Here is a 57,671-nt window from a genome sequence, read left to right as displayed (position 1 = left end):
CGTCCGCCAGCAGCAAAGCGGCGCCGCCCGCGGTGTTTTCAAACCCGGCCGCCCGGGCGCCGGTTTCGATGCACTCCGGCCCGGCGCGCTCTGCCAGCGCGCGGTACAGCAGCATTTGCAATTCGCCCCGGTGCACCGAGAACTGCGGCCAGGCATAGCCCGCGCTGGTGCCGCGGGGCTCCTCCCAGATGGTCCGGCCCAGTTTGCTGTAAAACCCCAGCTGCCGGGTCCGCACGCCGATGGCGTCCAGCTCCGCCTCCAGCCCCAGATCCAGCAGCTCCCGCACTGCATTGGGCTGCAGGTTGATACCGACGCCCATCGGCTTCAGTTCCCGGGCCGCCTCAAAGATGCGGAACGGCACACCGATCTGATGCAGTGTGAGCCCGAGTGACAGCCCGGCTATGCCGCCGCCGGCGATGAGAATGGACATAGTAAGTATACTCCCTATTTGTGCAGGCAGATAACCACGGCGCGCGGCCGCGGGCAAGCTGGCAAAAAGGGAAAGCGGTCAGCGCCGCCCGGTGATCATCAGGTCAGGCCCGAAAATCACATCCGCATAGTTGTGCAGATAGATTTTCAGCCACGGCGTGAAACGCTCCGGGTGGCGGCTCACTTCGGCCAAGAGGTCATGATAATCGACCCAGCGGGTCTCCATCACCTCATCCGGGTCGGGGGTGATGGTCACGGGGCGGTGGGCATGGGCCAGAAAGACATCAACAGCCTCATGCTCGATCAGGCCATTGCCGACATCGGCGCGGTATTCCAGGTGATGGCGGAACTCGGGATAGAGGCCCGTCAGCCCCAGCTCCTCACGCATCCGCCGCACGGCGCAGGCCGACGGCTGTTCATCCCACATCGGGTGGGTGCAGCAGGTGTTCGCCCAGAGGCCGGGCGTGTGGTATTTGCCCATCGCCCGGCGCTGCATCAGGATATCCACGCCTTTGACCACAAAGACGGACACCGCCTTGTGCTTCAGTCCGCGCTCATGCGCGGCAAGCTTGTCCACCGGTGTCAAATCGCCGTTCACCCAGGCGGGGATCATGTGGCTCATGCTGTGTCCATGACGGTTCTTTTGTGGCGCGGCCTGCCGCAACTGCGATGGCCTGGCTTCTACCGCTAACCTCTGCGGGTGACGAAAGCAATTACGCGAAAAGCCGCGGCGCAAATGCCGCGGCTTTGTGGCCGTTCTGCCGGAAAGGCCTTACTCGGAAGCGGCTTCTGCGGCTTCCTCGGTTGCGGCTTCCTCCGCCGGCGCCGGGCCGTGGCCGGCCAGGAAGGCAAAGATATCCTCGCCGCCCTTCTTCAGGCGGAAGGACATTTTCGACTTGGCCTTGGCGTTGCCGGTTTCGGCCTGCAGGAATTTCTTGGGGTCGGTGGTGAAGCCGATGAACTTCTCTTCGTCCCAGACCAGCCCGGCTTCGCCTGCCGCAACCAGGTCATCGCTGTATTTGAAGCCTTCAACGCTGCCCGCGGTGCGGCCTGCCAGGCCCCACAGATTGGGGCCGGTCTTACCGCCCTTCACGATCACATCGCCGTCGTCCGAAACGACCGTGTGGCAGGATTTGCATTTGTTGAACCCCTTCTCACCCTTAGCCGGGTCGCCTTCGGCAAAGGCTGGGGCGGCGAGGAGGCCGAAAACGGCGGCTGTCACGAGAAGTTTCATATTGCTTGCTCCGGTTTTGAGTTGGCAGGTTTGACTCATGATCCAATAGCCGGCGGTGTCAACCGGCAGTTTGACGCGCATCAATGTCATGGCAGGAAGTTGCAGATTTTCAGGGCACTGCCCAGCAGGGCAGCAGATCGCCGGGGTCCGGGCGGGCGTGAGAGATCGCGCGGGCGATGGCGCGGCTGAGGCACAGCGCGGCGGCATGGCAGACCGGCCCAAGGTCCGCATCCGGGTGGTCCAGGGCGCGGGCGCCGGTGCTGGCGGCAAAGACCAGATCGCCGTCGCCGGGCGCGTGGGCCGGAACGATGGCGCGGCCGATGCCGTCATGGGCGGCGGTGGCCAGCCGCTGGCACTGCGCCTTGCTGAGTGCGGCATCGGTGGCGACAATGGCGATGGTGGTATTGGCGCGCTCTTCCGGCAGGGGGGCATTGCCCAGCGTCTGCATGGCGGCCAGTTTGCGGCTCTCCGGGCTGCGGCCCAGCCCGGCTGCGGGATCCGGGCCCAATCCGCCGAATTCATCCCCGATTTCAAACGGTGCCGCCCAGAAATGCCGTTCACCCGGCGTGGTGACAGCGCCCAGCGGGTTGGCGGCCACCAGCGCCCCCACGGTCACGCCGCTGTCCAGCACCAGCGAGGCCGATCCCAGCCCGCCCTTGAGCATCGCAGTCAGCGCGCCTGTGCCCGCACCAAAAGTGCCAAGATCAAACGCCCCTGCCGCGGCCTTGAACGCCGCCCGGCCCAGGGCGCGGTAGGGATTTTCCTCCCATGCCTTGTCGCCGCCGTTCAGCAGATCGAACAGGATCGCGCCCGGCACCAGCGGCACCCGTGCCGGGCCGACCGGAAAGCCGCGGCCCTGGCTGTGCAGCGCATCCATCACGCCGGAGCAGGCATCCAGCCCAAAGGCCGAGCCGCCGGACAGCACCAGCGCGTCGATCTTTGCCACCGATTTGTCCGGCGCCAGCAGGTCCGTCTCCCGCGTCCCCGGTGCACCGCCCATCACATGCACGGATGCGGTGAAAGGCCTGTCCGATGTCAGCACCGTCGTGCCGGACTTCAGCACCGTATCCTGCGCATTGCCGACCAGGATGCCGGGGACGTCAGTGATCAGATTTCGGGGGCCGGGGATCATATCGGGCAGTCCTTTGCTTGGCCGAAGCCCGCAGGTGAGGGCTGACTGCGGCGCGCGTAGTTCGGGAATGGTGAAACAGCCGGTTTCAGGCTGTCTAAATACGGGGCTTAGGGGCTGCCGTCGCCGGATCGCCTGTGTTCGGCTCGCCGTTGGGCTCGATCAGCAGCACCTTGCATTCCTGTTCGGCGCGCGGGCGGTGGCTGACGCCCTTGGGCACAATGAACAGCTCGCCCGCGCGGACGGTCCGCGGCGGCAGGCCTTCGATATCCATCACCATTTCGCCCTCCAGAACCAGGAAAAAATCATCGGTGCCCGGATGCTGATGGAAGGGAAATTCACCCTGGAACTTCACCACCATCACGTCATTGCCATTATAGTCCGCCACCACCCGCGGGTCCCAATGGCTGGAGAACATTGCCAGTTTCTCAGCCAGGTTCACGGGGGTCATATGCAGCGTCCTCCGTCCACTTCCATTGCCACTCCGGTCACCATGCCGGCCTCGTCCGAACACAGGTAACAGGCCGCGTTGCCCATGTCCTCGGGGGTGGAAAAGCGGCCGATGGGGATGGTCGACAGGAATTTGGCGCGCATTTCCGGGGTATCTTCGCCCATAAAGGTCTTCAACAGCGGCGTTTCCCCGGCCACCGGGTTGATCGCATTGGCCCGCACGCCGTGCGGAGCCAGTTCCACCGCCATGGTTTTGGTGGCGGTGATCATCCAGCCCTTGGAGGCATTGTACCAGTTGAGGTTGGGCCGCGGCGACACGCCGGCGGTGGAGGCGACATTCAGGATCACGCCGGTCTGCCGCGCCTTCATATGCGGCACCAGGGCGCGGGCGGTCAGGTAGACGGATTTCATGTTGACCGCCATCACCCGGTCGAAATCCTCCTCGGCGATGTCCTCCAAAGGGGCAGGCAGATGGGTGACCCCGGCATTGTTGACCAGGATGTCGAGGTGGCCAAAGGCGGCAAGCGCGGCCTCTGCCATCGCATTGACCGAGGCGCCGCCGGAGACATCCACCTGATGGGCGGTGGCGTTGCTGCCCAGCTCGGCGGCCAGTTCCGCTGCCGCGGCGCCATTGATGTCGGCAATCATCACCCGGGCGCCTTCCGCCAGGAACTTGCGCGCAATCCCGGCGCCAAAGCCCGAGGCGCCGCCGGTCACGATCGCGGTCTTTCCTGCCAGCCGCATGTTCTTTTCCTCCCTGCTGTTTTGCCAGCAGCATGGGCGGAGCGGGCGGCGGGTGCAATCCGCTGGATTAGTCCGGGTCGATTTTACCGCGCGTCGCTTTCAGCCCGCCGCGCTGTTTCTTGGCCTCAAGCCGCCGCTTGACCGAACCGCGGGTCGGTTTGGTGGCAATCCGCCGCTTTGGCGCCACCAGCGCCTTGCGCACCAGTTCGGCCAGCCGTTCGCGCACAATCTCGCGGTTGCGCTGCTGCGACCGGGTCTCGTCGCATTGCAGGATGATGGCGCCTTCCTTGGTCCAGCGGCGCCCGGCCAGCCGTTTCAGCCGGTTCTTGACCGCAGCCGTCAGCGCAGGCGAGCGTTCGGCCTCGAACCGCAGTTCCACCGCGGTGGCCACCTTGTTCACATTCTGGCCGCCGGGGCCCGAGGCGCGGACAAAGCTTTCGGTGACTTCCCAGTCCTGCAGGGAGATTTGCGCGTTAACGTGGATCATGGCTCAGTCAGTAATCGAAAAGGGCTGTTCCCACACGCGGGAACAGCCCTTCGAGATGATAGGAGGTGCACCGGTTAGGTCAGCACCAATTCAGGGGTTTATACGCGCCAAGGGCTGCCTCGGCCGCACACCTTCTGAACTGTTCCGGCACTGCTCTCCATAGCTTCTCTAGACAATGGGCACCTCCTTTCTGAATGTTTCGTGTGACTTCAGCCTGCCACAGATTCGGCAGATGTCAAAACAAAATCATGTGGTCTTTTCGGTCAGTTTACGCACGATGATGCGGAACGGCACAAGCGCCAGCAGCGCAAGCGACAGTTTCACCATCCAGTCGGCCGCGGCCAGCGAGACCCACAGCGGCGCCAAGGGGCCGCTGCCCAGCAGCGGCAGCACCTCGCCCGCCCAGGCCACATCGTTGCCGGGCTCCAGCCAGCTGAGCCCGCCGGAGAAGGCGAGGGTGAAGAACAGCGCGGTATCGACGGAGGAGCCGATCAGGGTCGAGGCCAGCGGCGCGCGCCACCATTTGCCCTCGCGCAGGGCTGAGAACACGGCCACGTCGAGAAGCTGCGCGGTGAGGAAGGCAACACCGGAGGCAAGCGCAATCCGCAGGGTCACGGCCGGATAGGTGAAGCCGTCGCCCTGCAGCATGATCCGGGTGCCGATCAGCGAACAGGCAACCCCGGCCAGGAAACCGGCCACAACCACCTTGCGCGCCGCTGCGGTGCCGTAGACCCGGTTCATCACATCGGTGACCAGGAAGGCGATGGGATAGGTGAAGGCGCCCCAGGTCAGCCATTGGCCGAACAGGAATTGCACCAGGATATTGGAGGCCACCACGACGGCAGCCATGGCAACGATGCCGGGAATATGCGAGCGGGTCATGGGCCGGATCCATTTATCAAGGCCGCGGGCATCATCCCTGCCACGGCAGAAGACTGGCGCTTTAAACCGGAGCTGCCGCTGCTGCAAGCATCCTGCGGGGCAGGGGCTCCCGTCCGCTCGGGCGCATTTCAGGAAATGCGCCGCCCGGTTGGGCCCGGCGCCGCTGCCGCGGCGCGGCGGCGGGTGGTCAGCGGGGCAGCGCGTATTCCACTATTTCGGTGCGTTGAAAGGGCAGGAAATTATCGTCCGACACCATCGTGGCGCGCAGCCGCCCGCCGCCATCAGCCCAGACCGACAGCCCTTCCAGATTGTCATGGATGCCGGAGCGGGTCTGCAGCAGGATCGCCTCGTTCACCGGCCCGGCGGCGGTGATGTCCCAGCGCCGCAACCGGCTGCGGAAGCCGAACAGGGTAAAGTCGCGTTCCAGGAGGTAGAACCGCCCGTCGGGGCCGAAATCGGCGTCCACCGGCAGAAAACCACCCTCGGGCGGCAGGCTGAAGGGGTGCGACCAGCGGCGGCCGTTCCAGCGCCAGACCGGGATCTGCCCGTGCCTGTCCAGGGCGCGTTCGGGCAAGGTATACAGCCGCCCGCGGGAATCGATGGCCAGGGTTTCCAGCGATTTGTTGGGCGGCAGGCTGCGGAACGCCTTGGGGCGCGGCAGCACCGTGGCGCGGCTCCCGGGGCTTTGGTAGCGCGCCACCCGTGCGGCGCCTTCAAAGGAGATATAGCGGCTGCCGTCCGCGGCCACCGCCAGACCTTCGCTGTCGCCGGCAAAGCCTCTGAGCGTTTTGCCGGTGGAAGACCGCAGTCCGTGCGCGCGCCGGGCCGTGATGCCGGAAATCAGACCCTGGCTGCGCTGGATCCGGGTTGTCACCAAAGTGGCCCGGTCGCTGAGCACGGTCATTGCGGTGCCGCCGCTGCTGAGCTTCAGCGCCGAGAACCCGCCGAACCAGCGCTGGTTCAGCTTCCAGGTATAGCTGCTGAGGTACTGCGCCTTGCCCGCCGCGGCGGCGGCGGGGCGGTTGGCCGCATAGGCCGCCGCAGCCAGGCAGGCGGCGGCCGCAAGGGCCAGGGTCAGTTTGATCGCAGAACGGCGGCGCATTGCTTGGGCAGGTCCGAAAGGGTGTAATCCCTTCTCGGTTTAGGCTTCGGCGCGTTGGGGTCAACTGGTTTCGGCGGCGGCGGGTTCAGAATGTCATTGACCCAGCGCTGCGCATCGGCGCAGCCGTCGCCCTTGGGCGGGGCGGCCTGATCCGCGCAGCCGCGCGCGCCGCGCGGGCAGGCCAGCCGCACATGGAAGTGGTAGTGATGGCCCCACCAGGGCCGGATCTTGCGCAGCCAGCGGCGGTCGCCCTTCTCGTCATTGCACATCTGCACCTTGGCGCCGGGAAAGACGAAAATCCGCGCCACCCGCTTGTCCTTGGCCGCGGCCTTGAGGATTTCGTGATGGGCGCGGGTCCAGCTGGAATTCACATAGGCGCCCCTGGCCCGGCGCATCGAGATCGAGGAGATGTTTTCCCGCGCGCTGCGGCTCAGGTTCAGCCGGTCCGGCGGCCGCATCCAGATGTCGATATCGAGGCCGATCTGATGGCTGCGGTGGCCCGACAGCATCGGCCCGCCGCGCGGCTGGCTGATGTCGCCGATATAAAGCCCCTTCCAGCCGCGCTGCCTGGCCGCCACGCGGCTCAGATCCTTGACGAATTCAATCGCCGCCGGATGGCCCCAGTTGCGGTTGCGGCTCAGGCGCATCGCCTGCCAGGTGGGGCCGGTCTCGGGCAGCCGGGCGGCGCCGGCAACGCAGCCCTTGGCATAAGAGCCGAACGGCGCGGGGCGCTGCTGCGAGGCGCCGGGCTTGGCTCCGAACAGGGCCTTGGCGGGGGTTTGCGCGCTTGCCGGGCTGTATAGGCCCGCAACCGCCAAACAGATGGCAAGAAACAGTTTCACTCCTGATCTCCTTCTCCTTGAACCCAGAACAACAGTACCAATCCGATCAGAAACAGCCCGATCACGGGGGTGATCCCCAGCCGGGCGCTGCCGGTCACGGTGGTGGCCAGGCCGATCAGCGCCGGCGCGAGGAATGCGGTGGCACGCCCCGACAATCCATACAGGCCGAAGCTTTCGGTCGCATCCGCAGGGCTGGTGTGGCGCACCATCAGGCTGCGGCTGGCGGCCTGCAGGATGCCGCCGAAGCCGCCGATCAGAATGCCGCAGCCGAAAAATACCCTGTCGGGCAGGGTGGAGCCCTCTGCCAGGGCAAAGCCGAAAATCTGGCTCCGCGACATGCTGACGATGATCAGGCAGACAAAGGCCAGCACCAGGACCGAGGTGATGATCACCGGTTTCGGGCCCAGCCGCCGGTCGGCCTTGCCGCCCAGCCAGCTGAACACGGTGGCGGCAAAGGCGGCGACAATGCCGAAAATGCCGATCTGGGTGATCTCCCAGCCCAGCACCAGCTTGGCATAGACACCGCCGAACCCGTACAGCCCGTTCAGCGCATCGCGGTAAAACATCGCCGAGCCAAGATAGGCCGCCAGGCTCAGCCGGTGGCGCAGGCTGGCAACCAGTTTGACCACCATTTGCCAGGCTTTGCCCAGGCTGGCCTTGCGCCCGGTGGCGGCCTGGTCCTTGACCCACAGGAAATAGGGAACCATGAAAACAGCAAACCAGGCCGCGGTGAACGGGCCGACGGCACGGGTGCCCTCTTTTGCCGCCGCATCCAGCCCCAGGGCCGGGCTGAGGCCGATCAGCGTCTTGCCTGAGCTTTGCTCGACAAACAGCAGGAGCATGATGAACAGCGCTATCACACCGCCAAGATAGCCAAAGGCAAAGCCGGAACCGGACACATCCCCGACATCCTCGCGGCTGGCGAGGGTGGGCAGCTGCGCATTGACAAAGATCAGCGCAAATTCGGCTCCGATGAAGCCAAAACCGAAGCTGATCAGCATCCACCACAGGTTGCTGCCGCCGGGATCCATGTACCACAGCCCCCCGGCGCCGATCAGATACATCAGTGAAAACATCATGATCCAGGGCAGGCGCCGCCCGGTGATATCGGCCAGCGCGCCCAGAAACGGCGCGCCGAAGCCGATGATCAGCCCGGTCACCGTCAGGCACAGCGACCAGACGGTCTGCGCCTGCGCCTTGGCGGCCTCGTCCGCCAGCCCCTGGGACATGAAGTAATCCGCCGCGGCAGCGGCAAAAAACGGGCTGAATACAAACGTCACCAGCAGTGTCTGATACGGCTGGCTGGCCCAGTCAAAGAACCACCATCCCCAGATCCGCTTGCGCGTGGATACCTGCTGCATGCCCGGCCTCTTTTTATCGTTGCCTTCAGGTATGGCAGGCGGGCAGGGGCCTAGGCAAGCCCGTCCTGCATCGGCGGCCAGGGGCGGCCGCCATCCGCTTGGCACCAATCCTTGATCCAGCCCGGCAATTCGGGAGAAATTTCAGTGTCTTGCCCCAATGCAGCCAGAACCGTGGCGGGCGGGACAATCCCGTTCCGGCCGGTGACCGCGGTGCGCAGCATCACATGGCTGGCGCAGTCGCCGTTCTTCTTCCACATCGACTGCTCGACATAGATGAACTTGTCATCCCAGCCCGCCGCGCGGCTGCGCATCTCGAACTTCTCAAAGCCGCGGATGCGGCGGCGGTAGCGCACCGAGGATCCCGCCACCGTCAGCCCCCAGCGGTTTTTCTTCAGCGCGCCGATCAGCCCCGCCCGCTGCGCCAGCATGGTGCGGCCCAGGTCATACAGCGTCATGGTGCGGCCGTTGTTCAGCTCCATCCACATGTCCAGATCCCAGGGCCAGCAGATGTGGTGCGAGACATGCAGGCCGGTGATCGGCAGCCGCGGCATCCGGCTGGCCAGAACGGTATCCTTGATCAGGCGGAATATAGGGTACATGCGCAGGGCCTCCTGTTTCGCTTGCGCCCGTGATGCCACCCGTTTACAGCGCGTCAACTGCAACCTCGCGGAAGCCTTGCGCATTTCGCCGCGTCTGCTTACCTGTGTGGCTGTTCGAAAGAGGGAATTACAGATGGTTTCGCTGTTCCAAATCCTGATGCTGATCCTGGACATTGTCTGGTTCTTCATCATTGCCCATGTGATCATGAGCTGGCTGATCAACTTCCAGGTCCTGAACTTGCACCAGCAGCTGGTGGCGCAGATCTGGTACGGGCTGAACCGCATTCTGGAGCCGCTCTATGCCCCGGTGCGCCGCATCATACCCAATATGGGCGGCATCGACCTGGCGCCGCTGGCGGTGCTGATCGCGGTCTACGCGCTGCGCATCATCCTGGTGAACAACGTCTCGGCGTTCTACTGATCTCTTGCCCGGCCGATAGGCCGGGCAGCGCCCGACCCTCCCCGTCAAACCAAAGGTTTGCCTCCGGCAAAACGGGAGGGCGCTTCACGCCGCCCAGGGTCGGGTGCTGCCCTCAGCGCAAGAATGCAACCTCAACGCCCTTGCCGCCCCATGCCTCCTGTGGGATTGTGCCTGCCAAGCAAGAGCAGACACCAGCACCACGAGGCCACCCGCCCCCATGACAGTCCCGGCAGCCCTGACAGGCGCGTCCCCGATCCTGCGCGAGATTTTCGGCTTTGACGCCTTCCGCCCCGGGCAGGAGGAGATCGTCGACGCCGTGACCGCGGGCGAAAACGTGCTGGCGATCATGCCCACCGGCGGCGGCAAATCCCTGTGCTTCCAGCTGCCCGCGCTGCTGCGCGAGGGCGTCACCGTGGTGATCTCGCCGCTGATTGCGCTGATGCGCGATCAGGTCCGCGCCCTGCAGGAGGCGGGCGTCACCGCCGGCGCGCTCACCTCCGGCAACACGGATGAGGAAACCGAAGCCGTCTGGGAAGCAATCGAGGCCGGGCGGCTGAAACTCCTCTACATGGCGCCGGAACGGCTCGCCTCGGGCGCGGCGATGGGGATGCTGCGGCGGATCGGCGTCAGCCTGATTGCGGTGGACGAGGCCCATTGCGTCAGCCAGTGGGGCCATGATTTCCGCCCCGATTACCTGCGCATCGGCGAGCTGCGCCGCGCGCTGGATGTGCCGCTGGCCGCCTTCACCGCCACCGCCGATCAGGAAACCCAGGAAGAAATCGTCCAGAAGCTGTTCGACGGCGAGGCGCCGCGCAGCTTCCTGCGCGGATTTGACCGGCCCAACATCCACCTCGCCTTTGCCGCCAAGGACAGCCCGCGCCGCCAGATCCTGGAGTTCGCCGCCGCCCGCAAGGGCCAGTCCGGCATCGTCTACTGCGGCACCCGCGCCAAGACCGAAGCGCTGTCCGCCGCCCTGCGCGAGGCCGGCCATTCCGCCTGTTTCTACCACGGCGGCATGGAGGCCGAGGACCGCCGCATCGTGGAAACCCGCTTTGCCCGCGAGGATGGGCTGATCGTGGTCGCCACCGTCGCCTTCGGCATGGGGATAGACAAGCCCGACATCCGCTGGGTCGCCCATGCCGACCTGCCGAAATCCATCGAGGCCTATTATCAGGAAATCGGCCGCGCGGGGCGCGACGGCGCACCCGCCGAAACCCTCACCCTGTTCGGCCCCGACGACATCCGCCTGCGCCGCACCCAGGTGGATGAAGGGCTGGCCCCGCCGGAACGCCGCGCCGCCGACCATGCCCGGCTGAACGCGCTGCTGGGATTGGCCGAGGCGCTGCGCTGCCGCCGCCAGAAACTCTTGGCCTATTTCGGCGAGGCGGCGGAGCCTTGCGGAAATTGCGACCTCTGCGATACGCCGGCCGATGTGTTCGACGGCACCACCGTGGTCAGGAAGGCGCTGTCTGCCGTGCTCAGGACCGAGGAATGGTTCGGCTCCGGCCATCTGATCGACATCCTCTTGGGCGCTGATAACGAGCGGATCCGCGCCAAGCGCCATGACCAGCTGTCGGTCTATGGCTGCGGCAAGGAGTTCGGCAAACGCCAGTGGCAGGCGGTGTTTAGGCAGATGATGGGCCACGACCTGCTGCGCCCCGATCCGGAACGCCACGGCGCGCTCCGCTTTACCGAAGCGGCGCTGCCGATCCTGCGCGGCGAGCAGTCGATCGAGCTGCGCCGCGACACCATCAAATCCGCCGACCGCCGCCCGGCGGTCAAGGCGCTGGTCTCGGAAGAGGACGCGCCGCTGCTGTCGGCGCTGAAGGCCAAGCGGCGTGCATTGGCCGAGGCGCAGAAAGTGCCGGCCTATGTGATCTTCCCTGACCGCACCCTGATCGAGATGGCCGAGACCCGCCCGGAAACCCTGGACCGGATGGCCCGCATCAGCGGTGTCGGCGCCAAAAAGCTGGAGCGCTACGGCGATGATTTTCTGGACGTGATCACCGGGGCGGCGGAACAGCTCCACCCGGCGCGCCGCAAGCTGGCGGGACGCGAGGCGGGGCCGGCTTATGACCGGCTGCTGGAGGTTCAGGCGCAGCTGGCGCGCGGCGGCTGCGGCACACTGAAACCGCTGACCTGTTCGGCCTCGCTCCTGGCCAAGGTGGCGCAGATGCGCAGCGATGACGAGGCCGGGATCACAAGGCTGTTAGGGGAGCGCCGCGCCGAACGTTTCGCGGCGGCGTTTCTGGACGTCCTGCGCGGCGCGGGCTAGGGTCGCGCCAAGGAACCCGGGCCTGGCAGCCGGGCCAAGAATTCAAAGGGGCAGATATGCTGGTAGTGACCTCTCCGGCCAAGAAGCTGGACTGGGCGGAACGGGAGCAGGCGATGACCTGGCCCGCGCTGCATGACGACGCGGTAGAGCTGGCAGAGGTGGCGCGCGGCCAATCCGTGGCCGATCTGATGAAGCTGATGCACATCAGCGAGGATCTGGCCAAGCTGAACCATGCGCGGTTTCAGGACTTTGCCGCCGATCCGAAAACGGAAGCCACCCGCCCGGCGGCGCTGGCCTTTGCCGGCGACACCTATCAGGGGCTGGAGGCCGGCTCGCTGGATGCTGACGAAATGGCCTGGGCGCAGGAGCACTTCCGCATCTTGTCCGGACTTTACGGCGTGCTGCGCCCGCTCGATGCGATGCAGCCCTACCGGCTGGAAATGGGATCGCGGCTGAAAAATGCGCGCGGCAAGAACCTTTATGAATTCTGGGGCAGCAAGATTTCTGACGCGCTGAATGCGCAGGCGGAAGCGGTAAATGCCAGCGTTCTGGTCAACTGTGCCAGTCAGGAATATTTCGGCGCCGTGGATCTGTCGGCGCTGAAGCTGCGGGTGGTCACGCCGGTGTTCATGGAAGACAAGAACGGCACGCCCAAGGTGGTGAGCTTTTACGCCAAACGCGCCCGCGGGGCGATGGCGCGCTTCGTTATCCAGAACCGGCTGACGGATGCGGCGAGCCTCACAGACTTCGACGCCGGCGGCTACGTCTATCAGCCGGCATTGTCGGACCCCGGCAAGCCAGTCTTTTTGCGCAGCGCCTGAGACAGGCGGAGGGCTCCCGGCCGCTCCGGCGCTTTCAAAGAAAGCACCTTTACGGTTGGGCGTGGCTGCGGCGGGAGAGACCTGCCGGCTCAGACTGCTCGGACGCTCAGGCGGCAGCGGGGGCAGGCGGGCCGTCCGGATCCAGTGGCTGTGTCCCCTTCGGCGCAAAGGCGCGGATCTTTTCGTGGATCAGCGCCTTGCGCAGCGGCTTGGTCAGGTAATGGTCCAGGCCGGCCGCGAGGATGCCGTCTGAATCGCCTGCCATCGCATGGGCGGTCAGGGCCACAACCGGAACATGGCCGCCGGTGTCAGCCTCGATGCTGCGGATCCTGTCTGTGGCTTCCTTGCCGTCCATTACCGGCATCGAAATGTCCATGAAAATCATATCCGGGCGGAACGTCTGGAAGGCTTCGACCGCCTCCAGCCCGTTGCCGGCAAACTTCAGTTCCAGGTTCAGCTCTTTCACCATTTTGCTGAACACCAGCTGATTGGTCTTGTTGTCCTCTGCCGCCAGCACCCGCATCCGGCGCAGTTCCGGCTGCGGCCCGGCGGGCGGTTCACTCTGCGGTGCCGCAGCATCTGCCTGCGGTGCTGCCGCCCTGTCTGCCGTCAGCGCCTCCTGCAGCGGTGCCGCGCAGCCAGCGCCGGCTGCAATCGCCCCCAGCCTGGCCAGCTGGTTGAAAAGTTCGTCGCGCGGGGCAGGGGTTTGCAGCACCCCGTCCGCCAGCCGGCGGATTTCCGGGTCATTGGCGCCCTGCGGGCCGGAATTCAGCATCAGCACCGGCACCCCGCGCCAGGCTCCGGATTTCAGGGTCCTCGTCAGCTGCACGCCATCCAGCCCGGGCTGATTGTGGCCGCAGATGACCAGATCAATGCTGCCGTGCATCGCGGCCAGCGCGCCAGCCGCGGTTTCCGCAGTGGTGACCTGAATGCCCAGCATCAGCAGGTGTTTCTGCAGGATCTCGCAGTTGAGCGGCGAATCATCCGCCAGCAGCACATGGCGCAGTGAGCCGGGCAGCTTCGGCACATCCTGTCCTGCTGATCCGTCAATGGGCAGCGGCAGGCGGAAGCCGAAGCAGGAGCCTTTGCCTTCCTCGCTGTCGACCCAGATCTCGCCGCCCATCAGCTCAATCAGCCGCTTGGAAATCGCCAGCCCCAGGCCGGTGCCTTCGAACTGGCGGTTGCGGTCATCCTCGACCTGGTTGAACTCGCCGAAGATGTGGCCGACCTTCTCCTTCTGGATGCCGATGCCGGTGTCCTCGATGTTGACATGCACCGCGCATTCCCTGTTGTCGGGCGATGTGATGCCGGTCACCCGCAGGGTCACATGCCCCTCCCTGGTGAACTTCACCGCGTTGCCTGCCAGATTTGTCAGCACCTGCCGGATGCGGCCCGGATCGCCGGTAAAGCGGGTGGGCAGGAACAGGTCGTAATCCACCAGCAAGCCAATGCCCTTGTCCCGCGCGGTGGGCTGCAGCAGCATCACCACCTCGTGCAGGCAGCGCTCCAGATCAAAGGGCTCGGGGTGCAGTTCCAGCTTGTCGGCCTCGATCTTGGAATAGTCGAGCACGTCGTTGATGATGACCAGCAGCGCCTCGCCCGAGTTCTTGATGGTGCTGGTGTAAAGCCGCTGTTCTTCATCCAGATCGGTGTCGCACAGCAGTTCCGCCATGCCCACCACCCCGTTCATCGGGGTGCGGATCTCATGGCTCATATTGGCGAGGAAGGCGGATTTGGCGCGGTTGGCCGCTTCAGCGCGGGCGCGGGAGGCGCAAAGCTCCTTTTCGTAGTGCACGGTCGAGGTGATATCGAGCGCCAGCGACACCATGTCGCCGCCATGGCCGCGCTGATCGATCAGCCGCAAATACCGCTCATCCCACAGCTGGACCACTACCGGATCGGGCGCGGGGGAGAGCCAGCGCTCATGCATCATTTCGCGCCAGGCATCGGAGCTCAGCTCGCCGGTATTGATCAGCCCCTCGCCGGTCAGAAGCTCCAGGATCCGCACATAGGAGATGCCGGGCGCGACCTCTTCCAGGCCGTCGAAGATATTGAAATAGGCGGTGTTCGCCCCGATCAGGCTGCCAGCGGCATCAAAAAAGGCAAACCCGTCCTGAAAGGCCTGGATCGAATGCCACAGCCGCCGCTCCGCAGTCTCCACCTTTTCATGCGCGGTGGTGAGATCGGATTTCACCTTGGCGTTCTCGTCGCGCACGGTGGCCACTTCGGCCTGGGTCTGCCCGATCTTCATGGTCAGCGCCAGCGCATGCCGGCCCAGCTTGCGGTTGGCAGCCGACAGCTCAGCCTTCTTCAGCTCGAGCAGCCGCTCGGCGGCCAGACGGGCCCGTCTTTCTTCCGCTAATTTGCTGGCAAGGGTCATCCCTGCGAACTCCGGAAATACATTAACACAAACAGCGCGCGGCAATTCCGCACGCAGGAAACAGCAGGGCTGCCCTTACGTGTTACGCGGGTGAATCTTGCTATGACGTTAAACCCATGCCAGCCTGCCCCCAGTATTGGAGGGTGCCATGCCGCGTCTGTTTGCTTCTATTCTGCTGTATGTTATTGCTTTTATTGCGTTCCTGCCCGTTGCCTGGGCCGGTCCGGCGGTGCCTGATTTCCGTTACAAGGCTTTTGCCGACACCGACTTTTTCGGCTCGGATCTGCAGCCGCTGTTCGATACCGACGTGGACGCCTGCGCGCGGGCCTGTTCTGCCCAGGCGGATTGTTCCGGATTTGTGTTCAACCAGAAGGCAAATGCCTGTTTCCCGAAATCCGCCCTGAACCGGCCCAGCCCCTACGAGGGCGCCTTTTCGGCGCTGAAACTGCCGGCCCCCGGCGGGCTGCAGGCAGAGGCCGCCGCGCGGGCAGGCCGGCTGGCGGCAATCCCGGGCCTGGATCTGCCGCACGCAGCCACGCTCGCCCAATCGCTTGGCCTGGCCTACCCGCTGACCGCAGAGGATGCCGCCGAGGCGGTCGCGGCGGCCCGTTCGCTGTTCCGCGCCGGGCAGCCGCTCGCGGCGCTGCGCTGGATGGGGCAGGCGCTGGTGCTGACGGATTCCGCCGCGGATTGGACCCGCTTCTCGGCCTATTTGCTGCGCGCCGCCCAGGACTCCGGCAACCGCTCCCAGCAGCGCCGCTTCCGGCAGGAGGCTCATTCAGCGGCCCTCAACGGCTACTTGCGGGCGGCCGCCCCGGTGGATCAGGCGCAGGCCCTTCGTCAGGCCGCTAAAGCGGCGGAGGCGCTTGGCCGCGGCCGCGAGATGCTGCCGCTTCTGCGCCTGGCCGACGACATCATTCCGCTCAAGGAAAATGCCGAGCTGATTCAATATGCGGTCCGGAAATACGGCTTCCGCGTCACCGGTTCCACGGTTGAAAGCGACAGTGCCGCCCCCCGCATCTGCGCCGAGTTTTCCGAGGACCTGGAACAGGCCGGAACCGATTACGAAAACTACGTGCGCTTGGCCGGCAGCAGCCTGGCGGTCACCGCATCCGGCCGGCAGCTGTGCTTTGACGGGGCGGAGCATGGCAAGCGCTACCAGCTGACCCTGCGCCGCGGCCTGCCTTCGGCCAGCGGCGAGCAGCTCTATAAAGATGTCGGACTGACCCATTATGTCCGCGACCGCGCGCCATCGGTCCGCTTCCCGGGCCGCGCCTATGTGCTGCCGGCCGGCGGCGCGGCAGCCTTGCCGGTGGAGACGGTGAACCTCACGGAACTGGACCTGCGGCTGCGCCGGGTCAGCAGCCGCAACGTCCTGCGCACCCTGCAGGAGGGCTATTTCGCCCGGCCGCTGTCGCAGTGGGAGGATAAGCATTTCGCCGCGGATATTGCCGAGGAGATCTGGCAGGGCAGCGCCGGGGTGGACACCGCGCTCAATCAGGCAATGACCAGCCGCCTGCCGCTGGACGAGGCGCTGACAGGACAGAAACCGGGTCTCTACGCCCTCACCGCGCGGGTGCCGGGCGCCGATCCTTATGATGACGCCGGTGCCACGCAATGGTTTGTGCTGACCGGCCTCGGCCTCAGCACCATGTCCGGCAGCGACGGTCTGCATGTGCAGGTGCTGGGGCTGGCAGATGCCGAACCGCAGGCGGATGCCAAGGTCAGCCTGATCTCCAGCGCCAATGAGGTGCAGGCGACTGAAACCAGCGACGCCAGCGGCTATGTGCATTTCGCCCCCGGCCTGACCCGCGGCTCCGGCAGTGCGGCGCCGGCGCTGATCACCGCGCAGGCGGGGCAGGGGGATTTCACCTTCCTGCCGCTGAATGACGCCGCCTTCGATCTTTCCGACCGCGGCGTTGCCGGCCGCCCGGCGCCGGGGCCGGTGGATGTGTTCCTCGCCACCACCCGCGGCGCCTTCCGTGCAGGCGAAACCGTGCATATGACCGCGCTGGCCCGCGACGCCAGGGCACAAGCCGTCGAGGGCCTGCCGCTTACCGCGATCCTGCTGCGTCCCGACGGCGTGGAATACAGCCGCCAGACCTCCGCCGCGGGCCGCAAGGGCGGCCATGTCTTTGCCCTGGCCACCGGCCCCGCCGCGCCGCGCGGCACCTGGCGGATCGAGATCAAGAGCGACCTCAAGGCGCCCGCACTCGCCAGCCGCCAGATCCTGGTTGAGGATTTTCTGCCCGAGCGTATAGATTTCGCGCAGGAGGTCGCCAACGCGGACGCCCTCCAGCCCGGCGCTGCCGCGCAGATCGCTCTGCAAGCAGATTACCTGTTCGGCGCTCCCGGCGCGGGGCTGAAGGTGGAAGGCGGCATCCGCCTCAGCGCCGCCAGCACGCTGGACCAATGGCCCGGCTTCCGCTTTGGCCGCTATGATGCGGCGTCCTCCGGCCAGACCGGGTATTTCGGCGGCCAGGAAACCGGCCCCGACGGCCGCGCTGTCTTTGCGGTCAACCTGCCTGCCGCCGCCCCGGCCGAGGGCAAACCGCTGACGGCCACCCTGACCACCCGCGTCGCTGACGGCGCCGCCCGCCCGGTGGAGCGCACTTTGGAGCTTCCCGTGCGCCCTGCCGGTCCCGTGCTTGGCATCAAGCCGCTGTTTGAGGAGGTCGCGGCAGAAGGGTCCGAGGCCGGCTTTGACCTCATCGCCCTGTCGCCGGACCTGACGCCGATGCCGATGCGGGTGAAATGGACCCTGAACCGGGTCGAGACCCGTTATCAGTGGTATCAGCTTTACGGCAACTGGAACTGGGAGCCGATCACCCGCCGCAGCCGCGTCGCCACCGGCGAGGCGCAGCTGGGCCGCGATCCGCTGGCACTGTCGCAGCCCGTCGACTGGGGCCGGTATGAGCTGGTGGTGGAGCGTCTGGACGGCGCCTATGCCGCCGCTGCACTGGATTTCTATGCCGGCTGGTACGCCCCCGAAGGCAGCACCGAAACACCCGCCCGGCTGGAGCTGTCGCTGGACCGCGAAACCTACACCCCCGGCGGCACCGCCCGCCTGCGTATCGTGCCGCAGGCCGCAGGCACCGCGCTGATCTCGGTGGTCTCGGACCACCTGATCCGCCGGATGGCGGTTGAGGTGCCCGCGGGCGAAACCGTGATTCCGCTGGAAGTGACGCAGGACTGGGGCAGCGGCGCCTATGTGACCGCAACGGTGATCCAGCCGGTTGCGGGCAAGCAGGGCCGCACCCCGCTGCGCGCCCTTGGTTTGGCGCATGCCGGCATCACCCAGCCGGACCAGCAGCTGGAGGTCGCCATCGAGGTGCCCGAAGTGGCCCGCCCGCGCGGCACTCAGGTTGCGAAACTCCGCGTGGATGGCGCTGACGAGGGCGAAGAGGTCTGGCTGACGGTTGCCGCCGTCGACCTTGGCATCCTCAATCTCACCGGCTTCACCAGCCCCGATCCCAGCGCGCATTACTACGGCCAGCGCCGAATGGGGATGGAGCTGCGCGACGTCTATGGCCGCCTGATCGACCCCGGCAACGGCGCCATGGGCCGCATCCGCTCCGGCGGCGACGCCGAAACCGGCCTCAAGATGCAATCGCCGCCGCCGGCCCAGGACCTGGTGGCGATCTTCTCCGGTCCCCTGAAAGTGGGCGCCAATGGCGCGGCGGAGTTTCCGATGACCCTGCCCGCTTTCAACGGCACCGTGCGGCTGATGGCGGTGGCCTGGTCGGGCAAAGCCGTAGGGCAGGCCGAGGCCGACATGCTGGTGCGCGACCCGGTGGTGGTCACCGCCTCCCTGCCGCGCTTCCTGGCGCCCGGCGATGAAAGCCGCGCCAGGATCGAGATCGTGCATGCCGGCGGTCCGGCTGGCGAGATGGCGCTGAGTGCCAGCACCGGCGGCGGCCTCACCCTCGGCAGCCTGCCTGCCTCGGTTACCCTGGCGGAGCAGGGCAAGGCTGTGCTGGAACTGCCAGTAACGGCGCAAGGTGCCGGCGACCACCAGCTGACCCTCACCCTCACCACCCCGGACGGGCAGCGGCTGCGCCAGGATCTGCGTCTGCCGGTCCGCGCCAATGATCCCGTGGTCTCGCAGACCCGCCGCTTCACGCTCGCGGGCGGCGACACCTTCCTGTTCAGCAGGGACATCTTCACCGGCCTCCTGCCGGGCACCGCGCGGGCCGCCATCTCCTCCGGCCCGCTGGCCAAGTTCGACGTGCCGGGCCTTTTGGCGGAGCTGGACCAGTACCCCTATGGCTGCACCGAACAGGTCACCTCCAAGGCGCTGCCGCTGTTGTACCTCAGCAGCGTGGCCCAGGCAGCGGGGCTGGGCGATGGCCCGGCAGTGGACAGCCGCATCAACGCGGCGATCCGCAAGGTGCTGACCCGCCAGGCCCCCAGCGGCGCCTTCGGGATGTGGCGCGCAGGCAGCGGCGAGTTCTGGCTCGATGCCTACGCCAGCGACTTCCTCAGCCGCGCCCGCGCGCAAGGCTATGAGGTGCCGCAGCAGGCCTTCGCCCAGGCGATGGACAACCTGCGCAACCGCATCAACTACGCCCCCGACTTCGACAGGGGCGGCGGGGATATTGCCTATGCCCTTCTGGTGCTGGCGCGCGAGGGGGCGGCCCGGATGGGCGACCTGCGCTATTACGCCGATGTGAAGGGCGAGGCCTTTGCCACCCCGCTTGCCGCCGCGCAGCTGGGCGCCGCGCTCGCGGCCTATGGCGACCAGCGGCGGGCGGACGCAATGTTCGCCCGCGCCGCGCAGATGATCGGCAATGCCGAAAACAAGGACAGCCGCCTGTGGCGCGCCGATTTCGGCACCGGCCTGCGCGATACCGCCGGGGTTCTGGCCCTGGCCGCCGAGGCGGGGTCAGAGGCTGTGGACCGGGTCAGCCTGTCCGCACGGCTCTCGGGCGCCAGCGGCACCCGGTCCACGCAAGAGGCCGCCTGGACGCTGATGGCTGCCCACGCGCTGACCCAGCGGCCCGAAGATTCCGGCCTGCTGGTGAACGGCCAGCCCGTCCAGGGCCCGTTCGTGCAGGCCGCAGACGGGCAGGACATGCCGGATCTGTCCCTGACCGCCGCCAGCGGCCGCACCGCGGACATCACCCTGACCACGCTCGGCGTGCCCCGGGTTGCGCCCGCCGCGGGCGGCTTCGGCTACACCATTGAGCGCAGCTACTACACGCTGGAGGGCCAGCCGATGGACGCCGGGTCCGTCCGCGCCGGCGCGCGGTTTGTGGCGGTCCTGCGGGTGAAGCCGCATGAAAAGACCGGCGCCCGGCTGATGATCAGCGACCCGCTGCCCGCCGGGTTCGAGATCGACAACCCGAACCTCTTGCGCTCCGGCGATCTGCGCGATCTCGACTGGCTGAACCCGGCCAAGGCCGAACATGCCGAGTTTCGCAGCGACCGCTTTCTGGCGGCGGTGAATGTGCACGGCGCCGCGCCGGTGACGCTGGCCTATATCGCCCGCGCGGTGACGCCGGGCAGGTTCCACCACCCCGCGGCTTCGGTTGAGGACATGTACCGCCCCGCCTACCGCGCCCGCAGCGCAACGGGGCGTGTGGAGGTCAGGTGAAACGCTGGCGGACCAAAGCTGAGGGCCGCGCCCGGGCCTGGGGGGGTGCGAAGCGCCCTCCTATGGGGAGGCCCGGGCGCGGCCCGGCGGTGCCGCCGGGCCGAAGGTGGAAATGGCGCGCCGCAATTTTGATGTTCGCTCTCGTTGCGGCGCTTTCCGGCTACCGCAGCTTTGACGCTTGGATCGAGCGCACAGACCTGCCGCTCACCCTCGCGGAAACCTCCACCGAAGTGCTTGACCGCAACGGCAAGCTGCTGCGCGCCTACCCGGCCGGCACCGGTCTCTGGCGCCTCGCCGTGCAGCCCGCAGACGCCGACCCGCGCTTTCTCAAGATGCTCTTGCGCTACGAAGACAAGCGCTTTTACTCCCACGCCGGCGTCGACCCCATGGCCCTGATCCGTGCCGCCGGACAGGCGCTGTGGAACGGCCGCGCGGTCTCCGGCGGCTCCACCCTCACCATGCAGGTGGCGCGCCTGCTGGAGGATGGCACCACCGGCCGCTGGGCAGGCAAGCTGCGCCAGATGCGGGTGGCGCTGGCGCTGGAGCGCCGCCTCAGCAAGGACCGGATCCTGACACTCTACCTGACCCACGCCCCCTATGGCGGCGCAGCCGAGGGCATCCGCGCGGCGGCCTACAGCTGGTTCGGCAAGGAGCCGCACCGGCTGACCCCGGCCGAAGCCGCGCTGCTGGTCGCCCTGCCGCAATCCCCCGAACGCCGCCGCCCCGACCGCTTTCCCGAAGCCGCAAGCAAGGCCCGCGACCGGGTGCTGGCCCGGATGCAGCGGCAGGGAATTCTGACAGCGGAACAGGCAAAGACCGCAAGCCGCACCCCGCTGCCGCACCGCATGGGTGCCTTCCCGCAGCTGGCGCCGCATCTGGCCGACCGGGTAAAGGCTGCGCAACCGGGCCAGCGGCTGATCCGCCTGACCATCGACGGGCAGATCCAGGCGCAGATGCAGCATCTGGCAGCAGAGGCGGCCCGTGCGGGCGGTAGCCGCCTCTCCGCCGCGCTGATCGCCGCCGATCACCAGACCGGCGAGGTGCTGGCGCTGGTCGGCTCGCCCGGCTATTCCAGCGCGGACCAGCGGCGCGGTTTTGTCGATATGACACAGGCCCTCCGCTCGCCCGGTTCCACCCTGAAACCGCTGGTCTACGGGCTGGCCTTCGACCAGGGCCTGGCGCATCCGGAAACGCTGATCCACGACGGCCCGGCCGATTTTGCAGGCTATGCGCCGCAGAATTTCGACGGCGCGTTCCGCGGCGACATCCGCGTCCGCGAGGCGCTGCAGCAATCGCTCAACATCCCCGTGGTGAAGCTGACGCAGGAGCTGGGCCCGGCCCGGCTGATGGCGTCCCTGCGCGCAGGCGGCGCCAAGCCAGAGCTGCCCGGCGGCGCCCCCGGTCTGGCGCTGTCGCTTGGCGGCGTCGGCATCAGCCTGCAGGGCATGGTGCAGCTGTACGCCGGGCTGGCGGCAGGCGGGCAGGGGCCAAGGCTGCGGATGGTGCAGGGCGAGGCCCCGCAGGCCGCAGGCCGCCTGATCTCGCCCGAGGCCGCCTGGCAGGTTGGCGACATCCTGCGCGGCCTGCCGGTGCCTGCGGGCGCGCGCCGCGGCACCATTGCCTATAAGACCGGCACCTCCTATGGCCACCGCGACGCCTGGGCGATCGGCTGGGACGGGCGCCATGCGGTCGGGGTCTGGATGGGCCGCGCCGACGGCACCCCGGTGCCGGGGATCTTCGGCGGCGATCTGGCGGCACCTGTGCTGTTCGAAGCCTTCGGGCGTCTGAAACCCGTGCTGGACCCGCTGCCGCCGCCGCCGCCCGCGACGCTGATCGTCAGCTCCGCCGAATTGCCGCAGCCGCTGCAGCGCTTCCGGCCCCGCGATGCGGCGTTCTCAGCGCCGGCAGATGCGCCGGAACTGATCTTCCCGCCCGACGGCGCCCGGCTGGGGCTGGACAGCGGCGGCCTCACCCTGAAACTGCGCGGCGGCACCGCGCCATTCCTGGTGCTGGCGAATGGGCAGCCGGTGCTTTCCGGGCAAAGACAGCGCGAGTTCTCGGTCCCCAGCCCCGGCCCCGGGTTTTCCTCGCTGGTGATTATCGACGGCGCAGGCCGCTCGGACCGGGTTGATTTGCGGATCGACTGACGGGCGGATCGGTTACCGGGGCGGATCGATTGACGCGGGGCCTTGCCGGGCAAGAGGTGTGTCGCTTCGGGCTGTGCCCGAAGCGACCGGCGCCGCGCCTTTGGCGCGGCGCTTGGCCCAACCGGAGCAGTGCCTTTCAAGGCGCAGGCGGCGGGCGGGAGTGCCTGCCTTGCGCGGCCCTAGCGGCGGCCTTCGCGGAGCCAGCCCGCGACAATGAAGAAGGAGGCCATCAGCAGCGCCAGCCAGCCGGGCAGCAGCGGTCCCTGGCTGACCGACAGGGTTTCATAAGCCGCGCGCGGCGTCAGGCCGATCCAGCCGCGCCCCGCAGCCGGGCGCCCGGACCGCACATTGCGCAAGGACGGCATCCCCTCCTCCAGCCGCAGCACACCGCCGCGCAAGGGGTCCAGCACCGGCGCCAGCACAGCGCCGGTGGCAATGGTTTCCTCGAATTCCTTCGGTGCCGCAGGCCCCAGTCCGGCCACCGCCGTCTCGCCGCCTTCTTCCAGCCGGTACAGCCCCGCTTCCGGCCCTTGATAGCGGGCCTCCCACTGGCCCGGCGCGGTCTGGCGCAGCGCCAGCTCCACGGTGGAGCCATCCGGGTTGGTCACCGTCACCGGTCCCGCCTGCCCGGCCAGGGTGCGCCGCAGGATCCGCATCCGCCGGCCCGAAGCCTCGGCCCACAGCGCTTCTTCCTCCAGCTCGGGTTCCTTCATCATCCAATGGGCCAGGCGGCGCAGCAGCTCCAGCTGCGGCCCGCCGCCCTCATAGCCGCGGCTCCACAGCCAGGCATGATCCGAGGCCAAGAGCGCCACCCGGCCCTCGCCGACCCGGTTCAGCACCAGCAGCGGCCGCTCGCCCGCGCCGCTCATCAGCACATGGCCTTCGGGGCGGCGCAGCTCAATCTGGCGCAGCCAGCGGCCCCAATCCGCCGCCCCCTCCAGGCCCGAGGTCACCGGATGCTGCTTGCCCAGATCCGTCACTTCCGGGCGGTAGGCCTCCTTCAGTACCCGCGCCGAGGGTTCGGCCGGCAGGATCAGCGACAGCGGCGAGCGGTAGATGCTGTCGGCGCTGGCAAAATCCGGCCCGGCCGCCACCAGCACCGCGCCGCCGCCCATGGCGTAATTGGCCACATTGTCCAGATAGACCGCCGGCAGGATGCCGCGGCGCTTGTAGCGGTCGAATATGATCAGGTCGAAATCCTCGATCTTTTCCAGAAACAGCTCGCGGGTCGGGAAGGCGATCAGCGACAGCTCCTCGACCGGCACCCCGTCCTGCTTTTCGGGCGGGCGCAGGATGGTGAAATGCACCAGATCCACGGCGCTGTCGGATTTCAGCAGGTTGCGCCAGGTGCGCCCGCCGGCATGCGGCTCGCCCGAGACCAGCAGCACCCGCAGCCGGTCCCGGACCCCGTTGATCTGCACCAGCGCCGTGTTGTTGCGTGCCGTCAGCTCGCCCGGTTCCTCGGGCAGGCTGAACCGGATCACATTGCGGCCGCCGTGCTGCAGCACCATCGGCAGCTCGAAATCGACACCCACAGGCAGGGTAAAGCGCTGCGGCGCATCGCCGCCGACCGAGATGTCCAGATCAGCAAAACCGCCCTCAGCCGGCGCCGCGCCCTGATCCTCGATCCGCAGCGTCAGCTTCACCGGCTCGCCGATGATGGCAAAGCCGGGCGCGTTTTTCACGACCAGGCGGCGGTCCCAGTCGTCTGCGCGGCCGGTCAGCAGCAGATGCATCGGCGCAGGCAGGTTCAACGCCTGGCCCGCGTCATGCACCTGGCCGTCGGACAAGGCGATAACGCCTGCCACCCGCGCCCGCGGCTCATCCGCCAGCGCCTGCGCGATGGCCGCCAGCAGACGGGTGCCGGCGTCGCCTTCGCTGTCCGGAACGGTGACCCAGCGCACCTCGGTGCCAGCCCGGGCCGCCAATGCCGCCTTCAGCTGGGTCCGTGCGCGCGCCGTCTGCTCCGGGCGGCCGCGCAGCTGCTGGCTGGCGGTCTGGTCCTCGGCCACAATCACGATATCGCTGAGCGGCGCGCGGTCCTCGCTTTGATGCACCGGGCCTGCCAGCGCCGCCAATAAAACCAGCGCCGCCAGCGCCCGCAGCGCCCAGCCTGACAGACCCTTCCACAGGCCCAGCAGCAGCGCCGCCAGGGTGATGGCGCCGGCGGTCCAGATCACCGGCCAGGGCACCAGCGGATCAAACAGGATCGTCTGTGTCATCGCGTTCCCCTATTGCCCCAGCCGGTCCAGCAGGGCCGGCACATGCACCTGGTCGGATTTGTAATTGCCGGTCAGCACATGCATCACCAGGTTGACGCCGAACCGGAACGCCAGCTCGCGCTGCCGCTCGCCGGCATAGCCGCGCCCGACCGGCAGCAAGGGCCGCCCGTTGCCGTCCACCGCCCAGGCCGCCGCCCAGTCATTGCCGCCGATCACCACCGGCGTCACCCCGTCGTTGAGGTTGCGGAACGGGATGCCCTCGGCCTGTTCCGCGCCGGGCGGCGCCGCCTCGACCCAGACCGGGCCGCGGCTGTGGCGCCCGGGAAAGGCCTGCAGCAGGTAAAAAGCGCGCGTCAGCACATGATCTTCCGGCAGCACTTCCAGCGGCGGCACGTCTAGCGGCAGGGCAATCTGCTGCAGCCGCCGCGATGCCGGGCTGGTGGCGCCGGAGACCGTCAGATCCGCATCCCGGGTGTCGAACAGAATCATGCCGCCGGCGCGCAGATATGCGTTCAGCTTGCGGTAAGCCGCGGAGGAGGGCAGCGGCTGATCCCGCGTCACCGGCCAGTACAGAAGCGGAAAAAACGCCAGCTCGTCGCGCTCCAGATCGACGCCCGCGGGGGCGGCAGGCTCGACCGAGGTGCGGAAGAACAGCGTCTCGGACAATCCGCGCAGGCCGGCCGCCGCGATGCGGTCCACCTCCGGCTCGCCGGTCAGCACATGCGCCAGCACCAGCTCCGAGGCCAGCTCCGCCGCCCTGAAATCCTCAGGCGCCGGTGCGTCCTGCGCCCGCAGCGCCTGCGGCGCGGCCGATGCCGCCAGCCCCAGCGCAGCCGCCAGCGCCGCAGTCCGGGCCCTGCCCAGAAGGCCGGAGAGCGCCAGGGTGCCCAGCACATCCGCCGCCAGCAGCAGCAGCGCCAGCGTCAGCAGCGCGCCGCCCAGCGGCAGCTCCTGCGGCGCGTCATAGCTGCTGACCGCAACCGAGGCAGGCCAGCGCGCCGCCTGCAGCTCATCGCCGGGGCGCAGCACATTGCGGGCCAGCATCCGGCGCCCGCCGTCATAAACACCGGGGCGCAGCTCCGGCCCGGCGGGCGCCGCCACCAGATCCGGGCCCTTGACGCCCGGCAGCGTTTCCGCCGCCGCCAGCCGGCCAAAGCCGTCCAGCACTTCAACCGGGGTCCAGGTGGTGCCCTCCAGGTCCTCGGCCTGGGGCGCGGCGGCGGCGGAGGACACCGCCAGCCGCTCCAGCATCGATACAAACAGGCCCGACAGCGGCAGGCTGCTCCATTCCGCATTGGCGGTCACGTGAAACAATACCACCTGGCCCTGGCCCAGCGTCTTGCGGGTGACCAGCGGCGTGCCGTCACCCAGTTCGGCAATCACCCGGTCCGCCAGTTGCGGATCGGGCTGCGCCACCACCTGCGAGCTGACCGAGACCTCGCCCGGCACCTCCAGCCCGTAAAACGGCGAGGTTTCGGCAAAAGGCGCCAGTGTCTTCGGCTCGCCCCAGCTCATCGCGCCGCCGATGCTGCGGCCGCCAATGCGCAACCGCACCGGCATCAGGGGTTCCTCGCCGCTGCGGGCGGTGTCGCTGGCGGCCAGCCGCGGCCCGGCAAAACGCAGCAGCAGGCCGCCGTTTTCGACCCATTGGATCACCGCCTGTTCCTGCGCCGGCGCCAGCCGCGCCACATCCGCCAGCACGATCACATCCGGGTTCGCAGGCAGCAGGTCTGCCAGCGAACCCTCCAGCAGCTCAGCCGAGGGCGCCAGCGCCTGGCGCAGGTAGTGCAGCGGCGACAGCAGCGCCAGCGCCTCATCCTCGCTGGCTGAGGAGACCAGCGCCACCTCGCGGCGGCGCAAGCTGTCGTCGGTCAGCGCCACTGCGCCTGCGGATTTCACATCGCGGATTTCGAACCGCGACAGCCGCGCGCGCAGCTCAGCCGGCAGCGACAGCTCAGCGGTGGCGCTGCGGGCGCCATCGGCAAACCGCAGCGGCAGTGCTGCCAGGCTGCGGGCGGTGCCGCCCGGGTCCATGCCCTGCGCGACCACCGAAATCTCCTGCGCCGGGCCGCCGCGGCTGCGCTGCACCGTCAGTTCGATCGCGCCGCCGGAATAGCTGGCGGGCAGCAGCCCCAGCACCGGCAGCGGCTGCTCATAAACTTCGATGCCGCCGCGGCGGCCCAGGGCTTCGATCAGCCCGCCGCGGCCCGGATACGCCAGCCCGTCGCTGAACCAGATGGAGTCAAACCCGCCCTCGGCCCCGCCGATCGCGGCCAAGGCCTGCTGCAGCTGATCCGGCCCCGGCTGCCAGGGCAGGGGCGCCAGCCCGGCCAGCTGCCGCTGCCAGTCGCTGGCAGCGCGGAATTGCAACACTTCCGGCGCGCTCAGCCGCAGCACCGCCACCGGGCGTCCGGCGCGGCCCGCCTCCTCCAGCTGCGCCGCGGCCTGGGCCCTGGTCTGCGCCCAGCCCGCAGCCCCGCCCCAGCTGGCATCCATCACGATCAGCAGCGGCCCGCGGCCGCCGGGCTCTTCGGCCGAGGGGTTCAGCACCGGCCCGGCCAGCCCGATGATCGCCGCCGCCACCGCCAGCATCCGCAGCAGCAACAGCCACCAGGGGGTGCGGTCGGACAGGCTTTCGTCGTCCTTCAGGCCCAAGAGCAGCGTCACCGCCGGAAACGGCTGCCGCTTCGGCGCCGGCGGCACTGCCCGCAGCAGCAGCCACAGCACCGGCAAGGCCAACAGCCCCAGCAACAGCCAGGGCACGGTAAAGCCGATGCCTGCAATCATCGTCATGGCGCGGTCCGCTCCAATGCATGATAAAGCCACATCAGCGCATTCTGCGCCGTGTCGCCCGTGTGATGCTGGCCGAACCGCCAGCCGGCCTCGCGGCACAGGCGCTCCAGCACGGTGCGGCGCTCTGCCAGCCGGTCCAGATAGCGTTCCTGCAGCGCCGAGGCCTTCAATGTTTCATGTGTGACACCGCCGGCGATGCTCTGAAACAGGGTGCGCCCCGAGAACGGAAATGCTTCCTCCGCCGGGTCCAGCACCTGCAACAGCACCCCGCGCACGCCGCGCGCGGCAGCCTTGGACAGCGCCTGCTCCATCGGCGCGGACGGCCCCAGGAAGTCCGAAATGAACAACGCGCGGGCATGCGGGATCAGGGCCCGGTCATTGGGCTGCGCGTAATCCTGCTCTGCGTCGTCCGAGAGCGCTTCGGCCAGCCGCAGGATCTGCACATTGCCGCGCCGGGGCGGCAGGCTGCCGCCGGTCAGCCCGACCCGCTCGCCGCCCTGCACCATCAGCACCGAGGCGGCCAGCGCCAGCAACCGGGCGCGGTCGATCTTCTGCGGCAGCTTCGGCGTCGAGGCAAACCGCATCGAGGCGCCGGTATCGACCCACAGATGCACCGTCTGGGAAATCTGCCACTCGCGCTCGCGCACGAACTGGATGTCGCCGCGGGCCGAACGCCGGTGGTCGATCATCCGGCGGCTGTCGCCGGCCTGCGCAGGCCGGTACTGCCAGAAATCATCCCCCGTGCCCGCGCGGCGGCGGCCATGCTCGCCCATCAGGACGGACCCGGCCAGATGCCGCGCCTGCACCAGCAGCGGCGGCAGGGTGCTGGCCGCGGCCTCGGCCCGGTGGCGCAGTCCCGCTGCTGCCCCGGAGGCCGGTACGGAGGCGGTTTCCCTGGTCACGCGGCGGCTCCGCTCCGGGTCAGATCCGCTGCGGTTTCCGCGATCAGGGCGGCCAGGCTGTCACCGCGCGCCCGCGCCGCGAAGTTCAGCTGCATCCGGTGGCTCAGAACCGGCTGCGCCATGTCCAGCACGTCCTCGGCATTGGGCGCCAGCCGCCCTTGCAGCAGCGCCCGTGCCCGGACCGCCAGCATCAGCGCCTGCGCGGCGCGCGGTCCCGGTCCCCAGGCCACGGTCTGGGCCACATGGTCGGACACGCCGGGTTCTTCGGGGCGGAAGGCGCGCACCAGATCCAGGATCATCTCGACCACCGATTCCCCCACCGGCATCCGCCGCAAAAGGGTCTGCGCGGCGATCAGTTCCGCCGCGGTAAACACCTGATAGGCCTCCGTTTCCACCGCTCCGGTGGTGGCCAGCAGGATATCCCGCTCGGTCGCGCGGTCCGGATAATTCACGTCGATCTGCAGCAGGAACCGGTCCAGCTGCGCCTCCGGCAGCGGATATGTGCCTTCCTGCTCGATCGGGTTCTGGGTCGCCAGCACGTGGAACGGCGCGCCTAGGGAGCGGTCCTCGCCCGCCACCGTCACCATCCGCTCCTGCATCGCCTGCAGCAGCGCCGACTGGGTGCGCGGGCTGGCACGGTTGATCTCATCCGCCATCAAGAGCTGGCAGAACACCGGTCCTGGCACAAACCGGAACGACCGGTGGCCGTCGGCGGCGGTGTCCAGCACCTCGGACCCCAGAATATCGGCAGGCATCAGGTCCGGGGTGAACTGGATCCGGCTGCCATCCAGCCCCATCACCGTGCTCAGCGTCTCCACCAGCCGGGTCTTGCCCAGCCCCGGCAGGCCGATCAGCAGCCCGTGGCCGCCGCACAACAGCACCGACAGGGTGAGGTCCACCACCCGCTCCTGTCCGATAAAGCGCTTGGTGATCGACGCGCGCGCCTGTTGCAGCTTGGCGTCCAGCGCTTCGATACCGGCCAGCAGATCGTCCGTTTCAGGCATGACATTCCTCGTTTCCCGGATATATGCTGTTACTCTATCGTGCTGACTGGAAATGGCAAAAGCAATGAGCGGACAAAAAGCTGTGACACCCGATGCAGACGGCATCGCCGCGGCGGCCAAAACGGCCGCCAAGGGCAAAGGTTTGCCGCCTGTCCACCTGTGGAATCCGCCGTTCAGCGGCGACCTGGACATCCGCATCGCCCGCGACGGCAGCTGGTATTACCTCGGCACGCCGTTCACCCGGTTTGAGCTGGTCAGGCTGTTCGCCTCGATCCTGAAACTGGAGGAGGGCAAATATTACCTGGTAACCCCGGCTGAGAAGGTCGGCATCACCGTCGAGGACGCGCCATTTGTGGCGGTGGATTTCGATGCTGAAGGCGCGGGGCGTGATCAGCTGATCACCTTCACCACCAATATCGGCGACACCGCCGCGGCGGGGCCGGAGCACCTGATCCGCGTCGAGCGCGATGGCGAAAGCGGCGAGCCCTCTCCTTATGTCATGGTGCGGGCCGGGCTGGAGGCCTTGATCGACCGCAAGAGCTTCTACCGGCTGGTGGAGCTGGGCGCGCACAACGATGGCTGGTTCGGCGTCTGGTCCGGCGGGGAATTCTTCCCGCTGATCCCGTCTGCGGAACTCGATCCGGATTAAACATCTATTCTGCCTGCCGCATAAGCGGCAGTCAGGCGTCCGCCCGCCCCGCGGCGGGCGCGTTCCGTTCAATCCATCTCAGCAGCTTCACCGGCGGCCAGGCCTGCAGCCGCCCCTCTGCTGCCGGAAAACCTGCCGGCCAGGCGCTCGGGGCTCATCAAGAAGGCTGCTATCCTTTTGGAAATCCGGCGGAAACATGCCGGTTTCCTGCAGCGGCATCCGGATCGCGGCCTCAGGTCTTGCGGGAAAGCGAAAATGCGTCGTTTTCTATCTCTTGGCCTTACGGTTTTGCGCGGGATAAACCTCCTTGAAGCCAGGAGTAACCCGATGCCCAGATTCGCAGCCAACATCTCGATGCTGTTTGCCGAGCTGCCCTATCCCGACCGGTTCCAGGCCGCTGCGGCGGCAGGGTTCGAAGCGGTGGAAATCCTTTATCCTTATGAGCTTGCGGCCAAGGAGACCCAGCGCGCACTGCTGGCCCACGGGCTGGAACTGCTGCTGATCAACGCGCCGCCGCCCAACTACACCGGCGGCATGCCCGGTTATGCAGCCCTCCCCGAGGGCGTCGACCGGTTCCAGCGCGACATCCGCCGGGTGCTGCGCTATGCCGAGGTGCTGAAGGCCGGCAAGATCCACGTGATGGCAGGGTATACCAAAGGTGCTGCGGCGCAGCGGACCTTCGTGCAGAACCTGCAATGGGCCGCCGACCGGGCGCCGGAACAGCACTTCACCATCGAGCCTCTGAACAGCGGCGATCAGCCCGGCTATTTCCTGGATGATTATAATTTGGCGATGGCAGTGCTGGAAGAAGTGGACCGTCCCAATGTCGGTCTGCAGTACGACGCCTACCACGCCCAGATGATCCACGGCGATGCGGCCAAAGTCTGGGAGATCTTCGGCCGCCACGCCGCGCATGTGCAGATCGGCGCCGCCCCGGGCCGCTGCGAACCGGGCACCGGGCCGGTGGATTTCCAGGAGCTGTTCGCCGCCATCGACGCCAGCGGCTATGACGGCTGGATCAGCGCCGAATACACGCCCTCGACCCGGCGCACCGAAGACAGCCTCGGCTGGATGCGCTGAGCCGCATCCCGCGTGCGCTGTCTCCTTTCGGCAGACGGCCCGGTCCCCCGGGTTAAGCCCGCTGCGCAATGACCTGTGTGCTGGTGCACTTTTCTTGATGGCCGCCAGCGCGCATATGGCGGATGTATTTGTGATTTCCGCCCCTTCGGACCCGCTGACAAGGAAACAGCCGCCATGCTGCCCGCCCGTTTTTCGCCCGTTCTGTTTGCGCTGCTGCTGTCCGGGGTGATGTCCTGCATCGTGTCGGGGATTTCGACCCTGCGCGTCAGCGGGGCCGAAACCTTTCTGTCCGGCTGGATGACCGCCTGGAGCTTCAGCTGGCCGATCGCCTTCCCGACCGTTCTGGTGGTGGCGCCGCTGGTGCGGCGCCTGGTAGCCCGGCTGGTCCGCCAGCCCGCTCAGGGCTGATGCAGAACCGGCGCCGGGCTGACTGGCCGGCCGCGTAACGCCGGGAGCTGCTCCCGCCCGCTGCCCGCTGCATCTGCGATGCCGCAGCCGCGGTTGGGCGTGGCGCCGCTGGCGCGGCGCAGGGGGGGATGCTGAGAAGCCCCCAAGAGCAGGGCTGCCCTTGAGGGGCGTGGCCGGGTGTTCTTGCCGGCGGCCGCGTCAAGGGCAAGCCGCGCTGCCCGCGCGGAGCCTGGCGGCTCCCCTGACCCGGCGAGGCGGCGTTGGACGCCCGGTGAATGGCGGTGCCGCGCCGCGTCAGCGGTGCGCGGCCCAACGGGATGAGATCATCAGATCGAAGCCGGGCGGGAGCATTCCCCCGCCGCGGCGGGGCGGCGGGCCTGCTTAGTGCGCCTCGGCCCAGTTTTGCCCGCGGCCCGCGTCCACCACCAGCTTCACGTCCAGATGCACCGCCGGATCGGCAGCGGTTTCCATCACGCGGCGGGCGGTTTCGATGGTCTCTTCCACCGCCGATTCGGGCACTTCGAACAAGAGTTCATCGTGCACCTGCAGCAGCATCCGCGCGGGCAGATGGGCGATGGCCTCGGGCATGCGCACCATGGCGCGGCGGATCACATCGGCCGCGGTGCCCTGGATCGGCGCGTTGATCGCGGCGCGTTTGGCAAAGCCGGCCTTCGGCCCCTTGGCGTTGATCTCGGCGGTGTGGATCTTGCGCCCGAACAGGGTCTGCACAAACCCGTGCTCCTTGGCAAACTCCACCGTCTGATCCATGTAGCGGCGGATGCCCGGGAAGCGTTCGAAATAGCGGTCGATGAAGCCCTGCGCGTCCTTGCGCGGAATGCGCAGGTTGCGCGCCAGGCCAAAGCCGGAGATGCCGTAGATCACACCAAAGTTGATCGCCTTGGCCTGGCGGCGGATTTCCGGCGTCATCTCGTCCAGCGGCACCTCGAACATCTCCGAAGCGGTCATCGCGTGAATGTCCTGCCCTTCGGCAAAGGCCTGCTTCAGCGCATCGATCCCGGCCATATGGGCCAGAATGCGCAGCTCGATCTGGCTGTAGTCGAGCGACAACAGCACATTGCCCTCTTCCGCGACAAAGGCCTCGCGGATGCGGCGGCCTTCCTCGGTGCGCACAGGGATATTCTGCAGGTTCGGATCGGTCGAGGCCATCCGCCCGGTGCTGGCCCCGGTCTGGGCATAAGAGGTATGCACCCGCCCGGTGTCCGGATTGATATGATCCTGCAGCGCATCGGTGTAGGTCGATTTCAGCTTCGAGAGCTGCCGCCAGTCCAGCACCCGCGCGGGCAGATCGTGTTCGGTCGCCAGGTCTTCGAGAATATCCGCCCCGGTGGCATAGGCGCCGGTCTTGCCCTTCTTGCCGCCCTCGATCCCCATCTTGTCGAACAGGATCTCGCCCAGCTGCTTGGGTGAGCCGACGTTGAAGGTCTGCCCTGCCAGTTCGTGTATTTCGGCCTCCAGCGCCGCCATCTTCTGAGCAAAGGCGTTGGACATCCGGCTGAGGGTATCGCGGTCCACTTTGATGCCGTTGCGCTCCATATCCGCCAGCACCGGCACCAGCGGCCGTTCCAGCGTTTCATAAACCGTGGTCACCCGCTCCTGATGCAGCTGCGGCTTGAAGGTCTGCCACAGACGCAGGGTGATATCGGCGTCCTCGGCGGCATAAGGCACCGCGTCCTCGATCGGCACCCGGTCAAAAGTGATCGCCGATTTGCCGGACCCCAAGAGCGGCTTGATCGGGATCGGCGTGTGGTCGAGGTAACGTTCCGAGAGCGTATCCATGCCATGCCCGTGCATGCCGGCATGCAGCGCATAGGACATCAGCATGGTGTCATCGATCGGCGCCACATCGACGCCATAGCGGTGCAGGATCTTGGCGTCGTATTTCATGTTCTGGCCGATCTTCAGGACCGCCGGATCCTCCAGCACGCCCTTCAGTATTGCGACAGCCTCTTCCAGCGGCATCTGCCCCTCAGACAGCCCCTCGCCGCCAAACAGGTCATCGCCCCCGGCCTTATGCGCCAAGGGGATGTAACAGGCCTCGCCCGGTTCGACACAGAGCGAGATGCCGACCAGATCCACCACCATCTCGTCCAGTCCGGTGGTTTCGGTATCCACCGCCACCCAGCCGCGCTGGCGGATGCGGTCGACCCAGGCCTGCAAACCCGCCGCGTCGCGGACGCATTCGTATTTCTCCTTGTCAAACGGCACGGAGTCCGGCGCTGCTGCGGCGGCCGCCGCAGCGGCGGGCGCTTCCGGAATTGCCGGCGCATCCATGCCCAGCTGATCCGCCAGCCGTTTGGTCAGGGTGCGGAATTCCATCTCCGACAGGAAGGTCAGCAGGGTTTCCGCATCCGGCTCCATCACCTCCAGATCATCGAGGGTGAAATCCAGCTCCATGCTGCAATCCAGCTGCACCAGCTTTTTGCTCAGCTCGATCTGTTCGCGCTTGTCGATCAGGGTCTGGCGGCGCTTGGGCTGTTTGATCTCCTCGGCGCGGTCCAGCAGGGTTTCCAGATCGCCGAATTCATTGATCAGCAGCGCCGCGGTCTTGATTCCGATCCCCGGTGCGCCCGGCACGTTGTCAACGCTGTCGCCGGCCAGCGCCTGCACATCCACCACCCGGTCGGGGCCGACACCGAATTTCTCCACCACGCCGTCGCTGTCGATGCGCTTGTTCTTCATCGCGTCCAGCATCTCGACGCCGCCGCCGACCAGCTGCATCAGGTCCTTGTCCGAGGAGATGATGGTCACCCGCCCGCCGGCATCGCGCGCCTGATGCGCCAGGGTGGCGATGATGTCGTCGGCCTCAAACCCTTCGACTTCCTTGCAGGCGATGTTGAACGCGCGGGTCGCCTCGCGGGTCAGCGGGAACTGCGGCACCAGATCCTCGGGCGCGGGCGGGCGGTTGGCCTTGTACTGGTCGTACATCTCGTTGCGGAACGACTTGCCGGAATAGTCGAAAATCACCGCCACATGGGTCGGCGCATCCGGGCCTTTGTTGTCCTCGACCTGCTTGAACAGCATGTTGCAGAACCCGGCCACGGCGCCGATCGGCAGCCCGTCGGATTTGCGCGTCAAGGGCGGCAGCGCGTGATAGGCGCGGAAGATGAAGGCCGAGCCGTCGATCAGATGCAGATGGCAGCCCTTGCCGAATTGTGTCCCGCTCATATGCGCCGCGCTCCCCTGGAAAACCGTTCGTGTTCTGTTTCCCGGTTATCGGTGATCCGCGAGGGAAGGGCAATTGGAGTTTCGGGAGGGGGCGGAGCTGTGCGCACAAGAGCAACTGGACGCGCAGCTCAGCCACAGGTAGAGGAGGTTTATGCAGGACGCCGCTGGGAAAACTGAATACGAAGTGGAGCCGCTGGACCAAAGCAGCGGAGACTGCAGTTGTTGCGGCAAGGAAACCCGTTTGGCTTGGGGTTTTGTTCATGCACCGGCAGGCACGGTGGCCAGCTATTATGTGCATTGGACGACTGGCGTCGGGCTTGATAGCCACCCCGCCAACTATGACTTCATCATCGGACCTTGGGGGGAGGGCGCATCCCCTGCTGACCGCGTTGTCGTTTCTCTGATGCATTTTGAGAATGAAGACGGCCCGGGTGTTATGGTTATCGATGCAGGCAGCCGCCCGTCAGCAAAAAGTGGATTGGCTGCCAGCGCTCTTGATCGTGAAAACGTGGTTGGAACCGAGATGGCCGCGATCGCATTTGCAATCTTTGATGCGGTCTATTTGCAGGATCCCCGGATTTACGGCTGATCACGGTCTTGCTGTCGGCCACAGCCACAGGTAAGTGTGCTCCGTTCAAAACACCCCCATCGCCAGCCCGGCGCCCAGGGCTTGCCCCAGCTCGCGGCAGCGCTCCAGCTGGTCCTCCGGGATCGCCTTTTCCGCCAGGATCGCCTCGGGCGTCTGCGCATGGGTGCAGATGATCAGCGGCTCCTGCACCGCCTTCAGCCGCCAGCCGGTGGCAATCCGGGCGCACTGCCGCGCCGCGTTCTCGCCGTCCGAGCCGGCGCAGACCATCTGCGCATAAGGCCGGCCGTTAAGGCGCCCCAGCACCGGGTAATAGCAGCGGTCGAAAAATTCCTTCATCTGGCCGGACAGCGCCGCCAGGTTTTCCGGCGCGCAGAAGACATAGCCGTCCGCCGCCAGCAGATCCTCCGGCCCGGTGTCTTCGGCCCGCTTCAGAACGGCGGCAATCTCGCCGCGCGCAGACTCTGCCGCGGCCTCCGCCATCCGGCGGCTGCCGCCGGTGCGGCTGTGATAGACGATCAGCAGCTCTGCCATCAGCGGCCGCCTGCGCCGTCAGCAGACAGGCGGAAAGCCCGGATCACTCGGCCGCCTTGGCCGCGTCCTCGTAGATGAACTTGCAGTCGCAATAGGGGCATTCGACCCAGCCCTGCTCCTCCGGGATATGCAGATAGACCCGCGGATGCCCCAGCGCGCCCTCGCTGCCGTCGCAGGCCACCTTGCGGCTGTTCACGGTCTTGGTTTCCGGCGCTTCGGTGCTCATGGCTGGCAGTCCTTTCACTTTTCGGCTAGGCGCTTTTATGAGCCAAGCAAAAACCGGGGGCAAGAGCGGCGATGACAAGCGATGCAATCCGCATTGAGGCTTTGCGCAAAATCTACAAGGGCCGCAAAGGCCAGCCGGAGAAACACGCGCTGAATGATGTCGACCTCACGGTGCCGCGCGGGTCTGTCTTTGGCCTTCTGGGGCCCAACGGTGCCGGCAAGTCGACGCTGATCAACATTCTGGCAGGCCTGGTGCGCAAGACGTCGGGCAAGGTATCGATCTGGGGGTTTGACCAGGACGCAAACCCGCGCCAGAGCCGCGCCGCCATCGGCGTCATGCCGCAGGAGCTGAACCTGGATCCCTTTTTTACCCCGCGCGGCGCGCTGGAGGTGCAGGCGGGCCTCTACGGCGTGCCCAAATCCGAGCGCCACAGCGACGAGATCCTGCGGATGATCGGGCTGGAGGACAAGGCAGAGGCCTATGCCCGCACCCTGTCGGGCGGTATGCGGCGGCGGCTCCTTCTGGGCAAGGCGCTGGTGCACCACCCCTCGGTGCTGGTGCTGGACGAGCCGACGGCGGGCGTCGATATCGAGCTGCGCCAGATGCTGTGGGAAAACATCCGCAAGCTCAATGCCCAAGGAATGACCATCATCCTCACCACCCATTACCTGGAGGAGGCCGAGGAGATGTGCGACGAGATCGCGATCATCAGCCAGGGCGCGGTTGTAGCGCGGGATTCCAAGGCCAGCCTGCTGGGCCGGCTGGATGCCAAGGCCATGGTGGTCCATCCTGCGGCGCCGGTGGCCGGGCTGCCGCAGGGCGCAGGCATCGAGGCCGAGCTGCGCGAGGACGGCGCCGTGGTGCTGCGCTACCGCAGCCGGTCGACCAGCGCCGAGGAGGTTCTGGCCGCGGTCCATGCGGCAGGCATCAGCATCCGCGACGTGAAGACCGAGGAAGCCGATCTGGAGGATGTTTTCCTGTCGCTGACGAAATCGGCGTGAGGCTTTGCCCTCAGCCCCGGTTCAAGGCTGCATCCGGGCATCAGAGGGGGCGCAAAGCAGACAGGCGCCGGGCCGGATGCGGATGGCGGATGTGCGGACAAAGCCGCCTTTTGCTCTTGCAGCTATTGCTGACGAAGAAAACCCTGCGCTCCCGCAGCGCGGGAGTTTCGGCAGCGCGGCGAACTTCCCGTTTGCAGTCCTTCGGGTGTGCGGAAAGAGGCGAAGGTGCAGGCGGAAAACTGGCTTCCAGCAGTTCCGGGTTCACACAGTCGCCTGTATGGACACAGTCCCCTGACTTCGTGCAACTATTGCGGATCGCCGGTTTGGAACCGCATTGCGGCATTGAGGAACCATCAATTGAGGAAATACCAGCTGCCAGCGCTGTCACAGCTTCACACATTTGAAGCTGTTTCCCGGCGGATGAGTTTCACTGCCGCCGCTGACGAGCTCTGCCTGACGCAAAGCGCCGTGAGCCGCCAGATCAAGTCTCTAGAGGAGGATTTGCGCCGCCCGCTGTTCCGGCGGCGGCACCGTGCAATTGAGTTGACACGCGACGGGCAGCTGCTGTTCGAGGCCGTGACGCGCGGGCTGGATGAGATCGCTCAATGTGTAAACCGCCTGCGGACAGAAGGAGAGGCACCACAGATCACGGTCGCAGCATCGGTGGCCTTCTCTTACTATTGGCTGATGCCGCGGCTGGAGCGCTTTGCCGAACGCTGCCCGGACGTGGACCTGCGGGTTCTGGCGACAGACCAGAAGGTGGATCCAAGCAAGGGCGATGCGGATGTCGCGGTGCTTTACGGCGATGGAAACTGGCAGGGTGTCGAGCTCCGGCGGCTGTTCGGCGAGCGCGTTTATCCCGTGTGCAGTCCCGGCTATCTGCACAGCCATCCGGAGCTGCGCCGCCCCAGCGATCTGCTGGATCAGACACTTTTGCATCTGGACGGCGGCGGCACGATCTGGGGCGCGGTTGACTGGAAGGTATGGCTGGCGCAGCAAGGCGTCACCGGGCAACCGGTGCGGCGGGGCATCCGCCTGAACAGTTATCCGATGGTTCTGCAAGGGGCGGAGGCCGGGCGGGGTGTTGCCCTGGGGTGGAGCTACATCACCGAGGCAATGCTGGCGGGCGGGCAGCTGGTCTGCCCGTTTGAAAGCCCGCTTGAAACGCGTTTCAGCTATTACATTGGCGCATCCTCCGACACAGCCTCGAATCCGGCGGTTACAGAGTTCCTGCAATGGATGCTTGAGGAATGCGCGGCTGACCCCGAGACTTTCGCATGATCCCAGCGAATGCCATGCATTCGAAATGATCGTTTGAGACAAAGGGCGGTTCCGGGGCTACTGGCTCCCAGGAAACGCCGCGAGGTCTCTCATGCCAGCTACCGCCACCCGAAAACCGAACCGCCGGGGCCGCAACAAATCCGAGGCCGCCCCTGCCGCCCCGCCTGTCAGCCCCGGGATGACCGGCGGCCGCTACCGCCCGTTGAGCCTGGCGGAAATGGAGCGCATCCATGCGCTGGTGCTGCAGCTGCTGGCCGACCTCGGATTGTCGCAGCTCACCCCCAGCCTGGAAGCCCGGGCCGTTGCGGCAGGCTGCCAGGTGGATGAGACCGGCCGCCTGCGCTTTCCCCGGGCGCTGGTCGAAGATGTGATCGCCCGTACCCGGCGCAAGTTCACCCTGCACGGCATCGACCCGGCGCATGACATTGAAATCGGCGGCCGCCGGGTGCATGCGGGCACGGGTGGCGCGGCGCCAACGATTATGGATTTCCACAGCGGCAAGTACCGCGAAAGCACCGTCTCCGACCTCTATGATGTTGCGCGGCTGGTGGACCGGATGGACAATATCCACTGGTATCACCGTTCGGTCGTGGCCCGGGACACGCATACGATCCTCGATCTGGATATCAACACCACCTACGCCTGCCTGTCGGGCACCGCGAAATCCATCGCCGTCAGCTACACCGACAGCGCCAGTGTCCGCGCCGTGATGCCGATGCTGGACGCGGTGGCGGGCGGCGAGGGCAAGTTCCGCGAGCGCCCCTTCTGCACCGCTGTCTGCTGCCACGTGGTGCCGCCGATGCGCTTTGCCACCGAAAGCTGCGACGCGCTGGAGGCGGCGGTGGAGGCGGGCATGCCGATCCTGCTTGTGGCTGCAGGCCAGGCCGGGGCGACTGCACCTGCCGCCTTGGCCGGGGCCGTGGCGCAGGCCTGCGCCGAAGTTCTGGCCGGTCTGGTTCTGTGCAACATCATCGACCCGAACTGCCGCGGCATCTTTGCCACCTGGCCCTTCGTCAGTGACCTGCGCACCGGTGCGATGTCGGGCGGGTCGGGCGAGCAGGCGCTGCTGTCTGCCGCCTGCGCGCAGATGGCCGGTTTCTACGACCTGCCGAATTCGGTCCCTGCGGGGATGACCGACAGCAAACTGCCGGACATCCAGGCGGGCGGAGAGAAGGGTTACACCATTTCGCTAGCCGCCCATGCCGGGGCCTCGATGATTCACGAATGCGCGGGTATGCATGGCAGCCTGATGGGCACCAGCTTTGAGAGCTACGTGCTGGACAACGACCTGATCGGCGCCATCCTGCGCACGGTCAGGGGGATCGAAGTCAGCGCGGACACGCTCAGTTTCGACGTCATCCGCGGCGTTGTACTGGGCGAAGGCCACTATCTCGGCCACCCCCAGACCTTTGCCCGGATGAAGACGGACTATCTGTACCCCGCGATCGCGGACCGGCGCAGCATCAGCGAGTGGGAGGATGCCGGCGCCCGCGACGCCCGCGAGGTGGCGCGGGACAAGGTGCAAACGATTCTGGCGGACCACTATCCCCGTCACATCCCCGAAGCCTTGGACCAACAGCTGCGCGACAACTTCAACATCATTCTGCCCCGCGCCCGGATGTTCGGCGGCAACGGCGTCTGGTGACCCCAACAGGAAAGGATTTCGTCATGCAGTCTCATGCAAAAGTGGTGATCGCCGGCGGCGGCATGATGGGGGTGGGCCTGGCCTATCACCTGGCCGAGGAGGGCTGGAAAGACGTGGTGCTGATCGAGAAAGGCGAGCTGACCTCCGGCTCGACCTGGCACGCGGCAGGCCAGTGCCCCAGCTTCATCGGCAATTACAACATGGCCAAGATCCACCATTATTCCAACACGCTGTACCCGCGGCTGGAGGAGATCACCGGCCAGCCCGCAGGCTGGCATGGCTGCGGCGGCATCCGGCTGGCCACCACGCAGGAAGAGGTCGATTGGTTCAACTATGTCGCCGGGTTCTCGGCCAATGTCGGCTTCCACATGGAAGTCATCGGCCCCAGCCGGATCAAGGAGCTCAACCCCTGGCTGGAGACCGACGGCATTCTGGCCGGTGCCTGGACCAATATGGACGGCCATGTGGACCCGTCGAGCGCCTGCAACGCCATGGCTGCCGGGGCGCGCCGGATGGGGGCCGCGATCATCCGGCGCAACCGGGTGACGGACATCCGCCAGCTGCCTTCGGGCGAATGGCAGGTGGTGACCGAACAGGGCAGCATCACCTGCGAACATGTGGTCAATGCCGGGGGCTGCTACGCCCGCGAGGTCGGGCTGTGGGTCGGGCTGGATACGCCGATCACCAATATGGAGCACCATTACCTCGTCACCGAAGCGCTGGACGCGTTCAAGACCTGGGAGGGCGAATTGCCGGTGATGCGCGACCCTGCCACCGCCGGGTATTACCGGCAGGAACAGAAATCGGGCCTTGTCGGCATCTACGAGCACTACGGGGCCAAGGAGGCCTGGGGTCATCGCGGCGGCTTCCCGGAATGGGGCAGCGAGAACGAGCTTTTCGAAGGTGATATCGACCGTATCGCGCCCTGGCTGGAACAGGCCTTCGAGCGGATGCCGGTCTTTGCCGAGGCCGGGATCAAGCGCATCATCAACGGCGCAATTCCGCACACGCCCGACGGCAATCCGCTGGCCGGGCCCGCGCCCGGGCTGCGCAATTTCTGGCAGTGCTGCGGCTCGTCCATCGGCATCGCCCAGGGCGCGGGCGTCGGCAAATACCTGGCGCAATGGATGGTGCATGGCGACAGCGAGATCAACATGGCCTGCGTCGATCCGCGCCGCTTCGGCGGCTTCGCCGATCAGGCCTATACCCGCGCCAAGAGTTTTGAGGACTATCACGAGATGTTCGTGACCCCCCTGCCGGGGCGTGAAGCCGCCGCCGGGCGCGATGTGCGCACGACACCGCTCTATGAGCCGCTCAAGGCCAAGGGCGCGGTCTATTCTCAGGTCTTCGGCTGGGAACGTCCAAAGTATTTCGCGCCCGAGGGCTTTGTCGAAGACCTGCAATTCCGACGCAACAATACCTTCGGCATCGTGGCCGGGGAATGCCGTGCGGTGCGGCAGCGCGTGGGCATCTGCGACCTGTCCAGCTTTGCCAAATTCGACGTGACCGGACCGGGAGCAGAAGCGCTCTTGCACAGGCTGACAGCCAACAAGCTGCCGAAGAAGCAAGGCGGTATCACCCTGACCCATGTCCTGTCCGGCAATGGCCGGATTATCGGTGAATGGACCATTACCCGTCTGGCCGACGACCGCTTCTACGTGCTGACTGGCGCGGGTGCCGAATTGCAGGCGCTGGACCAGCTCAGCGCCGCCGGGGAAGATGTGGCGGTGACCAATGTGACCGATGATTTCGGCATGCTGGTTGTGGCCGGCCCCAAGGCTCGCGACGTGTTGCAGCCCCTGACCGAGGCGGACCTTTCTACGCCCTCCTTCCGTTGGCTGTCGGGGCAGGAGATTACCATCGCGGGCGTCGCCCTGCGCGCCCTGCGCGTGAACTATGTGGGCGAGCTGGGCTGGGAGTTGCACGCGCCGATGACCCAGCTGGCGGAACTCTACTCTGCCATCTGGCAGGCCGGCGAACCCCACGGCATTTCCGATTTCGGCCTCCATGCGGTGAACAGCCTGCGGATGGAGAAAGCCTATCACGGCATGAACACGGAACTGACCAGCGAAATCACCCTGATCGAGGCCGGCAGCTCCCGCTTCTATGCCCCGGACAAAGGCGCGTTTCAGGGGCGTGCAGCAACCGAACTTGTCCGCCAGCAGGGGATCGCCACCAAACTGGTTTATGGAGAAGTCGATGCGGACAATTGCGACATCTACGGCGGCGAGCCGGTGATGCAAGGGGACAAGGTGGTGGGCGTCTGCACCTCGGGCGGTTTCGGCCATGCCACCGGCAAGAGTCTCGGCTTTGCCTATGTCGATCCGGAGGCTGCCGGCGGGCTGGAGGTGGTTATCCTGGGCGAGCGCAAGGCCTTTACCCTGCTTGACGCCCCGGTTTGGGACCCGACCAACGAACGCCAGAAGGCATGAGCCGGCGCAGAGCCCGGAAGATAAGCAGGAGGTGAACTAACTGCCCGCTGTCCCGTTCTGCCTGTTTGGGGGGTGATCTGGGGCAGCGCCTTTATCTGCATGACATGGCAGCCGAGCTGATCTCGCCGCTTCTGCTCCTTTTTCGATGAACCGGGCCCAAGAGCCACGCAGTTGCTCACGGCTGCTGAGGTTCGGACTTCCGCCGTTGGTTGTGAGCGCAACATTGAGCAAATTAGGCTCGAAGGGAGAGTTTGCTGCGGCCCGGGCGAAGGGCTGGTCCAAGATGATCCGCACTTAACTGCGCCGGTCCCGAGCTGGGGCAATGCGCGTGACTTTTCGAACCTCTGCCATCGTAGAATATGCAAGTGCAGAAAACCGAAGAATGAAGCGCGCGGTTGCGGCAACAAAACTTCGCCGGTGCGGCGAATTGCTCTCACCGGTCATTCAAATCTGTCAATTGCAGAGGATCGCAAGCTGCCTTTTTGCCGTGGCGGGTTTCAACAATCGCAATGCGGGGCAAACACGCCGTTCGCGGCGTATACACTATTGTGCCAAATCAGCTGGTGCTCCGGTAGCGGGGTAAACCCCGCAGCGTTTGAGCGCGGCGCGCAGGTCCGGGGTTTTGCCGAGATACCGCCAGACCGTTTGATAAGTTGTGATCTCATTGCCGGTTTCCGGCTCAGTCCCGAGGATCAGCCCGCCCAGCGTTGTGGTATTGTCGAAATCCCCGAGCGACAGCACGATGCAAGAGGTTGATTTCCGCATCTTGCTCTCCTGAATGACACAGAACAGACGCCCGGCCTGCTGCGTGGCGATGCCCTCGAATTTAAGCCGCTTAGGCAGGTTGATCTGGTCCCGGGGATAGCGGGCGATGATCTTGACTGCCGTGCCGCGGCCGCTTTGTGCCACCTTGACCAGATGGACGTAGACGTTTGAAGGATCTGCCGGGTCGGTGAGGTAGCCCTGGTAATAACCGGTCTGCGCTGCCGGTTTGCTCTGGTTCAGAAACAGACGCTGGGCAAAACCAGTGGCCGGGTCCCGCGCAGCCAGCACCGGCGGCCGCAGCCGGACCAGCTCGCGGAAGGCCTCTGGCGCCATGAAGATCTCATGCTCGTCGATACCGAAGAAATCACAGATCCGCCGCAAGGTTTGCAGCGATGGCTGGGATTGGCCGGCCAGGTAGCGGTTGAACTGCGTACGGTTCAGATTTGCGCGGCGGCAGATGTCGGCCACCGAATTGCCGTAGCTGGCGAGTGTGCTCAGGTTTTGTGAAAGGTTTGAGGGCATGGCCCCTCCTGACGCTAGTAGACGCTACTGTCGCCCAACCAGCGTCCGGTCGCAACGCTTATTCCGATTGCCCGGGATTTCCCGCGCGGCCTAGCCTGTTCCCAGGAAGACCAAGACGACAGGGAACAGCATGAAACACTTCAATCACCTCGCCTGCAGCACGGCGATCAGCCTTGTGTGCAGCGGATTTGCCGGAGCTGCGGTTGCGGAAACGGCTGATCTGGTCATTCAGCACGGCCGGATCCTGACGATGGACGAAAACCGTACAAGGGCCAGCGCGATTGCGGTGAAGGGCAACACCATTCTGTTCACCGGCGATGATGCCGCGGCAGCGGATTTCATTGGCGCGGATACCCGGGTCATTGATGCCGAGGGGCAGGTCATTCTGCCCGGGCTGCATGACGTGCATATTCATCCGCTGTTTGCCATTGATCCGGTCTACAGCGGCGAAAAATTCGAATGCAATTTCGAAGGCGCGTCGGTCGACATGGATGAAACCGTGGCCAGGCTGCGGGCCTGCCTGCAAGAGGCCGAGCTGAACAGCGATGGCTGGCTGATCGGCAAGTATTTCAACCCGCCGTCGCTGCTGAGCGTGACCGGGACCTACCCAAGCGTCATTGCGGCGCTGGATGCGGTGTCCGCCACAACGCCGATCCTGCTGGAAGGGTCCGACGGGCATGCATTCGGGGCCAATACCGCCGCTCTGGCGCAGGCGCACCACCCCGATACCGGCAAGCCGGCCCCGGTGACAGCCGCCAGCCTGAAAGCGGACTATGCCGCCTATGCCGGGTATTTCAACATTGATGCCGATGGCAATCCGGATGGCACGGCGAAGGATTTTGCGGGCCACATCATCGGTGCCCCCGTTGCGGGCCTCGAGAACTACAAGCCGGTGCTGGATGACCTGGCCGCGCTGATGGCGTCAAACGGGATCACCTCGGCCCAGGACGCCTGGGTTTTTGACGAGATTGCGGAGGTCTACGAATATATGGAGGCGCAGGACCTGCTGAAGTTCCGCCTGCGGCTCAACACCCATATCGACAGCAATGTGATGGGCGGGCGCACCCGCGAACTCGACCTGGATGCCGCCATGGCCCATGCCGGCGCCATGCGCGCGCAGTTCGAGGGGTCGGAGTATATCAAGGCGGACGGGATCAAGATGTTCGTGGACGGCGTGGTGGAATACCCGACCCAGACCGCGGCGATGCTGAACCCCTATCTTGAGCCGGTGATGGGCGAGGGGCTGGAAATCAAGGGCTATGTCGACCAAGACAGCGCAGTCTGCAGCGAAGCCCGCGCCCATCTGGCCGATTACGCGATCCCCGCGGCCGCCAATGCCTTCAGGGAGTCCCATGGCCATGATGCCTCGCAATGCGAGAAGCGCTACGGGCTGCTGGAATTCACGCCGCAGGAGCTGAACCGCGCGGTCACCGCCTTTGACGCGGCGGGCTTTACCGTTCACATGCACGCGCTTGGCGACGGAGCGGTGAAAACCGCGCTGGATGCCATCGAAGCCGCACGCCGCGCAAACGGCAACAGCGGGCTGCCGCATAACCTGGCACATATCCAATTTGTTGCTGATGAAGATATCGCGCGGATTGGCGAGATGGGGGTTCTCGTGACCCCGACCATGGCCTGGGCGGTGCCGTTCTGGGAATATGACACCACGGTCAACCCCTTCATCAACGAAGTGGATTCACTGGTGGACCTGGACAAGCTCTACCGCCAGGAAGGTCTTTGGGGGGATCGGGTCTACCCGTTCCGCAGCATCCGGGATGCCGGCGGTATTGTTGCGGCGGGCAGCGATGCGCCAGTGGATGTGCCGTCACCGCAGCCCTTCGTCAACATGGCGGCAGGGATGATCCGGGCGGACCTGCTGCCCGCCGACCCGCTATCGGAGGATGAAAACGGGGAAACCGTGATAGTTGCGGTCAACGCGGAGGAAGTGCTGGAGCTGGACGATGTTCTGGCCGCTTATACGGTGAACGGTGCGATTGCGATGGGGCAGCAGGATCTGACCGGGTCGCTGGAGCCGGGGAAACGGGCGGATCTGATCATGATTGATACCGACATCGAAGCACTGTCGCAGAATGTCGAGACGATCTGGGACATCGCGGAGACCAAGGTCCTGCTGACAGTCTTCGACGGCGAGATCGTCCACGACGCACGCTGAAGCGAGTTCAGTTTCCAATACAATAGCCCGGGCGGTTTCTGCCCGGGCTGTAAAGCCGGATAACCGGATCCAAACATGGGCTGGTCAATGCAGGCGGTAGCTTCGGGCAGACTACGGAGTCTGGAAGCGGCCGTTGGTCGCCGTGCCGGGAATGTTCACTTTGTCTGCGCAGTTCAGTTGCTGCTGGTCCGAACCGTGCTGCGGCTTGCATGAAGGGCTGCTCTACGCGTTGCGGCGCAGCGGTGGACTCAGCCGCCGCGCATCGTGGAATATTCCGCCAGCGCGCCTGGAATATGCCAGCCTCCCGCGGGGTGCGACCGAGCCTGCGCTATGGGAGCGCACAGGCATGGGCTTCGCAGAGGTTCGGGAAAGTTGCCATTTACCCGGCCGGGCCTTCGCGGCGTGTTTTGCGTGTTTCACGCCTGATACGCATTGTCACCCCCGGTCAATCCGCGCCTGGTAGCAGTTGTTGCGCGCCGAGCGGATGTGGATGTAGCTGACCCGCGCATCTTCGAAGATCGCCTCTGCCTGCGCCATCATCTGTGCCTGCGGGATGACAATGCCGGTGCCATAGACGATCCGGTGATCGCTGCCATAGCCCTTGATCAGGTAGTCGGGGGAGCGGGTGAAGATCTCTGGCAGAGCCTCGCCCTCGTGGCGCTCGCAAGGCTCCGCGCACAGGAAAACCGGCCCGGTCTCGGCATAGGGCTGCGCCTCTGGGAAAGGGCGGTGGGCGAGGATCAGCATGCCTGCGCCTGCGGGAATGTATCTCAGGCAGTGGCGGCAGGGGTTGCCGCCGCCATCCGACACTGTGCGTTCCGGCATCCGGCCGTGCGCGTCGGGGCCGCCGTCTTGCAGAATGCGGACAATTTCTGTGGGCAGGGCGGTGATCTTGGTCATGTGTTTCCTCCTGTGCTGACAGGATGATGCCGCCGTTGCCTTGGTTCAATCGACCCGGATCTTGCGCATCCGGCACAGGCGCCGGGAGCGGGCGCGAATCCGGGCGCTCCCGCCAGCCGCGCGGGCATTGAAATGCCCTCCGCCTGTTGGGCGTGGCGCCGCGCCGGGGCGCGGCGCGGGATGCGCTTGCGGCTGACGTTTTCAGCAAGACTCCACATAAGAACAAAACGGGAATATCATGCGATTCATGTTTGCCGAATTCGCCTGCCTTTCGAATTTCACCTTCCTCACCGGGGCGTCCCACCCGGAGGAATACGTGCAGCGTGCGCTGGAGCTGGGGATCGGCGCGGTTGCGATTGCCGACGAGAACTCGGTGGCGGGCATCGTGCGCGCCCATGCGCAATGCCGCGACATTGCCCGAAGGGTGCAGGAGCGGCGGGTCTGGGACCGGCGGAATGCCCCCATCGGCCCGCCGCGGCCCGAAGGCATCGCGCCGCCGCCCTCCTTCCCCGTCTATCAGGTGCCGCGGCTGATCCCGGCGGCGCGGCTGATCTTCGCCGATGCGCCGCAGGTGATTGCCTTGCCAGTGAACCGGGCGGGCTGGGGCAGCCTGACGCGGCTGCTGTCCATTGGGCGGCTGAGGGCGGAAAAAGGCAGCTGTACGCTCGGCCTGTCCGACCTGATGGAATTCGCAGACGGTCTCCACCTGCTGCTGCTGCCGCAGGCGGAACAGACGCCGGGCGGCGCGGGCGGATGGGGGCCGCATATGGACGGGCTGACGCGGCGCTTTGGCGGCCGCATGCATCTGCTGATGGCGCCTGCCTATGATGGCGGCGACCGGGCGCGGTTTGCGCAGCTCGCGGATCTCGCCCGGCATCTGGACCTGCCGCCGCTGGCCAGTGCCGCGCCAAAGATGCACCACGGCCGCCGCCGCCGCCTCGGCGATGTCCTCAGCGCCATCCGCCTGCGCAGCAAGGTGGAGGATCTGGGCCGCGCTGCCATGGCCAATGGCGAGCAGCGGCTGCGCTCCGGGGCGGAAATGCGCCGCCTGTTCCGCGGCTATGAAGACGCGGTGGACAATGCCGCCCGGCTGGCGGCGCAGCTGACCTTCTCGCTGGACGAACTGCGCTATGACTACCCGGACGAGGGCCGCGGCAGTGAAACCCCGCCGCAGCGGCTGCGGCGGCTGGCCGAAGAGGGTCTGCGCTGGCGCTATCCCGGCGGCGCGCCGGAGCGGGTGCGCGGCCTGCTGGAGCATGAGCTGGCGCTGATCGGCAAGCTGAAATACGACCCCTATTTCCTGACCGTGCGCGACATCGTCGCCTTTGCCCGCTCCCGCGGGATCCTCTGCCAGGGGCGCGGCTCAGCCGCCAATTCGGTGGTCTGCTACTGCCTCGGCGTCACCTCGGTCAGCCCGGAACTGGGCACCATGGTGTTCGAGCGTTTCGTCAGTGAAGCCCGCGACGAGCCGCCCGACATCGACGTCGATTTCGAACACGAACGGCGCGAGGAGGTGATCCAGTGGATCTATGAACGCTACGGCCGCCACCGCGCGGGCCTCTGTGCCACCGTGATCCACTACCGCGGCAAGCGCGCGATCCGCGAGGTGGGCCGCGCCATGGGGCTGACCGAGGACACCATCTCGGCGCTCAGCTCGCAGCTATGGGGGTTTTTCAGCGCCAAGGGGGTGGAGGCCGAGCGGATGCGCGAAATCGGCCTCGACCCTTCCAGCCGCCGCCTGCAGCTGACGATGCAGCTGGTCGAAGAGATCATCGGCTTCCCGCGCCACCTGTCGCAGCACGTGGGCGGCTTCATCATCACCCAAGGCCGCCTGGATGAGCTGGTCCCCATTGAGAACGCCACCATGGAGGGGCGCACGGTCATTTGCTGGGACAAGGACGACATCGACACGCTGGGCATCCTCAAGGTCGATGTGCTGTCGCTGGGCATGCTCACCTGCATCCGCAAGGCGTTTGACCTGATGCAGCAGCATCACCAGCTGGACTACAGCCTCGCCACCCTGCCGCCGGAGGATCCGGCGGTCTACAACATGCTGTGCCGGGCCGACAGCATCGGGGTGTTCCAGGTCGAAAGCCGGGCGCAGATGAACTTTTTGCCGCGGATGCAGCCGCGCAATTTCTATGATCTGGTGATCGAGGTCGCCATCGTCCGCCCCGGCCCGATCCAGGGCGATATGGTGCACCCCTATATCCGCCGCCGCAACAACGAGGAGCCGGTGCATTTCCCCTCCGACGCGCTGGGCGAGGTCCTGGGCAAGACCCTTGGCGTGCCGCTGTTTCAGGAGCAGGCGATGCAGATCGCCATCGTCGGCGCCGGTTTCACGCCGGAGCAGGCCGACCGGCTGCGCCGCTCGCTTGCGACCTTCAAAAAGCATGGCAATGTCAGCGAGTTCCGCAGCCTGTTCCTGCGCGGCATGGCGCGCAACGGCTATGACGCCGAATTCTCCGAGCGCTGCTTTTCCCAGATCGAGGGCTTCGGCTCCTACGGCTTTCCCGAAAGCCACGCCGCGTCTTTTGCGCTGCTGGTCTATGCTTCGGCCTGGATCAAATGCCACCACCCCGGCATCTTTGCCTGCGCGCTGCTGAACGCCCAGCCGATGGGGTTCTACGCGCCGGCCCAGATCGTCCGGGATGCCCGCGCGCACGGGGTGGCGGTGCGCCCGGTCTGCATCAACAATTCCTACTGGGACAATGTGATGGAGCCGGACGGCGAGGGCGGGCTGGCGCTGCGGCTGGGGTTCAGGCAGGTCAAGGGTCTGCGGGATGAGGACGCCGCCTGGCTCACGGCGGCGCGCGGCAATGGCTATACCGAGGTCGAGGACGTCTGGCGCAAGGCCGGCATCGCGCCGCCGGTGATCGCGCGGCTGGCGGAGGCCGATGCCTTTGCCGCCCTCGGCCTCAACCGGCGCGAGGCCCTGTGGGCGGCCAAGGCGATCACCGCCCGCAAGCCGCTGCCGCTGTTTGCCCGCGAGCTGGAGGGGGAGGGGCTCTGCGAGCCGGAAGCCGACCTGCCGCAGATGGGGCTGGGCGAGGAGGTGGTGGAGGACTATGTCGCCATGCGGCTGAGCCTGCGCGCCCATCCGGTGGCGCTGATCCGGCATCTGCTGACGCCGCAGAGCCCGGGCGGCGGCGCGGGGCGCGGACCGGGGAAGTGAGTATCTGGGGAAGGATGAAGCGGCGGATGCCGTCAGGCAGGGCCTCCGGACACCCGAGCCGCAGACGGTTTTGCCATGCCCGCGCGCCTGATAACGCCAACTGTGGCAGGAAAGCCGGTTCACCCCGGCGCGGCGAGGCGTTAGAAGGCTTGCGAACACTGCCTTGCCCCGGAGCTACCCCATGACCGCACCCAAACCCGTTGTCCTGTGCATTCTTGACGGCTGGGGCAGTGGCGAGCCGGGCAAGGCAAACGCGCCCTATCTGGCGCAGACCCCGGCCTTTGATGCGATCCTGGCCAAGGGGCCGGCGGCCAGGCTGATCACCCACGGGCCGGATGTGGGGCTGCCGACCGGGCAGATGGGCAATTCCGAGGTCGGACACACCAATATCGGCGCAGGCCGGGTGGTGGCGATGGATCTGGGCCAGATCGACCTGGCCATTGAAGACGGCTCCTTCTTTGAAAACGAGGCGCTGCAAGCCTTTATCGCGCGGCTGAAGGACAGCGGCGGTGCGGCGCATCTGATGGGGCTGGTTTCGGACGGGGGCGTGCATGGGCATATCAACCACATTCTGGCGGCGGTGAAGGCGGTGACGGAGGCGGGGGTGCCGGTCTGGCTGCATGCAATCACCGACGGCCGCGACGTGGCGCCGAAATCGGCCTTCCGCCACTTCCGCCGCTTGGAGGAGAAACTGCCGGAGGGCGCGCGGATTGCGACCGTCACCGGGCGCTATTTCGCGATGGACCGCGACAACCGCTGGGGCCGGGTGAGCGAGGCCTATGACGCGATGATCCACGCCAAGGGGCGGCCGGGGCTGAATGCCCACGGTGCGGTGGATCATGCCTATAACCAGTCGGAAACCGATGAATTCATCGCCGCCACCGTGCTGCAAGGCTATGGCGGAGTGAAAGACGGCGACGGGTTTTTCTGCCTCAACTTCCGTGCCGACCGCGCGCGGGAGATTCTGCGGGCGATTGGCGAGCCGGGCTTTGATGAATTCGACACCGGCCCCCGCCCGGACCTGGCCGCATTGCTGGGCATGGTGGAGTATTCCGACAGCCATAGCGATTACATGACCACCTGCTATCCCAAGGCGGCAATCGTCAACACGCTGGGGGCCTGGGTGGCCAAACAGGGCAAGCGCCAGTTCCGGCTGGCGGAGACCGAGAAATATCCGCATGTGACGTTCTTCCTCAACGGCGGCAAGGAAGAGCCGGAAGAGGGCGAAGACAGATTCATGCCGAAGTCGCCGAATGTGGCGACCTATGATTTGCAGCCGGAGATGAGCGCGCCGGAAGTGACGGAGAAGTTCATTGAGGCAATCGCGGCGGGCTATGACCTGATTGTGACCAATTACGCCAACCCGGATATGGTCGGCCATACCGGCGATCTGAAGGCGGCGATACTGGCCTGCGAAGCGGTGGACCGCGGCCTGGCGCAGGTGGTGGAAGCGCTGGAAAAGGCGGGCGGCGCGATGATTGTCACCGCCGACCATGGCAATTGCGAGGTGATGGTGGATCCGGAAACCGGCGGCGCCCATACCGCCCATACGCTGAATCTGGTGCCGGTGGCGCTGGTCGGCGGACCGGAGGGGGCACGCTTGCGCGACGGGCGGCTGGCGGATCTGGCGCCGACGATACTGGAGCTGATGGGGCTGGAGAAACCGGCCGAGATGACCGGGGAGAGCCTGCTGTCATGACGCTGCGGGCGGGCCTTTTTCTGCTGGCCCTGCTGGCCGCGCCGCTGCAATCGGCGGCGGACCCTGCCGGGGCCGCGCGCACGGCGGCGGCGCAGCTGGAGGGGGCTTCGGTGCAGTTGCAGGAGGCCGGCAGCTCGCGCGACCGGGTGAAGGCGCTGACCGCAACCGTGCAGGCCTTTGAGGCCGGGCTGGCGGCGATGCGCGACGGTTTGCGCCGGGTGGCGCGGCGCGAGGCGCAGCTGAGCGCCCAGCTGGCGGCGCGGCAAGAGGAGGTCTCGGGGCTTCTGGGCATAATCCAGACCATTGAAACCTCGCCGCCGCCGGTTTTGATGGTGCATCCTTCGGGACCTCTGGGGGCGGCACGTTCGGCGATGATGCTGGCCGAGGTGACCCCCGCCCTGCACGCCAGGGCGCAGTCGCTGAAGGCGGATCTGGACGAGGTGCAGTCCTTGCGGCTGCTGCAGCAGAACGCGGCCAGGACGCTGGAGGAAGGGCTGGCGGGCGTGCAGTCCGCGCGGGTGCAGCTGTCCACCGCGATTGCCGACCGCACCACCTTGCCCAAGCGGTTCACCGCCGATCCGGTGCGCACCGCGATCCTGATTTCCTCGACCGAGACGCTGTCGGGCTTTGCCGATGGTTTGGCCGAGATTGCCGGCGGTGACATCGCCGGGACCAGCGCCGACATCACCGAGCTGCGCGGCACCCTGCCGCTGCCGGTCGAAGGGCTGCTGCTGCGCGGCTACGGCGAGCGCGATGCGGCGGGCATTGCCCGCCCCGGCCTGCTGATTGCGGCCCGCCCCCGCGCCCTGGTCACGGCGCCGGCCGCCGCCACCATCCGCTACCGCGGGCCGCTTCTGGATCTGGGCAATGTGGTGATTCTGGAGCCGCAGCCGGACACCCTGTTTGTGCTCTCCGGCCTGGCCGAGGTGTTCGGCGAGGCGGGGCAGGTGATCCCCGCGGGCACGCCGGTTGGATTGATGAGCGGAGAAAATCCCAAGCCGGATGCAATTCTGTCACTTAGCGGTGAAGGGGGTGGAACTGACCGGACAGAAACGCTCTATATAGAAGTAAGAATGGACAACAGCCCGGTGGACCCGGAAACATGGTTCCGCACTGGAAAAGGTGGATGAAGGCTTGATGAAAAAATTTGCGATGGCGGCCATTGGCGGCACGCTGGCAGGGATTGTTGCAACAACCTATGTCGCGGGTCCTCTGCTGGCGCAGGAGGGCGCGGGCGAGGCCAATGTCTATGAGCAGCTGGACCTGTTCGGCGACATCTTCGAGCGCATCCGCGCGCAATATGTCGAGGAAGTTGACGAGAAAGAGCTGATCGAGGCGGCAATCGCCGGCATGCTGACCTCGCTGGATCCGCATTCCAGCTACCTGTCGCCGGAGGACGCGGCCAGCATGCGGGTGCAGACCCGCGGCGAGTTCGGCGGGCTGGGGATCGAAGTCACCCAGGAAGAGGGCTTTGTCAAAGTTGTCTCCCCGATCGACGGCACCCCGGCGGATGAGGCCGGGATGGAAGCCGGCGATTTCATCACTCATGTGGACGGCGAAAGCGTGCTGGGCCTGTCGCTGGACGATGCGGTGACCCTGATGCGCGGGCCGGTGGGGTCCGAGATCGTGATCACCGTGGTGCGCGAAGGCGAGGCGGAGCCGTTTGATGTCTCGATCATCCGCGACACCATCAAGCTGACCGCGGTGCGCAGCCGCATCGAGGGCGACACCGTGGTGATGCGGATCACCACCTTCAACGACCAGACCACCACCAACCTGGTGTCGGGCCTGAAAAAACAGATCGAGGAGGCCGGCGGCAAGGACAATGTGAACGGCATCGTTCTGGACCTGCGCAACAACCCCGGCGGGCTGCTGACCCAGGCGATCAAGGTGGCGGACAGCTTCCTGGAATCGGGCGAGATCGTCTCGACCCGCGGCCGCGACCCCGAAGATGGCGAGCGGTTCAACGCAACCCCGGGCGATCTGGCGGAGGGCAAGCCGATTGTGGTGCTGATCAATGGCGGTTCGGCCTCGGCCTCGGAGATTGTGGCCGGTGCGCTGCAGGACCACCGCCGCGCTATCGTCATCGGCACCAAGTCGTTCGGCAAGGGATCGGTGCAGACGGTGATGCCGCTGAAGGGCGACGGCGCGATGCGTCTGACCACCGCGCGCTATTACACGCCGTCGGGCCGCTCGATCCAGGCGCTGGGTGTCAGCCCGGACATCGTGGTTCAGCAGCCGCGCCGCAAAGCTGCTGCGGAAGAGGACGAGGACAGCCCGGCCCGCCGCTCGCGCTCCGAAGCCGATCTGCGCGGCCGCCTGAACAATGACAGCCTGAGCGAGGATGAGATCCGCCAGATCGAAGCCGACCGCGAGAAGGCCGAAAAGGCCGCCGAGCTGCGCGAAGAGGATTACCAGCTGGCCTATGCCATCGACATTCTGAAAGGCCTGGTGGCGCTGGGGCCGAACTGAGGCCCGCAGCAAACGGTTTTCAAAAGGCCGCCTTGGGGCGGCCTTTTTCATGCAGCAGATACAGCCGCCCGGGCGTATCGCCTGGGCGGTTCCATTCCGTTGCCGGTCTTTCTGGTGCAGCCTTGATCCCGTGAAGGATGGCGGCGCCGCCGGGGGGAGTTGGACAGACCCCGCAGGGCCCGCTCGGACAGGAGTTCCTGAACGACCCCCTTATTATCGGGGCCGGTCTCCGGGTGTTGCGCAGGCAGCCACACAGATGCCTGCGCCTTGTATCATGGCCCATATGCGGGGCCATGGCGGGTGATCGCGATCAGCAGGCAGTCTGGCACAGGGGAATGAGAAACGCGTGAAGGGGGCGTACGCCGGCTGCGCAACACCTGCCGGCCTATGTTTCCTGCGCATGCGGCAAATCTGTTGACTGCGCACCCTGCGTCAACCCAACGTACTGCCAGATTAAAAAACAAGGTATTTCGCGGGAACAGGCTGCCGGCCGTTCCCGCCTGAGGGGACGGAGAAATTCATGGACAGAATTCTGCTGATGATCGTGTGCGCCTTTGCCGGCGCCGCGGGGGTGTATTTTTACCTGCAGAGCAAACAGCCGGTCGTGGTCGGGACGACGCCGGTCATTTCCGAGCCGCGGCTGATCAACGCGCTGGAAACAACCGAGGCCTATTCCGCAAATGCCTTGGTTCTGGTCAAGGAACGCAGGCTTCTGGGCAGGGAAAACAACGCGGTCTATGTCTCTCAGTGGCAGCAGAAAGTGGTCATCGGGGTGGATTTCACCGGGTTCGACTGGAAAACCGTCAGCGGCATCGGGGAAGAACTGAAAGAGGGCGGCCATACCGTCAGCGGGACCATCCCGGCGCTGAAGGTGCTGCATGAATACGTTGTTAAAGGCAGCGAGAAGAATGAGGTCGCCAGCCGGATCGTGAATTTCGACGAAGACAAAGTTCTGGGGGCTGCAGCAGAAGAGCGCCGCGGCGCAGCTGATACCTGCAGCCGGGACATGATCCTGTACCGGGACGAGGTGGTGAAGCATGCGATGGAGACTGTGGTCCGCAACCTGTCTGCCGCCATGCCGGTTGATGCCAATGGTGCGCCTCTGGTGGCGTTTAACCTGCATTTCGAAAACGAGGCGGATCTGCTGGCCGGGATCGCGCAACGCAATTCGGGCAATCAGGGATCGACGTCCTGCAGCGGCGTTGAGTATGTCAACTGAGGCGGGGCACCGGCGCCTCCGCTGACCCCGCGTCTTCGTGACAATAAACGCCCGATCTCCGGCGTACTGACCGGGCAGGCTGGTCTATGCTCGCCTCATGATGTTTGACCTGCCTGATTCCCAGACGCTGTACCAAGCGCTGATCACCTGCGACGCGGCTTACGAGGGGCGCGCCTATGTCGGTGTGACCTCCACCGGTATCTTCTGCCGGCTGAGCTGCCCGGCGCGCAAGCCCAAGTTCGAGAACTGCCGGTTCCATGCCACACCCGGCGCCTGCATCGAGGCGGGGTTCCGCGCCTGCAAGCGCTGCAAGCCGTTGGCGGCGGCGGCGGCGGATGATCCGGTGGTGCAGGGCCTGCTGGCCAAGCTGGAGCAACGTCCGGCGTACCGCTGGGGCGAGGGCGATCTGGTGCGGATGGGGCTGGATGCGTCCACTGTGCGGCGGGCCTTCAAGCGTCATTTCGGCATGACCTTTCTGGAAATGGCCCGCCAGCGCCGCCTGCGCGAGGGCTTCACCGCGCTGAAGGCCGGTGAGCCGGTGATTGCGGCGCAGATCGATGCCGGGTTTGAAAGCGCCAGCGCCTTTCGCGCGGCCTTTGCCAAGCTGGTGGGGATTGCGCCGGGGGCGTTCCGCAAGGATGCGCTGCTCTTGGCCGACTGGATCGACACGCCGCTGGGCGCAATGATTGCGATCAGCTGCCGCCACCAGCTGCATCTGCTGGAATTTGCCGACCGCAAGGCGCTGCCGCGCGAGGTGGCCAAGCTGCAAAAGGCGCAGCCCGGCGGCCTGGGTTTCGGCCGCCCGGCGCCGACGGAGCAGATCGCCGAGGAGCTGCGCCGGTACTTTGCCGGTGAGGGGGCTGCGTTCGAAACACCGCTGGCGCTGCACGGCACTGCGTTTGAGCGCGAAGTCTGGCGCTATCTGGTGACCATCCCGGCAGGCGAGACCCGCAGTTATTCGCAGATTGCGCGGGAGCTGGGCCGGGTCTCGGCGGCGCGGGCGGTGGCGCGGGCCAATGGCCGCAATCAGCTGGCGCTGGCGGTGCCCTGCCACCGGGTGCTGTCGGCGGATGGATCGCTGACCGGTTATGGCGGCGGGCTGTGGCGCAAGCAGCGGCTGATCGAGATTGAGACAAGTTACAAACAGAGGATTTCTGCATGACATATTCCGAACGCGCGGCGGCATTTGCGGCGCTGCATCAGCCGGGCAACCCGCTGGTGCTGTATAACATCTGGGACGCAGGCAGCGCCAAGGCGATTGCCGGGGCGGGGGCCGCGGCGCTGGCAACCGGCAGCCATCCGGTGGCCGCGGCGCAGGGCTTTGCCGATGGCGAGCAGATCCCGCTGGCGTTTGTTCTGGGCAATGCCGAACGCATCATCGCGGCGACCGGCCTGCCGGTCACCATTGATTTCGAAGGCGGCTATGCCCGCGCGCCGGAGCAGCTGAGTGCCAATGTGAAGCGGCTGGCAGAGACCGGCGCGGTGGGGCTGAACTTTGAGGACCAGATCATCGGGACGGCTGATGTCTATGGCATCGAAGAGCAGGCCCGGCGGGTTGCTGCGGTGCGGGCGGCGGATGCGGATATCTTTGTCAACGCGCGCACTGATCTGTTTCTGAAAGAGAAAGATGCGTCAAAACACGCCGGGCTGGTGCCGGAAGCGCTGGAGCGCGGCGCCGCCTATGCCGAGGCGGGGGCCAGCGGGTTCTTTATCCCGGGCCTCAGCGATCCGGATCTGATTGCCCGGATCTGCGAAAGCGCCCGCTTGCCGGTCAACACGATGATGCGCGGCATCACGCTGGAAACCGCGCGGCAGGCAGGTGTTGCGCGGGCCAGTTACGGGCCGATCCCGCATGCCAGGCTGATGCAGGTGCTGGCAGAGCATTTCCAGACGCTGGA

Annotated in this window: 43 protein-coding genes (2 of these 43 running past the window's edge); 21 read left to right on the top strand and 22 right to left on the bottom strand. The window is 66.4% G+C overall.

The genetic code is table 11. The annotated features are described in order from the left end of the window. The 12 genes from METH_RS18105 to METH_RS18050 all read right to left on the bottom strand — a co-directional run. A protein-coding gene (locus METH_RS18105) for a flavin-dependent oxidoreductase (protein WP_024091924.1) crosses the window boundary here: on the bottom strand, positions 1 to 430 show its start. 827 nt of this gene lie to the left of the window's left edge; the window shows 430 of its 1,257 coding nt (coding positions 1-430); it begins with the start codon at positions 428 to 430; the stop codon falls past the left edge of the window. Positions 431 to 508: 78 nt separating this feature from the next. Further along, positions 509 to 1,051, bottom strand: a complete 543-nt coding sequence (gene idi / locus METH_RS18100) for an isopentenyl-diphosphate Delta-isomerase (RefSeq protein ID WP_024091923.1) — start codon at positions 1,049 to 1,051, stop codon at positions 509 to 511. 150 nt (positions 1,052 to 1,201) lie between these two features. Continuing rightward, entirely contained in the window at positions 1,202 to 1,663 is a 462-nt protein-coding gene (locus METH_RS18095; RefSeq protein ID WP_024091922.1) for a c-type cytochrome, read from the bottom strand. Between the two features lie 109 nt (positions 1,664 to 1,772). Then, positions 1,773 to 2,795, bottom strand: coding sequence for a P1 family peptidase (locus METH_RS18090; protein ID WP_024091921.1), 1,023 nt, complete (start codon positions 2,793 to 2,795; stop codon positions 1,773 to 1,775). 94 nt (positions 2,796 to 2,889) lie between these two features. Then, positions 2,890 to 3,243, bottom strand: coding sequence for a cupin domain-containing protein (locus tag METH_RS18085; protein WP_024091920.1), 354 nt, complete (start codon positions 3,241 to 3,243; stop codon positions 2,890 to 2,892). After that, the gene (locus METH_RS18080) at positions 3,240 to 3,986 is read right to left on the bottom strand and encodes an SDR family oxidoreductase (protein WP_024091919.1); all 747 of its coding nucleotides are present in this window, start codon (positions 3,984 to 3,986) and stop codon (positions 3,240 to 3,242) included. The genes METH_RS18085 and METH_RS18080 overlap by 4 nt, the downstream gene beginning before the upstream one ends. A 67-nt stretch (positions 3,987 to 4,053) precedes the next feature. After that, a complete protein-coding gene (gene arfB, locus METH_RS18075; protein WP_024091918.1) occupies positions 4,054 to 4,473 on the bottom strand; it encodes an alternative ribosome rescue aminoacyl-tRNA hydrolase ArfB in 420 nt (139 codons plus the stop codon). A gap of 246 nt (positions 4,474 to 4,719) precedes the next feature. Next, positions 4,720 to 5,355, bottom strand: coding sequence for a queuosine precursor transporter (locus tag METH_RS18070; RefSeq protein WP_024091917.1), 636 nt, complete (start codon positions 5,353 to 5,355; stop codon positions 4,720 to 4,722). 187 nt (positions 5,356 to 5,542) lie between these two features. After that, complete coding sequence (locus tag METH_RS18065) at positions 5,543 to 6,457, bottom strand: esterase-like activity of phytase family protein (RefSeq protein WP_024091916.1); 915 nt, start codon at positions 6,455 to 6,457, stop codon at positions 5,543 to 5,545. Further along, on the bottom strand, positions 6,430 to 7,299 hold the full coding sequence (mepA, locus tag METH_RS18060; RefSeq protein ID WP_024091915.1) for a penicillin-insensitive murein endopeptidase: 870 nt from the start codon (positions 7,297 to 7,299) through the stop codon (positions 6,430 to 6,432). The genes METH_RS18065 and mepA overlap by 28 nt, the downstream gene beginning before the upstream one ends. Further along, positions 7,296 to 8,693, bottom strand: a complete 1,398-nt coding sequence (locus METH_RS18055; RefSeq protein WP_281173431.1) for an MFS transporter — start codon at positions 8,691 to 8,693, stop codon at positions 7,296 to 7,298. Before METH_RS18055 ends, mepA begins: the two co-directional genes overlap by 4 nt. 17 nt (positions 8,694 to 8,710) lie before the next feature. Further along, positions 8,711 to 9,259, bottom strand: coding sequence for an acyl-CoA thioesterase (locus METH_RS18050; protein WP_024091913.1), 549 nt, complete (start codon positions 9,257 to 9,259; stop codon positions 8,711 to 8,713). A 133-nt stretch (positions 9,260 to 9,392) separates the two neighbouring features. On the opposite strand from METH_RS18050, the gene METH_RS18045 reads away from it, so the two are divergent. The 3 genes from METH_RS18045 (at position 9,393) to yaaA (ending at position 12,776) form a co-directional block, all read left to right on the top strand. After that, the gene (locus METH_RS18045) at positions 9,393 to 9,680 is read left to right on the top strand and encodes a YggT family protein (RefSeq protein WP_024091912.1); all 288 of its coding nucleotides are present in this window, start codon (positions 9,393 to 9,395) and stop codon (positions 9,678 to 9,680) included. A 217-nt stretch (positions 9,681 to 9,897) separates the two neighbouring features. After that, on the top strand, positions 9,898 to 11,955 hold the full coding sequence (gene recQ / locus METH_RS18040; protein WP_024091911.1) for a DNA helicase RecQ: 2,058 nt from the start codon (positions 9,898 to 9,900) through the stop codon (positions 11,953 to 11,955). A gap of 56 nt (positions 11,956 to 12,011) precedes the next feature. After that, entirely contained in the window at positions 12,012 to 12,776 is a 765-nt protein-coding gene (yaaA, locus tag METH_RS18035; protein ID WP_024091910.1) for a peroxide stress protein YaaA, read from the top strand. A 106-nt stretch (positions 12,777 to 12,882) separates the two neighbouring features. On the opposite strand, the gene METH_RS18030 is transcribed toward yaaA, so the two are convergent. After that, complete coding sequence (locus tag METH_RS18030; RefSeq protein ID WP_024091909.1) at positions 12,883 to 15,156, bottom strand: response regulator; 2,274 nt, start codon at positions 15,154 to 15,156, stop codon at positions 12,883 to 12,885. A 148-nt stretch (positions 15,157 to 15,304) separates the two neighbouring features. Here METH_RS18030 and METH_RS18025 point away from each other — a divergent pair, with 148 nt between their 5' ends. Together METH_RS18025 and pbpC are read left to right on the top strand one after the other, a co-directional pair. Then, on the top strand, positions 15,305 to 20,752 hold the full coding sequence (locus METH_RS18025) for an alpha-2-macroglobulin family protein (protein WP_024091908.1): 5,448 nt from the start codon (positions 15,305 to 15,307) through the stop codon (positions 20,750 to 20,752). Positions 20,753 to 20,883: 131 nt separating this feature from the next. Further along, positions 20,884 to 22,899: a penicillin-binding protein 1C gene (pbpC, locus tag METH_RS18020; protein ID WP_024091907.1), complete on the top strand. Its 2,016-nt coding sequence runs from the start codon at positions 20,884 to 20,886 to the stop codon at positions 22,897 to 22,899. Between the two features lie 179 nt (positions 22,900 to 23,078). On the opposite strand, the gene METH_RS18015 is transcribed toward pbpC, so the two are convergent. From METH_RS18015 to METH_RS18000, 4 genes are read right to left on the bottom strand one after another with little or no spacing between them, the layout of a single operon-like run. Further along, a complete protein-coding gene (locus tag METH_RS18015; protein ID WP_024091906.1) occupies positions 23,079 to 25,121 on the bottom strand; it encodes a membrane protein in 2,043 nt (680 codons plus the stop codon). 9 nt (positions 25,122 to 25,130) lie between these two features. Next, a complete protein-coding gene (locus METH_RS18010) occupies positions 25,131 to 27,914 on the bottom strand; it encodes a DUF4159 domain-containing protein (RefSeq protein ID WP_024091905.1) in 2,784 nt (927 codons plus the stop codon). Then, complete coding sequence (locus METH_RS18005; protein WP_024091904.1) at positions 27,911 to 28,816, bottom strand: DUF58 domain-containing protein; 906 nt, start codon at positions 28,814 to 28,816, stop codon at positions 27,911 to 27,913. The genes METH_RS18010 and METH_RS18005 overlap by 4 nt, the downstream gene beginning before the upstream one ends. Continuing rightward, positions 28,813 to 29,820 carry an AAA family ATPase gene (locus tag METH_RS18000; RefSeq protein ID WP_024091903.1) on the bottom strand — a complete coding sequence of 336 codons (1,008 nt, stop codon included), beginning with the start codon at positions 29,818 to 29,820 and terminating at the stop codon, positions 28,813 to 28,815. Before METH_RS18000 ends, METH_RS18005 begins: the two co-directional genes overlap by 4 nt. Before the next feature lie 64 nt (positions 29,821 to 29,884). Between METH_RS18000 and METH_RS17995 the strand changes: the two genes are divergently transcribed. From METH_RS17995 to METH_RS17985, 3 genes are all read left to right on the top strand, one after another. Then, entirely contained in the window at positions 29,885 to 30,469 is a 585-nt protein-coding gene (locus METH_RS17995; RefSeq protein WP_024091902.1) for a DUF1285 domain-containing protein, read from the top strand. A 327-nt stretch (positions 30,470 to 30,796) separates the two neighbouring features. Then, on the top strand, positions 30,797 to 31,549 hold the full coding sequence (locus tag METH_RS17990) for a hydroxypyruvate isomerase family protein (RefSeq protein ID WP_024091900.1): 753 nt from the start codon (positions 30,797 to 30,799) through the stop codon (positions 31,547 to 31,549). 174 nt (positions 31,550 to 31,723) lie between these two features. Then, complete coding sequence (locus METH_RS17985) at positions 31,724 to 31,957, top strand: DUF2798 domain-containing protein (RefSeq protein ID WP_024091899.1); 234 nt, start codon at positions 31,724 to 31,726, stop codon at positions 31,955 to 31,957. Positions 31,958 to 32,338: 381 nt separating this feature from the next. Here the strand turns inward: METH_RS17985 and polA are convergent, their stop codons facing one another. Further along, positions 32,339 to 35,143 (bottom strand): DNA polymerase I, encoded by a 2,805-nt coding sequence (polA, locus tag METH_RS17980; protein ID WP_024091898.1) that lies wholly within the window; start codon positions 35,141 to 35,143, stop codon positions 32,339 to 32,341. 151 nt (positions 35,144 to 35,294) lie between these two features. Here polA and METH_RS17975 point away from each other — a divergent pair, with 151 nt between their 5' ends. Continuing rightward, a complete protein-coding gene (locus METH_RS17975) occupies positions 35,295 to 35,732 on the top strand; it encodes a hypothetical protein (protein WP_024091897.1) in 438 nt (145 codons plus the stop codon). A gap of 45 nt (positions 35,733 to 35,777) precedes the next feature. Here the strand turns inward: METH_RS17975 and METH_RS17970 are convergent, their stop codons facing one another. Beyond that, positions 35,778 to 36,263 carry a flavodoxin family protein gene (locus METH_RS17970; RefSeq protein WP_024091896.1) on the bottom strand — a complete coding sequence of 162 codons (486 nt, stop codon included), beginning with the start codon at positions 36,261 to 36,263 and terminating at the stop codon, positions 35,778 to 35,780. A gap of 43 nt (positions 36,264 to 36,306) precedes the next feature. Beyond that, the gene (locus METH_RS17965) at positions 36,307 to 36,489 is read right to left on the bottom strand and encodes a zinc-finger domain-containing protein (protein ID WP_024091895.1); all 183 of its coding nucleotides are present in this window, start codon (positions 36,487 to 36,489) and stop codon (positions 36,307 to 36,309) included. Between the two features lie 71 nt (positions 36,490 to 36,560). Between METH_RS17965 and METH_RS17960 the strand changes: the two genes are divergently transcribed. The 4 genes from METH_RS17960 (at position 36,561) to METH_RS17945 (ending at position 42,848) form a co-directional block, all read left to right on the top strand. After that, positions 36,561 to 37,490 carry an ABC transporter ATP-binding protein gene (locus METH_RS17960; protein WP_024091894.1) on the top strand — a complete coding sequence of 310 codons (930 nt, stop codon included), beginning with the start codon at positions 36,561 to 36,563 and terminating at the stop codon, positions 37,488 to 37,490. A gap of 207 nt (positions 37,491 to 37,697) precedes the next feature. Next, positions 37,698 to 38,771: a LysR substrate-binding domain-containing protein gene (locus METH_RS17955; protein WP_342667056.1), complete on the top strand. Its 1,074-nt coding sequence runs from the start codon at positions 37,698 to 37,700 to the stop codon at positions 38,769 to 38,771. A gap of 91 nt (positions 38,772 to 38,862) precedes the next feature. After that, complete coding sequence (locus METH_RS17950; RefSeq protein WP_024091892.1) at positions 38,863 to 40,416, top strand: trimethylamine methyltransferase family protein; 1,554 nt, start codon at positions 38,863 to 38,865, stop codon at positions 40,414 to 40,416. Between the two features lie 23 nt (positions 40,417 to 40,439). Further along, positions 40,440 to 42,848 carry an FAD-dependent oxidoreductase gene (locus METH_RS17945; RefSeq protein WP_024091891.1) on the top strand — a complete coding sequence of 803 codons (2,409 nt, stop codon included), beginning with the start codon at positions 40,440 to 40,442 and terminating at the stop codon, positions 42,846 to 42,848. 543 nt (positions 42,849 to 43,391) lie between these two features. On the opposite strand, the gene METH_RS17940 is transcribed toward METH_RS17945, so the two are convergent. Then, positions 43,392 to 44,135 carry a helix-turn-helix transcriptional regulator gene (locus METH_RS17940; protein WP_024091890.1) on the bottom strand — a complete coding sequence of 248 codons (744 nt, stop codon included), beginning with the start codon at positions 44,133 to 44,135 and terminating at the stop codon, positions 43,392 to 43,394. A 130-nt stretch (positions 44,136 to 44,265) separates the two neighbouring features. Here METH_RS17940 and METH_RS17935 point away from each other — a divergent pair, with 130 nt between their 5' ends. After that, positions 44,266 to 46,308 (top strand): amidohydrolase, encoded by a 2,043-nt coding sequence (locus METH_RS17935; protein ID WP_024091889.1) that lies wholly within the window; start codon positions 44,266 to 44,268, stop codon positions 46,306 to 46,308. A 435-nt stretch (positions 46,309 to 46,743) separates the two neighbouring features. On the opposite strand, the gene METH_RS17930 is transcribed toward METH_RS17935, so the two are convergent. After that, positions 46,744 to 47,208, bottom strand: coding sequence for a DUF1203 domain-containing protein (locus METH_RS17930; RefSeq protein WP_024091888.1), 465 nt, complete (start codon positions 47,206 to 47,208; stop codon positions 46,744 to 46,746). Between the two features lie 247 nt (positions 47,209 to 47,455). On the opposite strand from METH_RS17930, the gene METH_RS17925 reads away from it, so the two are divergent. The 7 genes from METH_RS17925 to METH_RS17895 all read left to right on the top strand — a co-directional run. Further along, the gene (locus METH_RS17925) at positions 47,456 to 50,383 is read left to right on the top strand and encodes an error-prone DNA polymerase (protein WP_024091887.1); all 2,928 of its coding nucleotides are present in this window, start codon (positions 47,456 to 47,458) and stop codon (positions 50,381 to 50,383) included. A gap of 181 nt (positions 50,384 to 50,564) precedes the next feature. Beyond that, positions 50,565 to 52,082 carry a 2,3-bisphosphoglycerate-independent phosphoglycerate mutase gene (gpmI, locus tag METH_RS17920; protein WP_024091886.1) on the top strand — a complete coding sequence of 506 codons (1,518 nt, stop codon included), beginning with the start codon at positions 50,565 to 50,567 and terminating at the stop codon, positions 52,080 to 52,082. Then, positions 52,079 to 53,212, top strand: a complete 1,134-nt coding sequence (locus METH_RS17915) for a murein hydrolase activator EnvC family protein (RefSeq protein WP_024091885.1) — start codon at positions 52,079 to 52,081, stop codon at positions 53,210 to 53,212. Before gpmI ends, METH_RS17915 begins: the two co-directional genes overlap by 4 nt. A gap of 7 nt (positions 53,213 to 53,219) precedes the next feature. Then, positions 53,220 to 54,554, top strand: coding sequence for a S41 family peptidase (locus METH_RS17910; protein WP_024091884.1), 1,335 nt, complete (start codon positions 53,220 to 53,222; stop codon positions 54,552 to 54,554). A gap of 520 nt (positions 54,555 to 55,074) precedes the next feature. After that, complete coding sequence (locus METH_RS17905; RefSeq protein ID WP_024091883.1) at positions 55,075 to 55,773, top strand: hypothetical protein; 699 nt, start codon at positions 55,075 to 55,077, stop codon at positions 55,771 to 55,773. Positions 55,774 to 55,870: 97 nt separating this feature from the next. Then, on the top strand, positions 55,871 to 56,935 hold the full coding sequence (locus METH_RS17900) for a bifunctional transcriptional activator/DNA repair enzyme AdaA (protein WP_024091882.1): 1,065 nt from the start codon (positions 55,871 to 55,873) through the stop codon (positions 56,933 to 56,935). Beyond that, positions 56,932 to 57,671, top strand: partial view of an isocitrate lyase/PEP mutase family protein gene (locus tag METH_RS17895; protein ID WP_024091881.1) — the 5' portion only. 4 nt of this gene lie beyond the right edge of the window; 740 of the gene's 744 nt are visible here — the first part of the coding sequence; its start codon is at positions 56,932 to 56,934; the stop codon falls past the right edge of the window. Before METH_RS17900 ends, METH_RS17895 begins: the two co-directional genes overlap by 4 nt.

This window comes from Leisingera methylohalidivorans DSM 14336 (assembly GCF_000511355.1).
Lineage (GTDB): Bacteria > Pseudomonadota > Alphaproteobacteria > Rhodobacterales > Rhodobacteraceae > Leisingera > Leisingera methylohalidivorans.
The sequence above is the reverse complement of the archived record's forward strand: the minus strand, read 5'-3'. Positions and strand labels throughout refer to the sequence as shown.

Coding starts and splice junctions, on each gene's coding strand:
- METH_RS17985 (WP_024091899.1), top strand. CDS start 31,724: ATGCTGCCCGCCCGTTTTTCGCCCGTTCTGTTTGCGCTGCTGCTGTCC.
- METH_RS18010 (WP_024091905.1), bottom strand. CDS start 27,914: ATGACGATGATTGCAGGCATCGGCTTTACCGTGCCCTGGCTGTTGCTG.
- METH_RS17945 (WP_024091891.1), top strand. CDS start 40,440: ATGCAGTCTCATGCAAAAGTGGTGATCGCCGGCGGCGGCATGATGGGG.
- METH_RS18090 (WP_024091921.1), bottom strand. CDS start 2,795: ATGATCCCCGGCCCCCGAAATCTGATCACTGACGTCCCCGGCATCCTG.
- METH_RS17900 (WP_024091882.1), top strand. CDS start 55,871: ATGATGTTTGACCTGCCTGATTCCCAGACGCTGTACCAAGCGCTGATC.
- METH_RS18025 (WP_024091908.1), top strand. CDS start 15,305: ATGCCGCGTCTGTTTGCTTCTATTCTGCTGTATGTTATTGCTTTTATT.
- polA (WP_024091898.1), bottom strand. CDS start 35,143: ATGAGCGGGACACAATTCGGCAAGGGCTGCCATCTGCATCTGATCGAC.
- idi (WP_024091923.1), bottom strand. CDS start 1,051: ATGAGCCACATGATCCCCGCCTGGGTGAACGGCGATTTGACACCGGTG.
- METH_RS17910 (WP_024091884.1), top strand. CDS start 53,220: ATGAAAAAATTTGCGATGGCGGCCATTGGCGGCACGCTGGCAGGGATT.
- METH_RS17940 (WP_024091890.1), bottom strand. CDS start 44,135: ATGCCCTCAAACCTTTCACAAAACCTGAGCACACTCGCCAGCTACGGC.
- METH_RS17935 (WP_024091889.1), top strand. CDS start 44,266: ATGAAACACTTCAATCACCTCGCCTGCAGCACGGCGATCAGCCTTGTG.
- METH_RS17990 (WP_024091900.1), top strand. CDS start 30,797: ATGCCCAGATTCGCAGCCAACATCTCGATGCTGTTTGCCGAGCTGCCC.
- METH_RS17915 (WP_024091885.1), top strand. CDS start 52,079: ATGACGCTGCGGGCGGGCCTTTTTCTGCTGGCCCTGCTGGCCGCGCCG.
- METH_RS17960 (WP_024091894.1), top strand. CDS start 36,561: ATGACAAGCGATGCAATCCGCATTGAGGCTTTGCGCAAAATCTACAAG.
- METH_RS17970 (WP_024091896.1), bottom strand. CDS start 36,263: ATGGCAGAGCTGCTGATCGTCTATCACAGCCGCACCGGCGGCAGCCGC.
- METH_RS17965 (WP_024091895.1), bottom strand. CDS start 36,489: ATGAGCACCGAAGCGCCGGAAACCAAGACCGTGAACAGCCGCAAGGTG.
- METH_RS18030 (WP_024091909.1), bottom strand. CDS start 15,156: ATGACCCTTGCCAGCAAATTAGCGGAAGAAAGACGGGCCCGTCTGGCC.
- METH_RS18095 (WP_024091922.1), bottom strand. CDS start 1,663: ATGAAACTTCTCGTGACAGCCGCCGTTTTCGGCCTCCTCGCCGCCCCA.
- METH_RS17995 (WP_024091902.1), top strand. CDS start 29,885: ATGAGCGGACAAAAAGCTGTGACACCCGATGCAGACGGCATCGCCGCG.
- METH_RS17925 (WP_024091887.1), top strand. CDS start 47,456: ATGTTTGCCGAATTCGCCTGCCTTTCGAATTTCACCTTCCTCACCGGG.
- recQ (WP_024091911.1), top strand. CDS start 9,898: ATGACAGTCCCGGCAGCCCTGACAGGCGCGTCCCCGATCCTGCGCGAG.
- METH_RS18065 (WP_024091916.1), bottom strand. CDS start 6,457: ATGCGCCGCCGTTCTGCGATCAAACTGACCCTGGCCCTTGCGGCCGCC.
- arfB (WP_024091918.1), bottom strand. CDS start 4,473: ATGATCCACGTTAACGCGCAAATCTCCCTGCAGGACTGGGAAGTCACC.
- METH_RS18045 (WP_024091912.1), top strand. CDS start 9,393: ATGGTTTCGCTGTTCCAAATCCTGATGCTGATCCTGGACATTGTCTGG.
- METH_RS18050 (WP_024091913.1), bottom strand. CDS start 9,259: ATGTACCCTATATTCCGCCTGATCAAGGATACCGTTCTGGCCAGCCGG.
- METH_RS18085 (WP_024091920.1), bottom strand. CDS start 3,243: ATGACCCCCGTGAACCTGGCTGAGAAACTGGCAATGTTCTCCAGCCAT.
- METH_RS17905 (WP_024091883.1), top strand. CDS start 55,075: ATGGACAGAATTCTGCTGATGATCGTGTGCGCCTTTGCCGGCGCCGCG.
- METH_RS18015 (WP_024091906.1), bottom strand. CDS start 25,121: ATGACACAGACGATCCTGTTTGATCCGCTGGTGCCCTGGCCGGTGATC.
- gpmI (WP_024091886.1), top strand. CDS start 50,565: ATGACCGCACCCAAACCCGTTGTCCTGTGCATTCTTGACGGCTGGGGC.
- pbpC (WP_024091907.1), top strand. CDS start 20,884: ATGTTCGCTCTCGTTGCGGCGCTTTCCGGCTACCGCAGCTTTGACGCT.
- METH_RS17930 (WP_024091888.1), bottom strand. CDS start 47,208: ATGACCAAGATCACCGCCCTGCCCACAGAAATTGTCCGCATTCTGCAA.
- METH_RS18070 (WP_024091917.1), bottom strand. CDS start 5,355: ATGACCCGCTCGCATATTCCCGGCATCGTTGCCATGGCTGCCGTCGTG.
- yaaA (WP_024091910.1), top strand. CDS start 12,012: ATGCTGGTAGTGACCTCTCCGGCCAAGAAGCTGGACTGGGCGGAACGG.
- METH_RS17975 (WP_024091897.1), top strand. CDS start 35,295: ATGCAGGACGCCGCTGGGAAAACTGAATACGAAGTGGAGCCGCTGGAC.
- METH_RS18000 (WP_024091903.1), bottom strand. CDS start 29,820: ATGCCTGAAACGGACGATCTGCTGGCCGGTATCGAAGCGCTGGACGCC.
- METH_RS17950 (WP_024091892.1), top strand. CDS start 38,863: ATGCCAGCTACCGCCACCCGAAAACCGAACCGCCGGGGCCGCAACAAA.
- METH_RS18080 (WP_024091919.1), bottom strand. CDS start 3,986: ATGCGGCTGGCAGGAAAGACCGCGATCGTGACCGGCGGCGCCTCGGGC.